Raw genomic sequence first — 57,671 nt, forward strand, 5'->3', positions numbered from 1 at the left:
AAAAAGATTAAAGGTTTGAAAAATCATCCCAATCTTTCTTCGTTCTTTAAGAAGTTCATGCTTTGACAGCTTTAATATGTCGATACCATCAACAAAAACTTCTCCACTATCAGGATTTTCTAAACGGTTGATACAACGGGCTAATGTGGATTTTCCGGCTCCACTAAAGCCGATGATCCCCATAATCTCACCTTTCCTTACAGAAAGATTTATCCCCTTCAGCACTTCCAAAGGTTCATTATGAGTAGAATACGTTTTATGTAAATTCTGAATTCTGATATAATCCTCCATGACATAACTGCAGTACAGCTCAACCTATTAATGCGGTTATGCTATACAATCCTTTCTGATTAATCTTATATATCATATTAAACATATAATCATTATATGTATTAGATTTTTATTTGTCAACCTTTAACTGTAAAATTTGTTAATTTTTGTTAATTGTAACTAAATCATTTATTATTCGGGGAATATTTTTGGGAATATTTATTTTACATATATGTTTAATATGATTATGCGTATAGTTTTCTTCCACAATTGTTTAAAACGTCTTATTTATCACCTTGGCAAAATAAAAAAATTCCTTACCCACCTATCCAGGCAAGTAAGGAATTCAACTTATTTTTTGATGAAACAAAGCAAGAGTAATAATTAAGGTTCTGCATTCTTTATATTTACACTCATAGGTTAGCACTTTCAATAATAAATATTTCCAATTCATACCTACCCCTTTTAACATAATAATAATACTTTACAGCATTGATAAAAAGATATTCTATCTCGCCAATGAATTCGTAAGTGTACCAGCAATATTTTGTTACCATTAGCAGCTATTCTCAAATACTTATTAGTAAATGCCTATATATCATCAACTAATTTATCAAGTATCTCATTCTTTAAATTGTATAAAACATTTTGCAATTCAGTCCTTAATGCAAGTACCATTAATTGATAAATAGTACGATTTGCCTTAATTGTATACCGAGCAGCATATTGTCACCCTATTGTTTCATTATACACTTTACGCAAATCTTTAATATCCATGCTATGAAGTTTCAGAATTATTGACGGCGATATCGACTCTATCTCATCCGAATCATTTTCTGGTACTTTTAACATATAAAAAGACCCCCTTAGACATTGGATAAATGCTAAGAAGGTCAAAATGTGTATGTTCATCACTGAATACCACCGATTTGTGATATATATCATCACTAGCAGATTTTCGACCGTTTTTCAGTCGAATATACGTTTTGTAAAAGTGGCTCAAACCCTTGAAAACTCTAAATTTCTTAAATTGTGTATTTACTCATCCCAGTTATGATATACTTCTTGCACATCATCATCCTCATCGAGTAAATCAAGGATTTTGTTCATTGCTTTTATATCACTATCGCCCTTTAATTCAACCCAGGTTTGAGGGATCATAGTAACATCTGCCTGAGCCATCGAGATTCCTGCTTTTTCAAGGCTTTCTCTTACGGTAGAGAAATCATCCGGGGTAGTGAGAACCTCAAAGCTGTCTTCCTCTTCTGCAAAATCCTCTGCGCCTGCGTCGAGTGCAAGCATCATCAAATCATCTGCATTCATATCGCATTCTTCTTTATCGATTATGATTTGGCCTTTTTTATCAAACATAAAAGATACACAACCTTGGGAACCTACATTACCACTGCCTTTGGTAAACGCATTTCGCACATTTCCTGCTGTTCTGTTTTTGTTATCGGTTAACGCTTCTACGATGATTGCGGTTCCGTTCGGACCATAACCTTCATAGGTAACTGCTTCGTAATTTACAGCATTAGCATCACCGGCTGCCTTTTTAATACTTCTGTCAATCGTATCATTTGGCATATTATTTGACTTTGCTTTTGCAATGATATCCTTCAAACGGCTGTTTGCGTTCGGATCTGCTCCGCCTTCTTTTACTGCAACTGCAATCTCTCTACCTAGTTTTGTGAAAATTTTTCCTTTTGTAGAATCATTTCTTTCTTTTTTATGTTTTATGTTCGCGAATTTTGAATGTCCTGACATACGAATTCTCCTTATCTATCTTTGATACTCTATGTGTTCAAATAGCCGTAAATATTTTATCACCGAAAACTCACTTCGGCAAGTATTTTATTCCGCATTGATAATCTTATTTAATTTTTCCATAACGGATATAGTCTCCTCAGCGGAGCGAATCGCACACATGATTGTATCATCGCCTGCAATACAACCTACGATACTGCTAAACTGAAGTGCATCCAGAGCCGCAGCCACTGCCATCGCTAAGCCCGGAACCGTTTTAACCACCATGATATTCTGAGCCATATCCATTGATAAAAAGCCATCCTTTAGTACGCGAGTATATTTTTCATTCAAATCGGTCTCTGTTTTTTGAAGCACAATATACTTTTGCTTGCCACCGTCTACAGCAACCTTAGTAAGCTTTAATTCTCTGATATCTCTGGATACTGTGGCCTGAGTAACATTGTAGCCATCCTGCATCAATCTGTCAGCTAACTCCTCTTGTGTCTCAATATCGTATTTATTAATTAATTCAATAATCTTGCTTTGTCTGCTAATTTTCATCTCTTAAACCGTACCTTTCTACATACATTGGTTAATCGTTAATCACCATTATTACCTAACTTAGACCGTAGAATTTCATAGATTCCGGTACGGTTAAGTTTTATCAATTTTGTGCAGTACTTTGCTTTATTTATTAAAATTGTATCGTCTGTTCCTAAGTCAATTACTGTTTTGCCGTCAAAGGTTGCAATTGCTTCTGCTTCTAGTGTCTTCTTGCTCTTACCCACAACAATCTTAACGGTATCCTCAGCAGATACTACGATGCTTCTTGGGCTAAGTGAATGAGGACAAATTGGAGTAATTACCGTGACACATGCACCCGGAATGATAATCGGTCCGCCAGCCGATAGATTATACGCCGTAGACCCAGTCGGAGTGGAGATAATAACACCGTCACCTAAAAAATTATCCACTAATTCATCATTGACATAGATGCCAAGGCTGATAATCCTTGAAAATCCCTTACGTGCAATTACGATATCATTTAAAGCATTACAAGTGGTGCGCTGAAATCTTCCCGGTATCTGAGTATTATGAATAACTTTCCCCTCTACCATCATTCTGTTCTCAATTTTATAATCATTTTCAAACAAACGATTCAGTGCCACTTCTACATGATGCTTTTCAATCTCAGCTAAAAAGCCCAAGGTACCGAGATTCACACCAAGTATCGGGATATCATAAGACATCAATTCATTTGCCGCCTGGATAATCGTTCCGTCACCACCGAGAATAATCGCGCAGTCTATATCAGGACAAATCAGCTTAGAATTTTCGTTATTTTCAAAAGCAGCCAGCGTCGTCGTTATAACTGACCTTCCAGCCTTTTCGATATAAGCAACAATCTTATTCGTCACGCTAAAATCACTGTCTTTTTCTTTATTTGTAATAATTAAAAACCGCTTCATCCGATTGCTACTCTCCTATCATGATCGCATTAGTGAATATAATTGAAAGTCTATCATACAATTCCATAAATTTCAATACACCACCCTTTTTTTAGCATATTATCACACTAAAACGGAATAAATATACGTCTTAATCGCAACTCAACCTACGGACAATGAACCGTGTGCTTCCTCGACAGTTTTAGTGATAAGCTGATTTGTGATTGTCGTTCCTATCGGATACTCTAAGGTTTCTTCGATCGGTAACTTCTTTTTTAAATATAATAAATATTCAATATTTCCCTCTGGACCTTTAATTGGCGAAAAATTAAGATCAAGACAGTCAAAACCTATCCCCGATGCATAGGTGGAAACCAGTTCTATTACTTCTTCATGAACTTTTTTATCTCGTACAACACCCTTTTTCCCCACCTTTTCCCTGCCTGCTTCAAACTGTGGCTTAATTAGGCTAACTACTTCCCCTTCACACGCAAGTAGCTCTCGTACCGGCAGTAATACCTTAGTTAAGGAGATAAAGGACACGTCTATGGAAGCAAATGAAATCGCGTCATTAATCTGATCCGGCGTTAAATAACGGATATTAGTCTTTTCCATGGATACTACCCTCTCATCCTGACGTAACTTCCACGCCAGCTGATTCGTACCGACATCTACGCTATAGACCTTAACCGCACCATTTTGCAGCATGCAATCCGTAAACCCTCCGGTAGAGGAACCCACATCCATGCATACCTTTCCTTCCAATGTAATATTGTACTGAGCCATCGCCTTCTCCAGCTTTAATCCACCACGGCTTACATATTTAAGCGGATTTTCCTTTACTTCAATCGTTGCTTCCACCGGAAAAGTACTTCCGGCCTTATCCTCACGCTGACCCTCTACAAATACATTACCGGACATAATGATTGCTTTCGCCTTCTCCCTCGACTCCGCTAGATTTCTATTTACCAATAAAACATCCAATCGTTCCTTCAATTAACACAAACCTCCGTCCATTTCATTATTTATCTAAAGCATTCATCCACATTCATAGTGAAAAACCGAACCTTTATCCACAATAAAAATCCAATTACTCACTTTATACACAGTAAATTAGGCAACAATCCAAAATTAATCGTAAATATCCAAAACATATATACATAAATTGCAAAAAACAAACTATCTATAATCTTCCAATATCCTTATGCACAATTTCTCCTAATTATCTTTCAGACGCTCAATCCAATTGAAACAAAGTATTTCTTTAAAATATGCCAATCTGAAATCTCATTTCACTACTAAAAATCAGAAAGAACAAGGAATGAGCATCCCAAGCGAACTTCGCAGTTCTTTCTAAGACATCAGATTAATTACAGGATTTATTATATAGTAATACCATCAAAGTTCAAAAACAATCAAAAACAAAAAGCTAAAAACCATCCCAAAAAACAAATTATCCACAAACCTCTATAAAACCGGACATGAAATCCACAAAAATCCTGTTTCATCCAGGAAATCAACATATTCTTATTATGATATTCGGCGGTTAAAAGGCATACTCCAAATATCCACTCATTATTACTGGGTATATCAATTGTTTAATTTATATGTCGGTTTAAATGCATACTCCAAATTTCCACTCATTAATATTGGGTATATCAATTGTTCTAGTTTATACGTCAGTTTAAAGACATACTCCAAATTTCCACTCATTAATATTGGGTATATCAATTGTTCTAATTTATACGTCAGTTAAGGACATATTTCGTACCCCTATCCTCAACTATTCCTTACACAATTGTCCTTAAGTCTATGACTTCGCGGTTTCAAAGGGAAAACTCCGGATAAGCAGGATAATTTGAATGAGCGATAGTAATACATACGGAAATGGGAGTAATCTTAGGGGAAATTCGCCAAGGAGGGCGAATTTAGGCTTCCTCACCATGGATGGTGATGGAGGCCGACCCGAAGGCCTAGCTATTAACTAAAAATTTCCGTATAGAATTACTTAGCGAATTCAACCATCCTGATTACCGGAGTATTCCCTTTGAAAACCTCGCATTCTACCCTTTGTTAATATCTCGCAACCTACCCTTTATTAACACAACACTTGATGGATTTTACGAAGTATGCCCTCCGCATCCAGTTCCAAGCGCTCATGTAATTCACTCACGCTTCCGTGTTCAATGAAGATGTCAGGGACAGAAATATTAAGTAGTTTCACATTCCTTTGATTGGTTTCAAACAAATAATCCGCTACCTTTTGCCCAAAGCCACCGTTACGTACATTTTCCTCAAGAGTTACGATAACAGAATGTTTCTCGGTCAATTTATCAATCATCTCTTTATCAATCGGCGAGATAAAACGTGCATTAATTAGGGTTACTTGCTTGCCTTCCTTCTTCAATGTCTGCGCTACCTCCGCTGCGGTTTTCACCATGCTTCCGACCGCTACGAGTGCAATATCACTCTCTTCACTAATCATCTCGAATTTACCATATTCAATCGGTGCGTTATATTCCTGCATTCCAAGATAAGCTTCTCCCTTTGGATACCGGATTGCAACCGGCCCGTTATAGTTAATCGCATATGTTAGCATATCTTCTAATTCAATATTATTCTTCGGTGCCATCACAAGAAGATTCGGTATATGGGACAAGAAGGACAAATCAAAGGTACCCTGATGTGTCTTACCATCCCTACCGGTAATTCCTGCACGATCAATCGCAAAGATAACCGGAAGATTATTAATACACACATCATGAATAATCTGGTCATAGGCTCTCTGTAGGAAGGTCGAATAAATCGCTACTACCGGTTTAAATCCACCCATAGCTAATCCCGCAGCAAAGGTAACCGCATGCTCTTCCGCTATGCCAACATCAAAGAATCGCTTCGGAAATTGCCTCTTAAAGCCGGACAGACCGGTTCCGTTTGGCATGGCCGCTGTAATAGCCACAATTTTCTCATCTGTAAGAGCCAAATGTGTTAACGTATCCCCGAATAATTTTGTATAGGATATGGTTTTCTCCGACTTAATCGGTTTCCCGCTTTCGATATCAAACGGGTCTACACCATGATATTTGCTAGGATATTTTTCTGCTAGCTGATAGCCCTTGCCCTTTTTGGTAAGAACATGAACTACAACTGCCTTCTTCGCTTTTGCTGCTGCCTCAAAGGCATTTAAAAGCTGATCAATATTATGACCATCAATCGGTCCAATATAGGTTAATCCCATATCTTCAAAGAACATACTTGGTAATACAAAATATTTAATCGCATCCTTGGAACGCTTTAATTTTTCTACTATGGTTTTGCCCACACCCGGCATCTGATTTAATGTATATTCCATATTTTCTTTAAATCCGGTATATTTTGAACTGGTTCTCAGTTTTCCAAGATAGTTGGATAGGCCACCGACATTTTCAGAAATGGACATATTATTATCATTTAATATGATCATCATATTGGAGCGTAGACGACCTGCATTATTGATCGCTTCAAACGCCATACCACCGGTGAGTGCTCCATCACCTAGAACCGCAACCACCTTATGATTTTCACCACTTAAATCTCTGGCTTTTACAAGACCCAATGCCGCTGATATAGCTGTAGAGCTATGGCCGGTATCAAAGGAATCACAACCGCTTTCCTCTTTTTTCGGAAATCCACTTAACCCATCAAGCTGTCTTAACGTTTGGAACAATTCTTTTCTTCCCGTTAAGAGCTTATGAGTATACGCCTGATGTCCGACATCCCACACTAATTTATCCTGGGGGAATCCAAGGAATAGATGTAGCGCCATCGTAAGCTCAACAACGCCAAGATTAGAAGCCAGATGACCTCCAGTTTTGCTAACATTCTGGATTAGAAAATTGCGGATTTCTTCCGCAAGCTTACTGTAATCCTGTTCTTTTATATTCTTTATATCATTCTCATGAATAATACTATCTAACAACTTCGGCAAAAACTTCACTCCTATCTTGACCTAGATTTTACTTCTCACGGTTTACCAATTTCATAATCAGCGTACTTAAGAATTCATTGGTATAAGGAAGTGCCCCATAGGTATCCATTGCATTCTTAGAGATATGCAGAACCTCTTCATTCGCTCGCTCTAGATTCATAATGGTTACATAGGTAGTCTTCTCATTTTTCTCATCGCTGCCTATCGGTTTGCCAAGAACGTCCGGCGTACTGGTAACATCTAAAATATCATCCTTTATTTGAAATGCGAGTCCTATCAAACCTGCAATCTTTTCTATTTTGTTTACCTCTTCTTGATTTGCTCCCCCAAGGACAGCTCCGATCATCATAGAAGCTTCAATTAATGCACCTGTTTTTAATAAATACATCAAATCCAGGCGCTCTCTGTTTACGACGTCCGGAGATTCTTCCATATCAATTACCTGACCGCCGATCATTCCATAAATTCCGGCTTTTCTAGATAATATCTGCATCGCTTTTCCGATACGTTGGTATACTTTAGTTTGCTCTGATTCATCCTTATGTGATATCACATCAAAAGATTTCAATGCTGTTTCAAACGCATAGTTTAACAGACCATCTCCTGCCAGAATAGCCATTGCTTCTCCATATACCACATGAGTGGTTTTTCTTCCTCGTCTGTATTCATCATTATCCATAGCAGGTAGATCGTCATGAACCAAGGAGTAGGTGTGTATCATTTCAATCGCCGCCATAAAGGGTTCTACGATTTCTCTTTCTTTCCCGCCAAACAACCCGAAAGTTTCTGACATCAGCATAGGACGTAGTCTCTTCCCTCCAGCCATTACACTGTAATTCATTGCTTCCATCACTGTTTTTTGCAAGCCCTCTTCCGGTGGCAAAAATTTACTTAGGATTTTTTCTATATCATTTACCCTTTGTTGCAGCTCCACATTAAAGTTCATTGGCTTCTCCACTTTCACTAAGTATAATCAGCTCTTTTTCCACCCTATCAATTGAATCATTGCATGTCTTAAGGAGCTTCATACCCTCCTGATATAAGGTGAAAGAATCTTCAAGACTTACGTCCGTTTTTTCTAAAGCTTCCACAATATGATTTAATTTATCAAATGCTTCTTCCAGTTTCATCTTTTTCTCAGCCATATTGGTTTCTCCTTTTCAACTAAGTTAACAACCACGCTTCTTCTCACAGATATCTTCTACCCTAGCCTTGATGTCTCCATCCAATAAGGAGACCGTTAGCACCTCATCTTTTGATACCTTACTGATACTTTGTATCGGTATATTATCTTCTCCCACAATAAGTGCATATCCCTTACTTAGCTTGGATAAAGGAGATAGTCCTTCCAATCTAGCTATGTAGAGCTCTAACTTATGTCTCTTCTCCTTCAACCTCTGATTAATCTGAAGAAGTAATTTTTGTTCCGTATCCATCAGGTATTGTCTCTTTTGTCTTATCTGAAATGTCGGGCTAGCATAAAGGAGCCGTAATTTAAATTCCTTAACCTTGTTCTCAACCAAACGTATTTTCTGTTGCACCTCTCTGCCAAGCTTACGTTTATAATCTTGAATTGTAGATTGAAAAGCCACATAATCATTGATTGCAAGCTCCGCCGCAGCCGATGGTGTTGGTGCACGCAAATCGGATACAAAATCCGCAATCGTCACATCCGTCTCATGGCCAACCGCTGATATAATCGGAGTATTACACTCATAGATTGCTCTTGCAACAACCTCCTCATTGAATGCCCATAGATCTTCAATGGAGCCTCCGCCCCTTCCGACTATGATGGTATCCACACCAGACCTGTCGAGTATTTTTATACCCTTTGCTACACTATCAGCCGAACCCGCTCCTTGGACTAACGCAGGATATAAGACCAACTGTACATAAGGGTTACGCCTTTTAGAAATATTAATAATATCTTGAATTGCTGCTCCGGTGGAAGCTGTAACGATTCCCACCTTCTTTGGATAAGCCGGGATTGGCTTTTTATGTGCGGAATCAAATAATCCCTCCCGCTCAAGATACGCTTTTAATTTTTCATATCTTTCATAAAGAATACCCTGTCCGTCCAACATAATTTCGCTTGCATAAAGCTGATATTTTCCATCCCGTTCATAAACATTGATGCTTCCAAGTGCAATTACACTTTGTCCTTCCTCCAGTCGAAAGGTTAATCCTCTCCTCTGACCAGCGAACATAACACATGCTAATTGCCCCTGTGCATCCTTTAATGTAAAATAAATGTGCCCAGAGGTATGATATTTGCAATTGGATACCTCTCCTTTAATATAAAGTCGGTTCAGTATCCCATCTCGATAGAACATATTCTTAATATATTGATTTATCTCCGTAACCGAATAAGCCTGTCCCATACGACCCTCCTGCGTTACGCCAATTTAGCAAGCACTCCGTTAACAAAGCCCGGAGACTCATCTCCACCAAAGTTTTTTGCCAATTCAACGGCTTCATTAATTGCTACTTTAACCGGTACATCATCGTCAAAACGCATCTCGTATACAGCAAGACGAAGGATTGTTAAATCCACCTTGCCCATACGGTTTAATTTCCAACCACTTGATGTCTCTGTTAAAATCGCATCAATCTCTTCAATATGATCTACCACAGCATGAAATCTTGAAGTCAGGTAAGCAAACTCCTCAAGTGATGGCTTTTCTAATTGTGCGATATACATTTCGATTTGTTCATTCAATTCACTTGCTTCATGAAAATCCTTACGAAATAACATAAGGAAAATATGTTCTCTAATTTCTCTTCTTGTCAAGGTGCGGTTCCTCCTACACACGAATAAACAACCCTTAGTTACTCTAAGGGTTGTTTGGAATAATTTACTGTCTCACAATGTTTACACCGGCGATTCTAATGTTAACTTCCTTCACTTGAAGACCGGTCATATTCTCTATTGCCAACTTCACCTTTTCTTGCACTAATTTTGCAGTTTCGGGAATACCATATCCATAATCTAAGGTTAATGCCATATCAACAGATACTGCATCCGGATTAACAACTACCTTAACTCCTTTGGATAAGTTTTTCTTGCCCAGCCTACCGGCAATTTCATTTGTCACATTGCCTGAGGTAGCTGTTACTCCCTTTACCTCTGTTGCAGCCAATCCTGCGATGGTTGCCACTACTTCATCAGCAATCTGTACTTCTCCAACCTTACCATTCTCATGTATTTTATAAGTATTCCTAACTTCCGGTTCCTTGTTCACAACGATTACCTCCTAAGTTCCTAGTGTTCTCCGGCACAATCAAAATGAATGTATTTATATAGTATTATACCATAATTATAAAACATATCAACGACAAATTATAAAATGCTTCAATCCTTCCACATGATATCTCCATCAAAAAATTGATTCTCACTTAGAATTATGCACTGATCCGGTGAAATCATACCGTTTTTCAATATTCTTGGCGATATATCTACAAAACCATGCACGATCTGTTAAACTTAAAAGAATGGAAGATACTAAATAACTAGCGTCTTCCATTCTATATTGTTTAATATGATATACATTAATATAATAATCAAATCATTTCAACAGCTGCTGATACCATTTAGTCCTGAAGAACAACCGGATTAATTGTCATATTTCCTACAGAAATTCCTGTTTGATTCTTAACTACATCTTCAATAATTGCTGTTTGCTGTTTTGTCAAGGATGCAGCATTAACTGCTACCTCAACCTTACCATTATTAATAAATACGATTGCATTGCTAAAACCTTTTGCACCTAATAACATCTCTGCCGCACTCTCTTTGTCTGCGTTGGAGATAAGCTGTAACATTCCGTTTGTAGCTGCTTTTTTATCAGTTGCGGATGCCTTCGTGCTATTAATGATATCCATATAATCTGCTTTATTCTTTGCTCTAGTCTGTTCTCTCTGTAACTTCACATTAGTGAAATAGCTAGCATCAGCCGTATTCGCAAGAACTGCTTCGCCCGGTGTTCCATCCTTAAGATCTAACTCACCATTATCCGATACATCCTGTGATCCCTTACTGCCTAATTCATCATTTCCTTTATTGGTATTCGTGTCTGTATTCGTGTTAGTGTCAGTATTGGTATTGGTACCTGCTGGAGTCACGGTGACATCCGTATTCGTTGCTACATCTTTTCCACCTTTGTCATTATTAAGAGCATGATTATTGCTCGTCGTTACTGATCCATTATCACCCTTTGATGCGTCTCTTGTAGTAAAACTTAAGTACCCTGCAATTACAATCATTATTGCTAGCGCTGTAATTATGATACTATTCTTTTTAAATATATTCTTCATTCTATACCTCCTAAATTATTTAATGGCATTTCCCATCTTCATTACTTTAATTTTATTCACAGGTACATTAAATAATGCCTCGGCTGCATCCATTATCTCCATTTTTACATTACCATTGTTTCCACCTTCTGCGATTACAACGATACCCTCCACTTGGGGTTCAATCTTCTGTACTATGTAAGGTACTGAATTTCCATTCCCGTCGTTAACCAGTACGGTGCTGTCGTCTTGTTTTACATTATTATTTGTTCTGCTTCCACCCTCCCCGTCAACTTCGTTCAAGCTTTCCTGTGTAGAAGGAGTATTCTTTAACGGAACCTGTTCTTCTGAGGATTTCAAAGTAATCATCACCTCAACCTGACCGATACCGGATACCTTTCTTAGAATACTCTCAAGCTTATTTTCCATTTCTGTTATATAGGTATTCGAATCATAGCTTGTCGTATTCTTATCTTTTTGTTGTATCGCGGATTTATTCGTTGTCTGCGTTGTATTATTACTTTTAAGTGGTTTGTTAGAGCTGAAGATGCCAGGAAATGATAATAAAATGATTAAAATCCCTGCTATAAAAATCATGATTAATTTTGGTAGGCCTATTTCCTTCAGGGAAATTTTCTTTTTTTCCATGTTATCCTCCCTGTATACTAATATTTATATTACCTTGTTCAATATTATAGAAGTCGGAGAGTTTATTTTTTATACTGATTTCAAGGGGTGTGGGCAACTCTGACTCTTTTGGTTTTTCATCTTTATTGATGCTTATCTGACCGATATCCACCTTATCAATAGTAAGGGTTTCTCCTGATGTTTGGCTACTATCCTCCGTGGTTGCGTTAATGTTCATTTTTACAATTTGTCCATATGTCGTGCTATCTGTTTTCGAATCGATCTGTACATCCATACTCTTTAGGTACACATTATTCTGTGACAGTAGTTCTTTTACTTGCTTTTTAATTTGACTCTTGTATTCCGAATAAATTTTATCATTTTGATCTTCCTCCACCTGCGATAATTTACTCTTAAAATCACTTGTGTCCATCGCAAAAGTATTGGATTCCAGAAAATAATCAAGATTTTCCTGTAGCTTAAATATCTTCATCAGGGGAGATACTACAATAAGCACTAATATCATTCCCGAAGCAATGCTCACGTATTTTTTATAGCTTTTGTTACCTAGGAGATTCATAATAATTGTATTAATCATCATGAATACCACGATGTTTCTAATCCAAGAATATATTTCCGTTTCCATTCGTCCCTCCTTTTACCGATAAGAGGTCGTGACCGCCACAATCGTGATTGAAAGTATAAATAACACCGCTCCCACGAATACTGTTTGCAATAACATGGAAGCTGATTTCGCCGTCGCACTAATGCATTCAATAAAACGCTTGTCCGAAATCGGCTGTAATGCAGCACTTCCTACCTTGTATACAACACTAATCATCAGCAATTTAATAAATGGAACCGCACATATTGTGATTAGAACAATCAGACCTGCTACACCAATTGAATTCTTTAGCAAAACCCCTGCTCCCAACACCGTTTCTGTCACCCCTCCGATTGCCCCACCAACACCGGGTAGAGCCGAGGATGCCTTAAGCAGAACCGACCGTTTTACCTGATCGGCAACCGGAACAATCAGACCCTGAATTACATTAAATCCAATTACAGCTGCTAGCATACTTTTTAACATCCAGTTCACAGCGGTAGAGAATAAACCTGCCAGCTTTGACAGCGTGTCCTCCTTTGACATATTGTTGACCAGCATAATGATCAAATAGAAATTAATCATTGGAATAATCACCCTGAGGATTAAGAAATCAACTACAGTAATTAATCCCAACGCAGCCTGATAATACACCAAGGAGGTAGTTGGTCCTGTACAAAAAGCAACAGACATAAGGTAGGTTGGTACCAGTGCTTTCATAAAATCTAAAATTGTACCAATCGTTGCCGCGGCAATACCGGAAGCTATAATAAACGAACTGATTAGTACTCCGAACAATAATAAATATGTTATGTAATAGCCTGTCTCAGAGACCTGATTATTTTTAAAAGCCATCGACAAATTCGTAAATAATGCTGCTATAAGTGCAATCGTAGTCAGACTGATAAAGGTTCCGATATTGGCTTGTATTTCCCCTTTTATTGATTTGACGAGTTGACTCGAGATATCCTGTACAGAAAAAGGTTCTTGTCCACTCATCATACGGTTTATGTAATCATTAAAGTCAAATTTATTTCCTCCATCCATCACATTATCTATGACACTTTGGATTTCAGAATAATCATATTTTTGATTAAAATCCGATGTTTCACTTGCCATCGCTTTTGCTTGTCCCACCAATGGCATAAATATCATTGTTACTGTCAAAAGGATAATTCTACTTAATACTATCCTTCCCTTACTCTTAAATAGGATTTTCATTTGCTATGCCCCCAAAAACCGGTTGATTGTTTCTAGTATCGAGAGAATAATCGGCATACTAATCGCAAGGATCGTAAGCTTTCCTACAATTTCTATTTGATCCGAGATTGCGTGATAACCGGAATCCTTACAAAGCGATGACGATATCTCCGTTATATAGGTAATACCTATAATCTTAATCAATATACCAATGTATGATTTGTTTAAATTTATGTATCCCTGCAGCTGATTGATTGCATCCAGAATCACTTGAAGCTTATTAATTCCCCACAATATGATTAAAAAGCAAGCCGCCAAGCTAATATAAAGAGAGATCTCTTCCTTCTTTTTCTTAAATAGAATTGCTAACATCACTGTTAATATACCTACAGCAGATATTTGCAGCATCGTTCTTATATCACCACTATTTTGCAACGTACCGACCTCCCTGTCACATTAAACTACGTCGAATAATTTCTGTATCGATACAAACAATTGAGTGATATACGGCAATATCCAAAACAAAACCAGAATCAATCCAGCCAGGCTGGAGAGGAATGCCAGTTCATCCCTTCCAGACTGCTTTAATATTGAATTCAAAATGGTTACAACAATACCGACTAATGCTATTTTTAATATAAAAGTAAAATCCATAGTTACCCTCCATCGCACATATTACGCACCCTGCCCTTTACAGGATTCAATTTGCATTGCATTTGTACTTTTCTTCAGATCATTACTATAACTATAAATACTCCCGCCATAATTCCTAAGGTATTATATAAATACGATTTTTCCTTCAATGTCTTTGTCATTTCATTAATCTCCTCTTCCAGCTGCGACAGGAATAAATCAATGACGTTCATCTGCATTTCCTTATCAAGGTATCCGAGATTTTCACCGAACTGTATGAGATGTAACTTGTCCTTCTTAGAGAGGGATGTATCCAGTAATTCCTTATTCACTGCATCCTTCCACACATCTGCAAAGGTTTGTCCCGAAAGTTCATGTAACTTTTCACTTACACTGTTTAAGAACTGATTGAATATTCCCTTATGCCTCCTGGTAATGGAACTGATTGCCTCCGGTAGCGGTGTACTTGCATAACGGATGTCTCCCCTTAATAGGCTGATCAATTTCTTTAATTCCTTTAGGTTTTCCAACCTGCATCTCATCTCATTGGCAAAGAAGAACCCCATCCCAGAAGATGACCCAATCACCATGATGCATCCGATTATTTTCATAAAAAACATAAGTTTGTCCTCCTTTCAACATTTGCTTATTCTGCGGAACGAAATAGCATTTTTCCTTCCGAATCATATATCTCATCCAAGTGCCCTATTTCTGTGCGATTGCTGAGTATGATGTATCGCTCAAATAACTTCTTTTTCACTAAATCTCCGAGTATTGGCTTGTTGCGAATATCTTCTATGGAACTACCATGAACGGTGGCTATAATCTTGCAGCCACAACCGATTACATAATCAATAGCATCCAGATCCTCTCTGGAGCCAATCTCATCCACTGCAATAATCTGAGGGGACATGGATCTTATTAGCATCATCATTCCCTTTGCTTTCGGACAGCAATCCAAAATATCCGTACGTATACCAAGTTCATTCTGAGGTGTTCCCATATAGCAGGCACCAATTTCAGATCGCTCATCAACCACTCCGATGCTCATCCCCGGCAGATGCTCGCTCCCGTTGGAGAGCTGTCTGATGATATCCCTTAATAATGTAGTCTTGCCACATCGAGGCGGAGAAATAATCAACGTATGAAAAATTTCTTCTTTCTGCTTGTCTACCAGATAAGGCAGAACCCGATTCGCGCATCCCTTTACCTGATGTGCCAAACGGATATTGATAAATGAGATATGCTTAATCCCTTTGATATTGTCATCCTCAATGATTGTCTTACCGGTAATCCCAATTCGGTGACCTCCATTTATCGTGATAAACCCCTGTTTAATCTCATCCTCAAAGGCATACAAGGAGTAATTACTGATATATTCCATCGTTTCACGAATTTCATTTTTGGTTATGTGGATTGCCTTTTGAGGAGTATCCACCAATTTGGCGTCCTCCGTTACAAAGGTTTCTTTATTTGCATAAATCATAATGAGTGGGGCATTCATCCGTAATCTGATTTCCTGTAGCTTATCGAACTCAATATTTAGTTTTCCTAGTATCGTCCTAAGCTTTAGTGAGAATATCTTTAGTAGCTCGTCTTTCGTATTCATACAGATCCCCCTCCCCCTTTGACCGCAGGATAGCTTATCCTATTTCTGTTAGAACAATATATTCCCTGAATAAGAAAATATTCCGATAACCGAAAAGAAATAAATTGCAAAATGATTCTGCATATATTATTCTGTTTAATAAGATAAAGCAGGAAAGCAGCAGATAAGTTGGATGAGATAAGAGAAATTTGCTGTGAAATTCACTATGTTCCTGTATTATAACGAACAAGGATGGTGCAAGAATGAGATACGGATTAATAGGAGAAAAATTAGGACACAGCTATTCAAAGATTATTCATGAAAAGCTGGCAGATTATACATATGATTTGATTCCATTGACAAGAGAGGAATTTGTTCCGTTCATGGAGAAGAAGGATTTTACCGCCATCAACGTTACCATTCCCTACAAACAAGAAGTTATTCCTTATCTGGATGAACTTCACCCGCTAGCACAGGAAATCGGCGCCGTGAATACCATCGTCAACAAAAATGGTCATTACATTGGCTACAATACTGATTTTTACGGTTTTCGTTACATGCTCCTTCATAATCAGATTGATATATCGGGCAAAAAATGCTTGATTTTGGGTACCGGTGGAACCTCCCATACCGTTCACGCGGTTCTAAAACATCTTGGAGCAAGCGAGATTTTCATCGTTAGCCGTACGGATAAAGATGATACCATTATATCCTACGAGCGTTGTTATAAAGAGCATACAGATGCAAAAATCATCATTAATACCACCCCGGTTGGAATGTATCCGAACATGGATGCTTCCCCTCTGGATCTGACCTCGTTCACTCAGTGTGAGGGAGTAGTAGATGCCATCTTCAACCCACTAGATACCATTCTTACTCAACAGGCAAAAGCATTAAACATAAAGGCAGTTACCGGGCTGGAGATGTTGGTTGCGCAGGCGAAGCAGGCAATCGAGTATTTTCTGGATAAAGAACTGGAGGATTCGTTGATTGAGCAGACCTATCAAGAATTGCTTGAGATTATAAAAAACAACAACAGGTAAATTGACCGTGATAATCTTAGTCAATTTACCTATCCTATAGTTATTAATTCAACAATTGTATAATAACTCAGTATGTACCAGATGCATATTAAAGTACTGTATACTGAATTTTTACCGTATACTTACACAATATACGATTATTAATCAATGAAATACCTTTAGATTCATTTTATTGTGTATTCTTTCCCTTTATCTTTAGGATCTCTTTCAATTGCTCTGTGCAACGGATCGGAATCGAATACCCTGTATAATCATTTCCGCAATACATATACATCCCGCGGGAGAAGTTCGCATCAACCCACAAGTATAATATCATTACTCTTTTATTCATCCGTGTTATTTCTAATACGTAATAAGGATCGGATACATCAAGTAATCCACGGATTTTTCTCGATTTTCTGATCATCCTTGAAAATACTTCTAATGATTTTTCATCATGAAACGATATGATAGGTTTACCTTCTGCGCCATTAAACCCATTCGCCTTAAAAACATCTACGCTTTGATATTCATCAGGGTTATTATAGAATGCCACATACCAAACTATTGCTACTATAAAAACTGCAATCATTAAGACAAACCTTCGCTTCACAATATCCCCCCTAACTAAAACCATCATCAACGCAAACAATAACTTATTTCATCATTTATGGTAACTTATTAAAGAGTTTATTTTCCTGTGGTACTATCTTTCCATTAACATCATATAGCAGGATATTCTTACAATTTGGCGGCACTATTTGTACAAACGGATTTTTTTCATCAATGTTCACTGTTATTGTCTGATCATCCCATTTTACGACCATCCTTGCAATTTTTTGCTTATTCATCGACATAATTACAATTCCATTATTGCCACAGGGAAATGCATCAACATCAAGTTCAATATCCCCTGTCCCTCCTCCAGCATTAAAAAAATATCCGATCGAAATCCCATCCCTCTTTTGATATATTGAAAAGGTATGATTCTTCTTGGCTTTATCATAAAAAAGCATGGCTATCAGTTTCTTATCGATCTTTTTATTTACCTGCCAGGATGCATCTACTTGTTGTGATTTTCTTGCATCCTTTTCTACTGCTTTGGCTGAAATACCAACATTCCCATATAAGCATACTCCTAAAACCAAACTAACTACAGCTAGAATCCCAACTATAATTAAAACCCCTTTTTTCATTGTCAACCCCACATATTATCTTATTAATCTTAAGTATATTACCTTTGTACATACTGTTATTATACAGTATAACTCTATTCAAATCTACCAATATTTTCTATATTACTCCACCTTCTCAAAATGATATTCGTTCAGACAATTTTACACATGAAAATGCGTAATTCAAGACAAAACCAATCAATTATGCAATATTTATGATGTTAGATTTATATCAAACAAACTTATGCTAACTCTCATGGTTAATTCAAAACACAAAAAAGCGCAATCCTAAGAAAAACTTGATTTTCTTAGGATTGCGCTCATATTAATCTTTGTGATATGTGGTTATACTCTCTTCATGTATTCGCCGGTTCTTGTGTCGATAGAAATCTTATCACCCTGCTCAACGAATAATGGAACATATACAGTTGCACCAGTTTCGACAATTGCAGGTTTGGAAGCACCCTGAGCTGTATCACCTTTAAAGCCTGGCTCTGTTTCCGTAATAACAAGTTCTACGAATAACGGAGGTTCAATAGCAAATACCTGTCCACTGTGGGAAAGCATCTTAACCATCTCGTTCTCCTTAACGAACTTAAGGGAATCGCCGATTGCTTCTTCGTTCAAAGCAAACTGGTCAAATGATTCAACGTTCATGAAGTGGTACAATTCACCATCATTATATAAATATTGCATATCGTTTCTTTCAATATGTGCCTGTGGGTATTTTTCCGTAGGACGGAAAGTCTTTTCAACTACACCACCATTTTTAATATTTTTTAATTTCGTTCTAACAAATGCTGCGCCTTTACCAGGTTTAACATGTTGAAATTCTATAATCTGATATACGTTGTTATCCATCTCAATTGTCAAGCCGTTTCTGAAATCGCCTGCTGATACCATACTAAAAAATCCTCCTTAAATTGACTACTCTTAAGTCTATAATAATCCATGATAATTTGCAACTGTTTTTTTGTGTAAGCCCAAAAATCCGACTTAAATGGCGTATGTCATTTATAACTCAATTAAATTCTTCCAGGAATTCGTAAAGTTCTGACAACCATCTTCTGTTACAACCACGAGATCTTCTATTCTGACACCTCCAAAGCCTTTGATATATATTCCAGGCTCTACCGTTTCCGTCATACCTGCTAATATCAGATCTTCTTCACTAGGCGATAATCTAGGATTCTCATGAACATGAAGTCCAACGCTATGACCAAGTCCGTGTCCGAAGCATCCTTCATACCCAGCTTTATAAATGATATCTCTCGCAACCTTATCTACTTCTTTCCCTTTGTAGCCAGCTTTTATAAAGTTTAATGCTGCCATTTGAGCCTCTAATACCGTATTATATACTTCTTTCTGCTTCTCACTCGCTTTTCCAATCACTATGGTTCTTGTCATATCAGAACAGTATCCTTCATATACACAGCCAAAATCCATCGTCAGAAAATCTCCTGATTCGATTTTCTTCTGGGAAGGAACAGCGTGTGGCATTGAAGAATTTATTCCAGAAGCGACAATTGCCGGAAAGCTGCATGCCGTACCCCCTTTTACTTTAAGTAGATATTCAATCTGCGCTGCCACCTCAATCTCAGTCATTCCTGGTTTAATGAATGTTAATATATCTGTAAATACTTCATCCCCGATTGCTTCTGCTTTTCTCATAAACTCAAGTTCCCGAGTAGTTTTTATTCTTCTCAGATTAGTAATCTCATGACCCACAGGGATCATTTCATTTACCACCAATCTATCATGTAAATCATGATAGGTACCAAAAAGCATATCCCATGACTCAAAGCCTAACTTATTTACACCGTCCGTTTTTAGTAAATCATTAATTGCTTCTTCATAACCACCGCCTCCGATGGTAATTACCTCATACCCATCCGCCTCTAGCTCTGCCTGAATCGTATAGCGAAAATCAGTGATAACCGCATGCCTTTTATCCGTGATATACACATAACCGGTTTCACCTGCAAAACCGCTGATATAACGCATATTGTTTCCATTTGATATTAAAATCGCATCTAGGGAAAGCTTTTCTAATACATCCTGTACTCTTTTAAAATTATCCATGTTGTCTACCTATCCTTCTCTGTCTTAATTATATGTATTTATCTTATCCAATCTACTTTCTGTTTTATGCAGTGCTTAAGCCTTCAATCTAAGTATTGCATCGATCGCAAATAGATACCCCTGAAGACCAAGTCCTGCAATTTGTCCGTTACAAACCGGTGCCGTTACTGACGTATGACGAAATTCTTCTCTTTGATGAATATTGGAGATATGCACCTCGATCTTCGGTGATGTGATGGAGGCTAACGCATCTCGTATTGCGTAACTATAATGAGTGTATGCACCGGGATTAATCACGATACCGTCCACGTCATCATGATATGCCTTCTGAATTCGGTCAATAATCTCACCCTCACTATTACTCTGAAAGGTTTCAATCATAATATCTTCTTCCCTTGCTTTCTCTTCTAAAAGCCCTAGTAAATAATCATAATCCTGAGTTCCGTATATTCCTTTTTCTCTTATTCCTAAAAAGTTTAAATTCGGCCCATTCAATACCAAGATTCTCACTGTTCTTCCTCCTTTAAATCACTCTCATATATGATTCCATAATAAGATTTACAATTTCATCAATTGATCTCCCATCCGTTGCAATAATCTTATGAGCTGCTTTTTCATAAATTGGCGTTCGGATGCTTAGCATTCTCTCCACTCTTTGATCTAGTTCTTCTCCCTTTAGGAGGGGTCTTGTAGCATCACCCTTTAATCGCTGCACCGTAGTCTCTTTGGAAGCCTTTAAAAACACAACAAAACCCATTTTCTGAAGCAATTCACCATTTTGCTTACGAAGCGGCAATCCACCGCCGGTGGATAGAACATGATTTTTGATATCCATGCTCAGTTCCTTTAACAGTTCTGTCTCAAGATTTCGAAAGTACTCTTCCCCATGAAGTGAGAATATCTGATTAATGGTATTCCCAACTTTCTTTTCAATCATCTGATCCGAATCACAAAAGCGATAGGATAATCGCTCAGCCAGTCTTATACCGACGCTGGTCTTTCCGGATCCCATAAAACCAATTAAAATAACATTATGTTTCATAACGTGTACCTCATTTGACGAACCGAATGGTTCTTTTATCTTTATTGTTGGCTGATCTTCCCTTTTGCCAAATCTTTGCGATAGTAATGTAATACAATTCGTTCTAACTTACGCTTTAGAACAATCTGAATTTCTTCCTTCGGGTGAATTGGTTTCACAAGATAGGTTAACATTCCAATTCTATTTGCACCAAATACGTCGGTAAACAGTTGGTCTCCGACAAATACCGTGTTCTCTATCGTAGTGCCCATAATCTTTGTGGCTCTGATATAACTTTTTTTCGCTGGTTTATTGGCCTTCTGAATATAATGTGCCCCAATTTTCTCGTTGAATCTACGCACACGTTCTCCGCTATTATTTGATATCAGGCAGGTCTCAAATCCAATCTTCTTTAATCTTGCAAATAATGCAATGGCCCGTTCGGAAGCATCTGCACCATGTTCCACCAATGTATTATCAATATCAAACAATATCCCACGATAACCTTCTTTATAAAGATTTTCATAATCTATATCATAGGATGTCTGTGCTAATCTCTTCGGATAAAACCTTTTTAACATGTCGTAACTCCTATTCCTTTTTGAAATGTATTTTATCTTATTTTGCTCAAATATCACTATCCTAATCTTCATTCATTATAGCAATCGTTGGATTAATGTACAAGAAAAATCTATATTTATCCAACTAGGCTGTTCCTTGTAAAATAACAAATACTTTCCCATAAATTATTTTAATTCTAAAAAATGTACCCGAAATAGTCTGACAAATAATAGAAACATTAATTGCAAAACGTAGTAAATTTCTATATAATAGCAATGTACAAGATATATTTCTTATAATAAACATTTATATTGATAGGATAAAACAGTTTGTGCCTGTATAATCCTAAGCTCACTTTATATGCGCTCAAAACGCGCGCAGGAATCGAGGTTAACTATGAAAGAAAAGATTATATCAGCTCTAGGATTATTAGGATGCGGTGTTATCATTGGAAACATTAAAGCTTTTGATTTACAAGCATGGACATATTATATTAGTATTGTTCTCATCGTGAGTGGCACCTTAATCATTCTTCTTAATACAAAGAAAATGAACAGGCAAAATTTAATCACCTCAGGTTTAGGCATATTAATATCTGGCACCATCAGTGTTATCTTATCTCATTTCAAACTAGGAATTGAAGATAGTATTTCCTTCTATTTTACTATTATATTGCTTATTTTAGGGTTTTGCATCACCTTGATTGGTACTGTTACCAATGAAGATTAATAATACATAAAAAGAACGATGTTATCTTATTGAAAATATAATTATTATCAATAGAATAACATCGTTCTTTTTAATATTATTGTGAAATATCTGCTGTACACTGAGGACATTTAGTGGCAGCGATATTGATATCAGACATACAACGTGGACACTGCTTCGTTGTCGGCTCCGCTGTTGTATCCTGCTTCTTAATTTTATTCAGCCATTTCACCACAAGAAACACAACAAAAGCCATAATTATAAAGTTAATTGCTCCGGAGATAAATACTCCGTATTTGATTACTGCCGCCTTATCCTTTACTGCTTCCTGCAATGTATTATATGGTTTTCCATTCAAAGCGATAAACCAATCGGTAAAATTAATTTTACTGGTAACAACACTTAGAATTGGCATAATCACATCGTTTACCAATGAATTCACCAGTCCACTGAAAGCTCCTCCAATAATGATGCCTACCGCTAAATCAATCATATTACCCTTAAGTGCAAATTTTTTAAATTCTTTTAGCATCTCTTTCCTCCTTATGTAACTTGAAGCGACTTTTATAGTTAAGCTACTCTTCTTCCCTCGTTAATATTGTCATTAACCTACTAAAACCTACGAATTGAAAATAACCTTCTTGGTTGGCGATTGTTGAATGCATTTGGTACATTATTACGTGGTATGTTAACTCTATTATTACGCACATTGGTATTCGGAGCAAGATTATTATCCTTTTCCTCAGTTTTAGATTCCACAGCTCCGTTCACTTCAGTATTTTGAGCAATTTTAACTGAATTATTCATATCATCTTCATCTTCTTCGCTATCATCGACGCCTTTTTGTTCAATGATGTTCTTTCTTGCTATATAAAGATAACGACTAAACTGTTTGATAAAATCTTCATAAGACATAGATTCGCCAATCGATGTTGATACAGCACATTGATAATAAAATTCCATATCATTTTGCAGGAATTGTTCTTTATGTTTATCAATTACTTCTCTTTTATGTTTTAAAAACTCAAAATGCTGTCTTGTATAATCAACGGCAAGATAAGGAATTTCAACCTTTTTCAATGCTAGTGCAAGATCGGTGGTATCTGCATTTCTACTAATGCCTTTCATCTGTCCTTCGCTATAATAGGTCAGCAATAATCCGTTTGGTTTTAACCAAGTATAAAGTTGTTCGACAAATCCTTCCACATCAAGAGTGTAGCAAATGGAATCGATAGAGATAATTGCATCAAAGGAGTTCGGCGGATATACTTTTTCTCCGATTGCGCCCTCATCAAAGATAAGGTCGTCATTGCCTGCAGTTCGCTTCTTGGCACTCGTTATGGCATTCTGTGAATAATCAAATCCATACACCGTAGTCCCTGTTTTTAACGCGATATATTCTGCCATCTTACCATTACCGCACCCAATCTCCAACACACTGTCATCAGGCTTTAAGCCGGATACAAGTAACAAATCATCAATCTGCTTCTTATCACTAAAGCCATCTTGGGAAAAATCAATTCCATGAGTTTCTAGACAGTATCTTGAAAAAATCTCATTGTCCTCGACCATCTTATAAAAATCCTCATACTCTTTATTAAACAGCAGCTTCGCTTTGTCCATACAGTCATCTCCTATATTATCAGCTATCATTATTTATATGATTCAAATATGAGTTTTGATAACAGGGATTATATGAGAAAATTCCTGACAATAGGATATACTAAGATAATGAAGATATCCTTATCTTTAATCTAGACTTCACCTGGTGCTACTGTCATACCCACGAATCCTGTTGTGGACCTTACTTTTATCAAAAAACGGATGAATAACTGTGTGAAATGTCACATAGTTATTCATCCGTTATCTTCTTCTCATAAACAGCACAATCATAGTAGCTTCCGTCCTTGCGAATTCCAACCCCATATTCATACTTCAAAAAATGCATACCTGCCTTTTGCATTACACGACCGGATGCGATGTTTTGTACATCATGCTTTGCTATGATACGCTGATAACCCACCTCATAAAAGAGAAAATGCATCACCACATGAAGCGTTTCCGTCATAATTCCTCTACCCCAGAATTCCTTCCCTAAACAATATCCAACCTCACAGGTCAAGGTGGACTCATCAGTAAACTCTACACTTATTGTTCCGACTGCCATCTGTTTTAACTTTAATTCAATCGCCCACACATAAGTACTATCCCTCTGATAAGAGCTTAACCAATACGTAATCCTTCTTTGTGACACGTGGACATCCTGATGCGGCCCCCAGGATAAATACTTACAAACCTCCGGATCTCCTGACCAATTACGATACATATCTTCAGCATCATCCAACTGAAATTTTCGAAGCTGTAATCGCATTGTCTCAATAGACTGTGTACCCATATGATGTAACTGCATTTTCTCACCTCTAAGAAAATACCTATACAGGGACGAACTCAATTATGACTGATGAATGTCGATTCATTCGATAGATCCATAATTAATTTGTTGCACTCTGAACACACATATGCTGTGTGTTTTACCCTAATCTCTTCGCAGGGTACTAATACAATTCCATTCTTCTTTTCGATATTTTTATTCGATAAAGTGAAACGTATTGACTCACCTTCCGGAAGCCAATACAAGCCTCCACTCCCTCTGGCGCAAACATCTCCAATTTTCATATCCTTACCACAATATGGACAATTCATCTTTCTATCACCTCACCACTTTTAAAAAGTTTCAAGTAAAAAAGTTCGAGTTGTTTTATATAAATTTCCAGTAAAAAAGTTCAAGTTGTGCTATATAAATTATGATATCACAATATGGATTTATAAGCACCAACATTTACATTATATGGCTGCTACTATAAAAAATTTTTTAAACCATACATTGCTATTAGGTATTGTCAGTATATTATGATCTGATAAAGAAACAAGCGTCCTATTATTAAGATTTGGCACTGATTCAACCTAGCCATAATCAAACTAATTGGACACTTGTTTATTCTTTGTTATATTTATTGTATATCTACGAATGGATACCCTTAATTTGTTATATCTACTCGTTCATGCAATTTATTGTTATTATCATACAATCAGATAATCTCTTACTTTCTGATCTCAAGACCCTTTGTAGCTAAAATAGCAAGTAACTCATCCACCATCGTCTGGATTTCCTGGCCCTCAAGCGTTCTTTCCTTTGAACCGAATTCAAAGCGAACTGTAACACTCTTCTTGCCCGGAAGAAGCTTTTCATCCTCAAAGATGTCAACCAAACGGTATCCCTGAAGATATTCAGACTTATATTCCTGAACATAGGACACGATATTCTCATAACGGAGTGCCTTATCTGCTAAGAGACTTAAATCAATGGTCACACCCGGATATTTGGATACTTCACTGTAACGAAGACTTTCTGCTGCAACATTCTCAAGAATTTCTACATCAATTTCAGCAAATGCAACATTAAGTTTCTTATCGATTTTATTCTTGATCTTAGGATTAATTACTGAGAAGAAACCAATCTCTTCCCCATTTACAAGGATGCTTGCGCTATTTACCGGATGAACATAATTGAACTTTCCAAGCTCTTCTTTAGCCTGATAAGTCGGTACCATATTCTTGATTGCAGCTACTATCTGCTCAATAATCTCTTTGCATTTAAAATAAATCTCTTTATCGGAGAGCTTCTTGCTTGCAATTGCAATACCAAGTCTCTTTCGCTCATCGCAAAGTCCATCTGCTTTTAAACCATCTGCAACACGGCCGATTTCAAACATTCCCATCTCGGGATAGGTATCTGCATTCTTTGCAACAAACCCTAACAGAGAAGGAATTATAGTAGAGCGGATGGTATCATTCTCGGCAGTCACCGAGTTTATTACACGAATATTCGGCTCAGTTGCAATGCCTAATTCTTTATTGGTTTTACTCTCATACCAGATATAACTGTGAACCTCATTCATCGCATAACGCTCGGATAAGATCTGCTTCATACGATATTCGTTATCTCTTGCCACATCATGACGAACCGGTGTTAAAAAGCTCTTCGTGGATTGAATCTCAAAGTTATCATAACCGTAGATACGGGTAATTTCTTCTATGATATCTGCTTTGATGGTAACATCCTTGGTTGCTCTCCAGGATGGAACCACAACACTGAATTCATCACCTTTACGGGTAAGTCCAAAACCAAGTGCGGTAAGTGTTTCCTCAATTTGGTCGGAGGAGATATCAATACCGGTATACTTATCTACATAAGCCTTATCAAATTCAATCGTAATCGTATCATAATGCTTTACATACTCATCGGTAAGGGAAGAGGTCACCTGTACACCAGGATCAATATCCTGTAATAACTTCACAAAGCGTCCGATTGCAGGTACAGTAAGTTCCGGATCAATAATCTTCTCATATCTTGAACTTGCATCCGTACGAAGTCCAAGACGTGTTGCTGATTTACGAACGGATACACCGTCAAAGTTAGCAGACTCTAATAATACGGAATTTGTATCATCTGTAATCTCAGATAATTCACCACCCATAATTCCGGCAATTGCAACCGGTTCTTTCTCATCACAGATAAGAAGTGTATCATTATCTACTTTACGTTCAACACTATCTAAAGTTAAGAAATTAACCGTATCAGGATATGTCTTAACACGAATTTTTGACACCTTGTTATTGTCAAAGGCATGCATCGGTTGACCAAGCTCCATCATCAGATAGTTGGTAAGGTCCGCAAGTAAATTAATCGGTCTCATACCACAATAGGTAAGGCGGATTTTCATGTTGATTGGTGATTTCTTCTCTGTAATGTTACCAATTGAAAGACAACTGTAACGATAACATTTATCCACGTTTTCTACCTTTACATCAATTCCCGGCAAATTCTTATAAATACTGGTATCTACAACATCAAGAGGCTTTAACTCTCTCTTTGTTAATACAGCGATTTCTCTTGCAATTCCGTAATGTCCCCATAGATCAGGTCGGTTCGTTAAGGATTTATTATCCACTTCAAATACGGTATCATCAAGCTGCATAAAGGTCTTGATATCTGTTCCAAGCGGATAGATATCATCTAGTATCATTAAACCAGAATTTTCATCGCTAACGCCTAATTCCTTCTCGGAGCAGCACATACCATGACTAATCTCTCCTGCAATCTTTGCTTCCATGATCTGCATATCTCCAACTTGGCCGCCAAGTTTTGCAAAAGGAACCACTGCACCCACAAATACATTCGGCGCACCACATACACAACCTACCACTTCGCTACCGATATCAACTTTTAATAAGTGAAGTTTCTTAGAGTTTGGATGATCGTTGATTTCAATAATCTTACCAACAACAACATCCCTAACCTTCGTTCCATATTCATATATATCTTCAACCTCAGCAGTGGATAATGTAAATCTGCCGATTAACTCTTTTAAATTTATACCGGATAAGTCAGTGAATTCTGAAATCCAATTCATTGATATTAACATTCTTCATTTCCTCCATTCTTTCGCTCAAAGCGACATCTAATCATTCTCTACACTGTAAACTGCTTCAGCTGTTTTAAATTACCACTGTTGAATAAGCGGATGTCCTTGATGTTATATTTCATCATCGCAAGTCTTGTTAATCCCAAACCGAATGCGAAACCGGTGTATTTATCAGGATCAATACCACCAAGACGAAGTACGTTCGGATGAATCATACCGCAAGGAAGGAGTTCAAGCCAACCGGAATTTTTACAGGTCGGACAACCGGAGCCACCACAGATTGCACAGTTGATATCAAGCTCAAATCCTGGTTCCACGAACGGGAAGAAGCCTGGTCGCAAACGAACTTTTACGTCTCTTTGGAACACTTCAGTCAAAAGAACCTTCATGAAGTAAATCAAGTTGGAAATGGAGATATCATCACCAATCATCATACCTTCTAATTGGAAGAAGGTGTTCTCATGGCTGGCATCAATATTCTCATTACGGAAGCATCTTCCCGGGAATAAAACCTTTAACGGTTCACCCGGCTTAGGAGCGCCGTATTTTCTCATAATCGTATTCTGAGCTGCTGAGGTATGAGTCTTAAGTAACTGACCATTCTCAAGATAATAGGTATCAGTCATATCTCTAGCAGGATGGTTCTTAGGAATATTAACGCCCTCAAAGTTGTTGAACTCAGTCTGAATCTCGAGGCCATCTTCAATAATGAAGCCCATCGTCTTAAAGATATCTTCAATCTGCTTCTGAACGATGGTTATCGGATGCATGGTTCCAACGGCCTTTTCGGATGGAATAGAGAAATCATAACGCTCCGTGTTTTCAATCTCTCTTAAATATTCCTGTTCCTCCAAGGTTTTCTGATGATTTACGATAGCATTTTCAATCTCATTCTTAAGCATATTCACCTGCATACCTGCAGTCTTTTTTGCTTCCACATCCAGGTTACGAAGATCCTTTAACACTTCGGTCACAAGACCCTTTTTACCAAGGAAGGCAACTCTGATTCGTTCCAGCTCATCTTTAAGCTTCGCGCTGTTCAATTCATTTTGAAACTGCGCTTTGATTTTCTCTAAATTCTCTAACATTTTCATTCCTCCTAGATTTATTTTCCCTATTACTCATTCTAATTGATCATTTCAACATCATGTAAACTACACTATATCCACAGCATAGGATTTTTCTCGGTACTTTATCCACAATCTTTTCTGTGAATTCCCGTTTATACACATTAAACTGTATAAAGTTTACGTACTTCATCCAAGCGGGAGCGGGTTGCGATTGAAATATGATACACATTTCTTGTCACAGAATTGCATAAAAAAAGCCCCCGTCTCCAAAGGGACGAAAGCATCGTGGTACCACCCAAATTCAAGCCTCAAGCAAGGCTCCTCAAAAGTTATAACGGAACTGAACCGGCCTCTCTTTCAAAAGGCAACTCCGGTGCCGAACTTCGCGATATATCCGAACCCTGAACTTGCTCTCAGCCGGTGACAAGTTCTCTCTGGTGGGAAAATATATGCTACTGAATTCACCATCAATGTTGATATCTATTTTTATCCTATATTAATCGACTATAATCCCATTGTCAAGAGTAGGAATAAAAAATCTTGCAATTTCATAGCTTTCTAGATTTACCCGAATCATCTAGACTTACTCCATCGCTAATTTTGCATTTTGAATTACTTTCATAATTTTTAGTCCACACTATTATTTTTGATACGGTTGAACATGTTCCGCTTTCGATTGAAATTCCTTCACTGATATAATTTCATTCCTATCGTTGAATTCAATAATTGATACACCATCAAATCCAGCAACATTATTCTCATAATCACATTCAAAATACCATTCCACCATAAAGACATTATCCTGGCTTAGAATCTGCTTTATTCTCCACTCCAGCACACTTCCAACCATATTCCATTCAGAGAACCACAACATTAACTGCTTAACCCCATTGTATTCCGGTCCATAGCATTCACTATAATAGATATCAGAATGAAAATAACGCTCTAAATTTGATGCATCCTTCTTCACCCAAGCATTAAAATAGCTTCTAATTATTTCTTCTCTTTCTCGCATAATTACCTCCCAGAAATCTTTCTAATGTTATTACTTTTAATGTGCTACTTATTGTATTAATAGATTAATGTAATACTTGTTTTTAACATATAACCTTGCTTCTTTTCATTATTTATAAGTTAATCCGCAAAATTCTACCCATATAATACCATGTTGTGTATTTACTTACAACACGCACAATAGTGGATAACATATATTATTTAGTTACAGTAAGACAAAGGATAAATCTTATCGAAATATTGAAATTTATTCTTTGGTATTTTATTCAAAATATGATAATATTTGTATAAATGTACATAAAAACTACACATCAATTTATTAGGATGAACAAGGGTGATGAGATGGAATATAGTTTACTAATTGTAGAGGATGAGAAAAACTTAAGAAGAGTAATCTCCGACTATTTTATAGCGAGGGGCTTCCATGTAGATACAGCAACTCATGGATTAGAATCACTGAATTATATTAATCAAAGGATTTATGACATTATTATTCTAGATATCATGATGCCCGAGATGGATGGCATCGAAGTTTGCAAGTATATCCGAAAAAAATATGATGTACCGGTGATTTTTCTTACCGCCTTGTGCAGCGAAGAAAGCATCGTGGGTGGATACGAAATAGGGGCGGATGAATATATGACAAAACCTTTTTCCCTCCCCGTTCTGGAAGCAAAGATACAGGTACTGATTAAGCGTTATCGTGGATTGCTGGTTCAAAATGGAGTCATACGCATCAACGAGCTTCTCATCGAGCCCTCCAAAAGGATGGTTTCTGTCAATGGCCTGGTAATAAACCTGGCACCCAAAGAATACGACTTACTAATATATCTAATTGAAAACAAAAACCAAGTACTATCACGGGAGCAGATTCTTAACAGAGTATGGGGTCCGGAGTTCGAAGGCTATGACAGAGCAGTTGATACCCATATTAAGAAGCTGCGTTCTGCACTAGGAGATAACAGTCATCCTATCACCACAATTATTAAATCAGGTTATACGTGGAAGGAGAAGTAAAATTGATAAATTTTATACCTAATTCAGTTTAATGGAAGTCAGCATCATGCTGATCTTCCATTTTATTCTATAATTTTGTTCTATAATCTTTTTCATTATTCGGTTATCCTAATATATTTCAATATAACATTTTTAATATTAACCGATGAATAGCTCATTTCTCCCTTTCCCATCGTGTCATATTATGTTAGAATAGAGACTAAATGAAAAGTAGCAGTTGACATTCGCATAACGTTAGGAGTTGCACACATGGATACTAAAATCATATTTTTTGACATAGACGGAACAATTTTAAGTCACAGAAATTCTAAGATACTCGACAGCACAAAAGCAGCGATTCGCATGGCTAGGGAAAATGGCCATCTAACCTTTATAAATACGGGGCGTACGTATTCCGAAATAGATGATGAAATTAAAAATGTCGGTTTTGACGGTTATGTATGCGGTTGCGGAACCTACATATCGCTTCACGGGGAAGTGATGTTTCATCAAAGCTTAAGCAATGAACTTTGCAAAGAAATCGTTGAGGATGCTCGCCGCTTCGGGATTCAGTCAGTTATAGAGGGTACTGACACTATTTATTTTGATAAAGAATATGAACATCCGTTACTTATTGAACTTAAAGATAAATTTACGAATCGATATAATTTTAATGTATCGACGACGGATGATCCGGATATTCTTTTTGATAAGTTCTGTCTCTGGGTAAGTGACAAAGCTGATATCAAATCTTTTATTGATAAATACTCAGACCGATTTGACTTTATTGTTCGTGATGGAGCGTTATTTCTAGAGGTGATTCCAAAAGGCTATTCAAAAGCCTCCGGAATCGAATATCTACTAACGCACCTTGATATTCCTCATGAAAATGCCTATGCAATTGGAGATAGTGCAAATGATCTCTCCATGTTGAATTATGTGAAACACAGTATCGGAATGGGCAATTCCGAAGAAGAAGTTATGAAGGTTGTATCCTTTGTAACCAAGGATGTTGATGATGATGGAATTGCACATGCCCTAATGCATTTTGAGTTTATTGATTCTTGCGCTTTCCTCGTAACAAATAAATAATATGACCTAGAATTAAACCAATCAAAGAAGGATAAAAGCCGAAACCTAGCGCAAACCAATCAAAATTATTAAAAATTATAGCTGGTACGATTAAACCAAAGCTTCCAAATAAAATCGGCGTTAGGTATTTTAATTTTGTCCTTCTCATTCCAAGTAATAATGAGCAAACAAAGGCCGTACAAGGCATAATCAGATAAAAGTAAAAAATCACATATCCCATCTCATCACCTGGCTTTAGAAAAAACAGCCCAGATATTAAAGCAATTACCGAAACCGTTACAAATACGGATAATACTACGATATTAAATATATGCTTCTTGAACTTTTTTGCAAAATGATTCACTTGATCCCAATCTCTCTTTGTAACTTTAATCTCTGGTTGTTTTATTTTATCAAGTTCCATTTTACATTCCTCACAATCACGAATATGTTCCTCTACCATCTCCTTGCTTCCCTGGCTTGCTATGTCTTCCGCATAAAGCGGCAATAGATCTTGAATTACATCACATCTTATCTTCACTTATTCTCCTCCATTCCTTCTTGAATTTTTGACTTAGCTCTATGGTATGTAACACAAGCCCAATGTTCCGTTTTACCAAACAGTGCGGCAATCTGGCTAAACTTCAACTCACCGAATATCCTTAAGGAAAACACTTCCTTATATGGTTCTTGTAAATCATGAATGAGCCTATGAATCAGGAATGCCATCTCTTTATTCGCTAGCATCGACTCAACACTCTCCTCCGTTATGCAGAGATTATCAAGTTCCTCTTCTGATGTAATTCTCTTTTGTTTTTTTAGATAAGAAAAATAACAGTTTTTCGCTATCTGACAAATCCAGACACGAACCTCGCACTCTCCATGAAACTGATGAAGGGAACGAAAGGTCTTATAAAATGCTTCTTGCGTCAATTCCTCAGCCAAACTTTCATTAGCCGTCAATCCCCTTAGATACTTATATACATCATTAAAATATTGCTCGTAAAACTGGTCGAACCCAGCCACCAAACCACCTCCTCATTGATAAGACTCCTTATAATGAAAAATATCACAAAATAAATTAAGGCTCTGTCACAACATAATGTTGAAAAACATCATTTTTTAAGCAGAGTGAATCTCACTCTGCTTATTAGCTACTGTTTGATTTTATTAAAGACAGCAAATAAATTCTCTTTATTTCTTTTAAATATTTTTAGTATGGTGGATGTAGTATCCTTAATCGAAGTACGAAGGTACACAATTAGCCGTTGAATATAAATGGACTTAGATGAACTCAACAGTAATATAGAAATGATAAAACCTATCACAAAATATTTCATTAAAATTCTCCTCATTATTTATACAATTTTATACTAATGTAAAGTACCTTATAATGTAAATAATACAATAAAATACCTGTTTTTACCATATTAATTTTAATTTGCTCAATCTAAACGTTTATAGAAATTGCATAGGAATTGTAGCACACATAGATAATCGTAATTTTAATGGACAAATATATCATACTTTGATATCCATCTTAAACTTCTCCACTTTCTATATTCTATTATAATCGCTCAGTTTTCACACTCTTGGAAAAAATCAGATGTGCGATAATTCGCACGAGCGCAAACTGTCTGACGAAGGGGATAAGGAAAAAAGCTACTGAGTAGGTTTCTTCTTTATCCCTTGAGGAGTTTTTGCGAATTCTGATTGTTTCAAATGAACTTAGGTATCATAGAATTACTAGTAAACTACAACCCGGCTTTCCTACGGACGTCCCATACCCGTTAAGCGTAAAGCAATCGTCCCTTTGTTAACTCCCTTTTTTTCACTTGTAAATCCTTTGTAAACTCCCTAGTTATTCAGTGAATATTGTTGCATAATGAATTATTGTATGATAGAATTAGCAAGGTTCGAAACAACTGATACATTGAGCAAAAGGAGTGTTGTGAATGCAGAATTACGACGTTATTATTATTGGTGCCGGTCCATCCGGTATTTTTTGTGCCTACGAATTAATTAAGGAAAACAAAGACCTTAAAATCCTTATGGTGGAAAAAGGTAGACCGATTGAGAAAAGACTTTGTCCCAAGAGAACTACAAAGAAGTGTATCGGATGCCAGCCTTGCGCAATTACAACAGGTTTTGCAGGAGCGGGAGCATTTTCAGATGGGAAGCTCTCCTTATCCCCTGATGTAGGCGGAACTCTTCCGGACATCTTAGGATATGATAAAGCTGTAGAACTTATAAAAGAATCTGATGATATTTACTTAAAATTCGGTGCCGACACTAATGTATATGGTGTTGATAAGGAAACTGAAATTCGTGAGATCAGAAGACGTTCCATCAATGCAAATTTAAAATTAATTGAATGTCCCATCCGTCACCTTGGTACTGAAGAAGGCTATAAGATTTACACCAGTTTACAGGAACATCTTCTAACAAGCGGCGTTGAGATGAGATTCAACACCATGGTTCAGGACATCATTATAGAGAATAATGTGGCAAAAGGAATTATCACCTCTAAGGGCGAAACCTTATATTCAAATGAAATCGTATCCGCTATTGGCCGCGAAGGATCTGACTGGTTCAGCCACATCTGTCAAGAACATGGTGTGGAAACAAAAGTAGGTACCGTTGATATCGGTGTTCGAGTTGAGGTTCGTGATGAGGTTATGGAATTCCTGAATAAAAATCTTTACGAAGCAAAACTTGTATACTACACCCCTACCTTTGATGACAAGGTACGTACCTTCTGTACCAACCCGTCCGGCGAGGTAGCAACCGAATATTATGAAAATAATCTTGCAGTAGTTAACGGTCATGCATATAAATCTAAGGATTACAAGACGAACAATACTAACTTTGCTCTTCTTGTATCCAAGAATTTTACAAAGCCGTTTAATACACCAATTGAATACGGTAAACATATTGCGCAGCTTAGCAATATGCTTTGCGGCGGAAGAATCTTAGTTCAGACCTTTGGTGATTTCCAGAGAGGTCGTAGAACTACCGAAGAACGTCTTTGTAGAAACAACTTAGTTCCTACATTAAAGGATGCAGTACCGGGTGATTTATCCCTTGTATTCCCTCACCGTATCATGGTAGACATCAAAGAAATGATTCTCGCACTCGATAAAGTTACTCCGGGTATTGCAAGTGATGAAACACTTCTATACGGTGTAGAGGTTAAATTCTATTCCAATAAGGTTGTTGTTAATACCGATTTTGAAACAAGCATCGCAGGTTTACGTGCCATTGGTGATGGTGCTGGCTTAACCAGAGGTTTACAGCAGGCATCTGCGAACGGTATTAGTGTAGCTCGAAGCATCTTAAAAACGATGAGCAAATAAAACATAGAAAATTAGCATTTAAATCATATAATGATGAGCTTGTTACGCAATAAATTGACTAGCTAATAAAGTGCAAAAAAGAACGATGATTAATTTTATTAAAATTGTCATCGTTCTTTTTATACATAATTCTTCATAATTAATATTCTCGAGATTTTACATTTTAATCTAGCGCCATCTTTTGCTTATAAAACCAATTTCATAAACAGATTATTCTAAAACATCGTATAGTATTTACTCACTTCTTTGGTAAAGCCATAATCAATGATGACCGGTCTTCCTTTGACAAAGCCCCAACTGGAAGGTCTTTTCAAATCCGGATAAAGTAAGTTATATTTTTCCGTAAAGTCTTTAAATTCATTTATACGAAATAACTCTCTACTGTTTCTGACATGATAATAGTTCCAAACCTCTGCTATGGAGTAAACTCTCTCCGCTTTCTCCATGATTAAAAATACGGAATCGTCTGATATGGCTACTATTCTTGCAAAAACATGGGAATGTGTTGTTGCTGCAATCTGATACTCGGCTTGGTTTTGAGCTAACCCTTTTTTATTCTTTGCGACTTTTACGACATATCCATTATCTAAGTCAAAGACATTTCTTCCGGATCCTGTACCAATCAACAAATAGGATTTTCTCTCAATATTGGTTTTGATATATTTAAAGTCAATTCTCATTATCTGCTCCTAATAAAGTAATCACACAATTATTTTATTAAGTGTGAAGCAGATTGGTTAACAAATATTGAATAAAAGTCGAATATTGTTACCTTTAATAATATATAATATTCAAGTTGGGATAAACGTCTTAAGGTTAATTTGTACCCACATTGGTTACAAATTAAATTTTTAATCTAATGCACTCTGTCCACGTTCTCCGGTACGAATTCTTACACTGTCTTCTACATCATAGATAAAGATTTTTCCATCACCGTAATTTCCGGTACTGATTTCTTTTGTAACCTTTTCAATAATTGCTTCCGCATCCTCCTTAGAAACAACTGTTTCCACTTTAATTTTAGGTAAAAGGTTTACCTGTGTTTCTGTTCCTCTATAAATCTGAGTATAACCCTTCTGCTTGCCAAATCCCATAATATTCGATATCATCATTCCTCGGGCATTGCAATCATTTAATATTTTCTTTAAATCCTCAAATTTCTCAGGGCGTATCACTATTTCAAGCTTCTTCATAGTTTTCGAATTCTCCTTTTTATTATTATTTAAATACAGAATTGAAGTTTGGCATAACCAAACTGTGCTTATGTAGGAACTGAAATCATGTTTATTGTCTAATTAGTTAAATAATACCATATTTAAGGATGAAATCAAGAACTATTTCTATCAATGCGAGTGCGCATATCATCAAATATCTATGAATGCAAAAGGAGCTTTATCGCAATCAACTAATTAATAAATTAGTAACTTGAGATATAGCTCCTTCGATATTAATATTCCTTGTTAATACTAAATACGAAATAATAGATCAGCGTAAACCGGTACCGGCCAGATATCAGCTGGTATCAATGCTTCCGTCTTATCAATTACTGCACGTAATGCCTCCATAGCACTAAGCACAGTCTCCCTATAACTTAAAGCTGTATCATATACACTACCACTATCAACACCGGTAACAGCAATTTTAAGCTCCTCCAATTTTACATACATATCGTCGCCGAGTTTCACCGTTTTAGCAAGATTACTTTTTGCTGCGGTACTTCCCGTAGCTTCTGCTATCGTCGAAAGCTTCATACAATAATTCAGTGTTGCAGGTAATAATTGACGTTCTGTGATATCGATCAGTGTAAGTGCCTCAACATTAATAATTTTCGAATAATTTTCAAGCAGTATTTCATAACGTGATTCAATTTCTGTACTGGATAATACATTCATTGATTCAAATACTTCTTTATTTTTCTCAGACAGGAGTTCTTTTATTGCGAGCACAGAATTACCAATATTCGGAAGCCCTCTCTTGGCAGCCTCTTCTACCCACTCCTCAGAATAGTTATTGCCGTTAAAGATCACTCTCTTATGTGTCGTTATTAGATCTTTAATAATGCTAAATGCGGTACTTTCTTTATCATCGGACGCTTCAAGTGTATCCGCGATTTCAGAGAGGACTTTTGCTACTACCGTATTTAATACAAAGCAAGGTTCCGCGATATTGTTGGAGGAACCACACATACGGAATTCAAACTTATTGCCTGTAAATGCAAACGGTGAGGTTCTATTTCTATCCGAAGTATCTTCTGTAATAATCGGTAACGAAGATACACCGAGATTTGTTTTCACACGTATCAAATCCTCATAAGAACTTCCACTAACCAAAGCTTCAATAACACTCTGCAATTCTTCACCAACATACATGGAAATTATTGCGGGAGGAGCTTCATTGGCTCCTAATCGGTGATCATTACCGGCACTGGCAACTGAAAGTCTGAGTACTTCCGCATATTTATCAACTGCTTTGATAACAGCAGCTAAAAACACTAAAAACACTACATTCTCACTAGGTTTTTTGCCAGGATCAAGTAAATTAATACCGTCATCGGTTGCCAATGACCAGTTAATATGCTTTCCACTACCATTTACACCTGCAAAGGGTTTCTCGTGAATGAGTGCAATCAACTCATGTTTTTCTGCTACTTTCTTCATCATCTCCATTACAAGTAAATTGTGATCTGCTGCAACGTTGGCTGGATCAAAAATAATAGCAAGTTCATGCTGAGCCGGTGCCACTTCATTATGCTTGGTTTTAGCTGTAATACCTAGTTTCCATAATTCATTATCAAGATCATGCATAAATTCGGTTATCTTAGTTCTCAATATTCCAAAATATTGATCTTCGAGTTCTTGACCCTTAGGAGGCTTAGCACCAAACAAAGTTCTGCCGGTTAACATTAAGTCCAATCGTTTTTCATACAACTCACGGCTAATGATAAAATATTCCTGCTCCGGTCCGACTGTAGCAGATACATATTCTGAAGAAGTGTTACCAAGATCCTTCAATACTCGTAGTGCGTTTTTACTGAGGGCTTCCACACTACGTAATAATGGTGCTTTTTTATCGAGAATTTCTCCTGTATAAGAGAAGAAAGCCGTTGGGATATAGAGTGTTCCTTCTTTAACAAATGCCGGAGAAGTACAATCCCATGCAGTATATCCACGTGCTGCCGCTGTTTCACGTAAACCGCCGGAAGGGAATGAAGATGCATCCGGTTCTCCTTTGATTAGCTCCTTGCCGGAGAATTCCATAACTACTTTTCCATCATCCGTAGGTGATATAAAAGAGTCGTGTTTTTCAGCTGTTATACCCGTCATTGGCTGAAACCAATGTGTAAAATGAGTTGCTCCTTTTTCAATAGCCCATTCCTTCATTACTGATGCAACTTCATCAGCAACGGAAGAATCCAGTGTAGCACCGTTTTTAATCGTTTTCTTCAGTAACTTAAATGTCGACTTAGATAGTTTGGATCTCATTACAGATTCATTAAAAACAAATTCGCCAAAAATCTCATCTGGTGTCTGTAATTTTTCTAATACCATTTAAAACACCTCCTAAAAATAATATATCTATTAACACCACATAAATCATGTGGTGATTTAGATTGATTCTCACAAAAACAGGGCGTTACTACCAGCATAGTAAACGCCCTTGTTTATTAAGAATTCAGATCAAGGATAACTTTTATTTAATTAGTTGTAGTAAAAACCTCATAAAAACACATATCTACTTGGTCATTTTTATGACCTATTTTAGCGCTGCATCACCATGTTCTTTTGTTCTTACACGGATTGCATCACCTACATCATAGATAAATATCTTTCCATCACCGAATTCACCGGTGTGAGCTACATCAATAATGCTTTCAACTACAGCATCTGCTTGATCATCAAGAACTACTAGCTCAATCTTGATTTTCTTCAAGAAATTGTAATCTACTTCTGAACCACGTACGAATTCTTTCCATCCCTTTTGATTTCCGCATCCCATAATCTGCATGATGCTCATACCACCAAGGTGATGTTTATCTAATATTACTTTAATATCTTCCAGATTTTCAGGTCTGATATATGCTTCAATTTTTTTCATTATATACCCTCCTTATTAGTCCATACCATTATATGCAGGATAAGCTGATTCACCATGTTCTGAAATATCAAGACCGGTTTCTTCATCCTTCTTATCCACCTTGATACCCTTTGTAAATAATGCTGCTATACCGCATGCTATCAAAGTACCAACGATTGCAATTACTATGGTAGAACCGATCGCTGCAAGCTGACGAACAAACAAGTTAGCATTACCAAAAACTAAACCATCCCACTGAGCTGCGGAATTAATTGAGCTCTTAGCAAATAAACCAGTTGCAATACCACCCCATATACCTCCGATACCATGACATCCAAATACATCCAAAGCATCATCATAACCAAGTTTCGGTTTTACAACAGTGATGAAGAAGTAGCAAATCGGGCTTACTAATGCACCGATTATAATAGCAGACCAAATCGGAACAAAACCTGCACCCGGTGTGATTGCTACTAAACCGATAACTAGACCGGTAGATGCACCAACAAGAGTTGGCTTTCCACTCTTCACACGCTCAATTAAGAGCCAGGAAAGCATCGCTGCAGCTGCAGCTGTATTGGTAGTCATAAATGCATGAACTGCAAGCTCATTTGCTGCAAGTGCACTGCCTGCATTGAAGCCGAACCATCCAAACCAAAGTAAAGAAGCACCTAATAATACGAATGGTACATTGTGTGGATGATACGTCGCTTTACCAAAATTCTTACGTTTTCCTAATATAATCGCTAGCACTAGTGCACTTACACCGGAGCTGATATGAACAACATTACCACCTGCAAAGTCAACTGCGCCTAACTTGAAGAGTAATCCGCCGCCCCAAAGTAAATGTGCCAACGGATAATAAACGATGATTGACCAAATCGTTGTAAATATAACTAATGAAGAAAATTTCATTCTTTCTGCTATAGCACCTGTAATTAATGCTGGTGTTATTATTGCAAACATCATTTGAAAAATTGCAAATGCTAGTGTATTCGGATAAGCCAATGTTGTATCCTTTAAAGTATCAAAATTTAATCCGAACCAATTAAGATTTCCGATAATTCCTGCTACATCTCCGCTAAATGACAAGGAAAAACCTACCAATACCCATAGAATTGATGCTACACCCATAAGTATTACAGATGACATTATTGTATTAATAACGTTCTTTCTTTTAACCAAACCTCCGTAAAAAAATGCAAGACCTGGGGTCATAATCATTACTAATGCTGATGAAGTTAATATCCAAGCTACGTCTCCATGATCCATATTCCAATCTCCTTTACTAAATAAATTAAGGCCAATAATACATGCGTATTATTGGCCTCTTTACCAAACAAAATTTGATTTAATTGTAAAATACTTCCGGAAGTATATATATATTTTATAATCCTAACTATACTAATGTCAAGCAAAATTTTTATAAAAACTTTACTTTCTAATTATTTCACTATATTTTCTTTTGTTTTCATACCATTTTAATCATAATTTACAAAACTGATACTTAATTTTCTATACTTTAGATATAATGAAACCCATCGAAATAAAGATTTTGTGAAGATTGTTAATGTATGAACATTGCATCTCCAAAACTAAAGAATCGGTAACGCTCTTTCACCGCCTCATGATATGCGTTCATTATATGATCTCGACCGGCCAAAGCGGACACTAACATCATTAACGTCGATTCCGGTAAATGGAAATTAGTAATTAATGCATCCATAACCTTGAACTGATAGCCTGGATAAATAAAGATAGAGGTATCTCCGCTTCCCACTTGTACTTTACCACTCTCAGCTGCTGCAGATTCGATTGTTCTACAACTGGTGGTTCCAACACAGATCACTCTGCCTCCTGATTCTTTCGTCTCATTAATAATCTTTGCTGCCTCTTCCGACACCTGATAGAATTCCGAATGCATATGATGCTCAAGTACATTTTCAACTTTCACAGGACGAAAGGTTCCAAGACCTACATGTAATGTTACATTCGCAATCTTAACCCCAAGCGCTTCAATCTCAGCTAATAACCCCTTGGTAAAATGAAGCCCTGCGGTCGGAGCTGCAGCAGAACCGTTAAACTTTGCGTATACGGTTTGATATCTGCTTTTATCCTCCAATTGGTGCGTGATATATGGTGGCAACGGCATTTCCCCTAATTGATCAAGAATCTCCTCGAAGATTCCCTTGTATTGAAATTGTACTAAACGATTGCCTTCCTCGATAACGTCAATGATTTCTCCGGTTAACAATCCGTTACCAAAACTAATTTTCGTCCCAACTCTGGCCTTCTTACCAGGTTTTACAAGTGTTTCCCATATATCATTTTCTCTTCTCTTTAATAAAAGCAGTTCAATTTTTGCTCCGGGATTTGAATCCTCCTGCTCTTTTATCTTTTCACCGATTAATCTTGCCGGTATAACCTTTGTATTATTCACTACCAAACAGTCTCCGGGCATTAAGTAATCTATAATATGTTTAAATATCCTGTGTTCGATTTCACCTGTCTTTTTATCCAGTAATAATAATCTTGAACCGGAACGATCCTCCAAAGGATCCTGTGCGATCAGTTCTTCCGGTAAATCATAATAAAAATCACTTGTTTTCATTCTTCCTCCATTTGTCATACAAATCGTACGAAACTATCCAACTAACATTCAATATTCAATCGCAGTATTCTCATCATCCGCCTCAAAAAAGCTATTCAAAACATTGCTGCACTCGGCTCAGTTCAGAACCTTATCACAGTTAATGTTTTGAATAGCCTTTTTTCTGTGCTATAATAGCCTATGCATTAAAATATTAAGTCGGACTTTTTCTTAAGTAACTTTGCTCCATTCAAAATAAGTAATATCCCTGAAACCATTCCTGCTACAATCAAAAGAATTCCCATAACAAGATTCCATACGCCCACGGACTTCATCGTATGATAAATTTTTTCCATCATATTACTAACCTCCTTAATTATGCTTCTACTACACCGTATTTCTCATAGTATGCATCAATTGCTGTTTTCAAATTATCATCAATAATAATTTTACCCTGATAAGTCTTATTATATAAATGCTCAACAACTTCCTCCATGGTTACAATAGAAGTAGTTGCGATCTTATAATTTTCTTCGATCTCCGATAATGCGCTTTTTACTCCTTGTCCTCTTTCCATACGGTCTACGGATACTACCAGCCCCAGTACCTGAACCTTAGCCTGTGCCTCAAGAATTGGCATCGTCTCACCTATGGATGTACCTGCAGTCGTAACATCCTCAATAATAATAACACGATCTCCGTCTGTTAAAGGAGAACCGAGCAGGATACCAGTATCACCATGATCCTTAACCTCTTTACGATTTGAACAGTATTTAATATCTCTATCGTAGAATTCACTAACAGCCATAGTTGTTGCTACACTAAGTGGAATCCCTTTATAAGCAGGTCCAAATAACACATCAAAGTCTAAGCCATATTTATCATTAATAGCCTTCGCATAATACTCTCCGAGCTTTCTTAACTGCTTACCGGTTCGATAAAATCCTGTATTCACAAAGAACGGAGTCTTTCTACCACTTTTGGTTGTAAAGTCGCCAAACTTTAGCACTCCACAATCCACCATGAATTCTATAAATTCCTTCTTGTACTGTTCCATCTGTTTCCTCCTGATATGTTTCTCTATTTATCTATTATTATTCGTTTAGAATAAAGAAATGTGCATAAAAATCTATCGTTTGAGGTTTCAACTCAAGTTTCATCCAACAAATATCACCCTATATATTTACTATGGTTAATTCTAACATATTCCTTCAGAAAAATATATTACTATTTTACACATCCAATCAAATCATTAATATCAGAAACACCGTATTTCTTCATATATTCTTCAATACCGTCAACTACTTCTGATGTTGCCTTCGGATTTATAAAATTAGCAGTACCTACAGCCACCATTGTAGCTCCTGCCATTATGAACTCTAATGCATCCTCCGCATTCGCTATTCCGCCCATACCGATAATTGGGAGCTCAACCGCATTTGCAACCTGATATACCATACGAATCGCAACTGGTTTCACTGCAGGACCGGATAGTCCACCTGTTTTATTCGCCAAAAGAAATGCTCTTTTATGAATATCTATCTTCATTGCGGTCAGGGTATTAATTAGGGACAATGCATCAGCGCCTCCTGCCTCCGCTGCTTTAGCCATCTCAGTAATATCCGTTACATTGGGGCTGAGCTTCATGATCACAGGTTGCTTTGCATACTTTTTAATCTCCTTTGTGATATCCTCCACACACTTAGGATCTTGTCCAAAAGCAATGCCGCCTTCCTTAACATTTGGACAGGAGATATTGATTTCTAACATATCAACGTCACAATCAGAAAGGCGTTCTACCACCTCACAATATTGTTCTGTTGTTTTTCCCACTACGTTCACGATAATCTTTGTATCGTATTTGCGTAGGAAAGGAATGTCCCTTTTTATGAACACATCAGCACCGGGGTTTTGAAGACCAATTGCATTCAGCATGCCTCCATAGGTTTCTGCAACTCTGGGTGTCGGATTACCCGGCCAGGGCACAGCCGATACACCCTTCGTTGTAACTGCTCCTAATTTTGATAAATCCACGTATTCACTGTATTCCATACCGGAGCCGAACGTCCCACTGGCGGTTGTTACCGGATTCTTAAAGGTAACTCCTGCGATTGTTACATTTGTATTCATAGCTCCACCTCTTCCGCATAAAATACTGGGCCATCCTTACATATTCTTTTATTATTCACATTACTATGATGATCAATATCCTTCGATTGACATACACATCCTAAACAAGCACCTATGCCACAGGCCATACGCTCCTCCATGGACAACTGTGCTGTAATACCATGCTCGATTGCATATGCCTTCACTCCACGAAGCATTGGCGTTGGTCCGCAGGCAAATATAATATCTGCTTCGAGCTGATTTGCTTTTATCGCATCAATTACATTTCCTTTGGTTCCGAAGCTACCGTCCTCCGTCGATACATATACCTTACCGAATTGTTCAAACTCTTCATTTAAAAATGTAATATCCCTGTATCCAAGTACCATTTGTTTCTCGCAGCCTAACTGTTTTGCCAGTTCAAGCATCGGTGGTATTCCAATTCCGCCGCCGATTAACAGTGCTTTCTTTCCTTCCAAAGTAAACCCGTTCCCAAGTGGCCCCATCGCCTCTATGGATTCCCCTGATTTCAATTCGGCAAATTCTGCCGTCCCTTTACCGGCGATACGATATACCAATCGTACGCTTTTCTTTTCTCTATTAATCTCACAGATACTGATTGGTCTGGGTAGCATTTTGCTTCCATCCCTACTATATAAAGAAACAAATTGTCCGGGCGTTGCTGATTCTGCGATATCCGGTGCATTCAGCCACATACTGTAGATTTCTTTCGCTATCATAACATTTTCTGTTATAAGAGTTTTGTTCTTCACTGCTGCCGACATACAAATTCTCCTATGAATGGTTTTATTTTCTTTGCTTATTTTATCCTAAAACTTCCGGCAGGACAAGGTTTATTTTCACCCTTCTATAATTTTAACCTGAACCTTACGGATTCTTGGACCATCAAACTCCATAAAATAGATCCCCTGCCACGTTCCAAGCAATAATCTGCCGCTTTCTATAATAACAGTTTGAGAAAACCCCATCATGCTTGCCTTAATATGAGCAGCAGAATTTCCTTCTCTATGACGATAATTATCCGCTACCGGAACAATCTTATTCGTTTCCATTAGAAAATCCTTTACTACATCCGGATCAGCATTTTCATTGATTGTAATTCCTGCAGTTGTATGTGGTATAAAGATTACACATATCCCATTTACTACTCCGCTCTCATTTACCTTGTTCTGAACTTCCCTGGTGATGTCAATCATAGCACAATTCTGCCCTGATTTTACTCCAAAAGTAAAAGTTTCACTCATCATTTATTCCTCCCTTATTTCGTTGTTAATATATCATCTACTTCAACCGGAAGAAACATATTTAGCAGTTTTCTCCGTTTATATCAAAAGCATTCATCAATATAATATTAGCCTTAAATTGTAGCATATGTCGATAATTCGTTTGTACCAAATATTAGTAAAACTTGTTTCTTTAATCACTATAATATCTTTATCGGAATAAAATTGTAAATTTATAACTATCTTGTATATAATCCTATTCTAGACCAATCGAAAGTAAGATTTTCCACTGCCTTGACACAAAGAATTACCTATGATATATTTACCATCAGGGTGTTTACAAGAATTAAGTAATAATGTATAAAAAAGAATAATTCTTAAACTGAGAGGAAATGGATGAATATGGCTAATACTAACCCAATCGTTACAATGGAACTTGAAAATGGTGATATCATTAAAATTGAATTGTATCCTGAGATAGCTCCAAACACTGTAAACAATTTTATTTCTTTGGTAAAAAAAGGTTTTTACGATGGACTTAAATTCCACAGAGTTATTCGTGGCTTCATGCTCCAGGGAGGCGACCCGGAAGGAACCGGTATGGGCGGTCCAGATTATTCCATCGCAGGCGAATTTTCTTACAACAATTTCAAAAACGACTTAAAACATACTGCTGGTGTTCTTTCTATGGCAAGATCACAACGTCCTGATTCTGCAGGTTCTCAATTCTTTATTATGCATAAGGATTCTCCTCATCTTGATGGCTCCTATGCAGCATTCGGTAAAGTTACAGAAGGTATGGATGCAGTAAATAAGATAGCAGAGATGAAGACAGATTATTCTGATGCTCCTCTAGAAGCACAGATAATGAAAAAACTAACCGTAGAAACATTCGGCGTGGATTATCCAGAACCGGAAAAATGCTAATTATATAATCAAAATATACAGGGCTGTTGCAACTTGTTTGCAACAGCCCATTTACATATCTTTAACCGGTTCGTATATTAGTTAATCTTGTTTACAATGTATATCAATAACCCTCCGCCGATAAATACAGCTAACCAGATACGTGCTATGATACGCGGATTACGATAGAAGGGATAATCTTTGACGTTATCATCTTCTACCACTTTTTCACTTGGCTCATTCGACACTTCCTTAATTAATTCTAATGCGTGCTCATAATCCCCAGCATCCACAAAAATTTCAGTCCCATATACCGAAAAACCATATGCGATATTCATATAGCTTCCGGCTCCTCTTTGTTCTTTCATACAAGGAATTCCGTTGCTCTCCAGTATATCCACAATCATGTCAGCTTCAATCGAATTAGACGCTGAAATCAGTTTTACCGGTTTCATTGCCTCAACCTTTTCTATATTCTCTTCCATATATCTACACCACCTTATTTATATTCGGTATCTATTTATCTCTATTTTACCACTCATTCTATTATATGTAAATTTATTACTCATTTTATTAATTATTTCTAATTAAATACTAATAACTATACGGATTATTCATAGATAACCAAAAAGTTTCATATTCATTATTATACTATTTCTTCCAGGCAGGTTGTAATATGCAGGAATCCTCTTTTGGTGCAGATCAAACTCAGATAAATTATCCAAATTGGGCCTTATTCGAGAACACGGATAGCGCCTACCAGGTTATTGTAGATATGATTATTCCCAGATCTCCCTTACTCGCATATGAATTCGGAATTATTCAGTATTATGGTGCACTTGATGCCCATATCGATGAATTCATAATCTTAAGGCAAGCAAGCTTAGACCTATCTCCATCTATCCCGATTGTTGAAATGATAGATATCGCCAGTCACCAAACACTTCTCCCCGAAAGTGACTTCGATATTTTCCCCATGATTGGAACTACGATGATGGGCTACTATTCAGAATGGTACGGATATGGATCAACACGTCTTAACGAACCTAACCAGCGGGTACTGGAGTTTTATCCATTTAGTTGGAAGCAGATCCGCTATCCGGGTCCATCACTGGGATACCATGCTTTAAGATCTTATCAATTCACATAAACTGAAATGTAATGAAAGGTGAAAAGCTCATGAATCAAGAAAACGGATATGATGTCATTATTATCGGCGGTGGCGGCGGTGGCGCTGTTGCAGCGAAGGAACTCTGTCAAAAGGGCAGGAAAGTTCTTCTGCTGGATGCAGGCCCTTGGTATGGTAACAAGAAATGGCCCAAGCCAAATGCAGAGCCTGGAGCAGACTCCAGCTCTAGCTACGATGATTTGAGTATTGATCTACTAAAAGAAAGCTTTACCGATCTGGAAGATGATATGAATGATCTGGCAACCGGAAAGTTCCGATGGGGGCCGGCTGACAGATCTCGCCCTCCATGGCAAAGAATCGGAGGTCTGACCTGGCAAAATTCCGGCATTGGCGGAAGCACACTTCACTACTTTGGTAATTCCCCGCGTGCATTTCCAATATCCGTTGATAATATATGGCCTATCCCCTATAGTGAACTAGTTCCCTACTATGACAGAGTGGAGACAACTCTTCCCGTTAATACCGCTCCTGTTACTGCAAAAGAAGAAATTTTTTACTATGGTGCCAAAAAGGCTGGATGGAATTATATCCCTAGAAGTGATAACACTGGAATCGGATATCAACCTCAACCAAATGCAATATTAAGAACTAACCCAGCGATAAACAATCCTAACTTTAACTTTAATAATAATACTGCCGTTGGATGTACCTTGAGAGGGCACTGTGTAAACGGTTGTCATATAGGTCCTACCATCGAAGGGATAGCAAAACGAACCACCTTGGTTAGCTATATCCCAAGAGCACTAAGCACTGGCAATATTGTAGTGCGCCCTAATACATTCGTAACAAAGATTTTAACTGACGAAAATACCGCTGAAGGAATCCATGCGATTGGTGTCGTTACCAGAGATACCTGGTCAGGTGAAAGCAATGAATTCTATGGTAAGGTAATCGTAATGGCAGCCGGCGGAGTAGAAAGTCCGCGTCTATGGCTAAATTCCGGGTTACCTGAAAACCCATGGGTCGGTAAAGGGTTAGTGAATCATTACTTTGATGGATTCACAGGTATCTTTGATGAGAAGAATCTGTTCGATGTACTCGGAGTATCGGATATCAAACCATTTGTCGGTCAAAATGCTGCTGCAAGGTTTGCTTACCCCGGACTAGGTGTCATTATTACCGTTGGAATGACACCGGGGTTATTGTCCTCCGTATATTATGCAACCGGAACCGGTTTTACAGGCGCCAACCCGACATATGGTACAAAGCCGTGGGATTATGAAGGAATCGTTATTGGGGAGCAATTAAAAGAATTCATGAAAGATTACACAAGAAGCTTATTTGTAACAACCTTTATTGATGATGAGGTAAATCAGAATAACAGCATAACCTTACATCCTGAACGAAAGGATGAGCATGGATACATCCCAGTAATTCGCTACACCCCAAGTTCGGCTGATATTGAAAAACGTGAAAAGCTGGCTGAAATCACTTCCGGTATCTTAAGAGCCGCCGGAGCTAAGACAATTATAAGGGGAAACTGGCCGCCTGAAATCTATATTCATATTATGTGTACCATGAGAATGGGATATGTAACTGATACGAATTGCGAAGCACTTCAAGTGAAGCGCTTATATATCGCGGACAACAGTGTATTGTATAACAGTTTGGGTGGTCCAAATCCAACACTGACCACTCAGGCACTTGCAACACGGACTGCTGAGAAGATCAATAATACTTATTTTAGCTAGAAACATATGATTCATAGCACATATTTCTCTTAAAGAATTACATAGTATAGAGCAGAACATGAGGCGAATTCAATTTTCTAATACGGTATTTTATACAGGAATACTCCTTATATTAATACCGTCTCTCTTGAATTCGCCTCTTATTATACTATAGATATCTAATGACATAATTGTTATCAACGTCTTAGTCTATTTTATTTTGTTGCAAGCCAAGCCTGTTTTAAATCCTCTCGCATATCAATTACCGCTTGTCTAGATGCATCCGCGTAACCCTCAGCACCAAACTTTTCATATCCCTTCAACTTATATGCTGCAATAATACCTCTGGAGGAGTTAACAATTGCGCCAAGACCATCCTTATTAAAATAAGGTGCCAAATCTTCCGCTTTCCCCCCCTGTGCTCCATATCCGGGTACAAGAATATAAGTTTTAGGCATCAGCTTACGAAGGATCTTACCCATCTCAGGGTAGGTTGCTCCGACTACTGCACCGATATAGCTATAGGAGTTACCCATGTGCTGCTCACCCCATTCGGCAACTTTTTTACCTACCAATTCATACAATGGTCTTCCATCCACTAATTGATCCTGGAACTCGCCACTGGAAGGATTGGAGGTTTTCACAAGAATAAATAGTCCCTTATTCTCTTCTTTACACACATCAATAAAAGGATTCACACCATCAGAACCAAGATATGGATTTACAGTAATGAAGTCTTCATCAAAGCCACGGTAATCCTTACCACCAATTGAAACCTTACCAAGGTGCCCTGTTGCATAAGCTGCAGAAGTGGAACCGATATCTCCACGTTTGATGTCACCGATTACAACAAGTCCCTTTTCTTTGCAATACTCCACAGTTTTATGGAATACCTTTAATCCTTCGATTCCAAACTGTTCATACATCGCAATTTGTGGTTTTACGGAAGGAATCAAATCATAGGTTGCATCCACAATCCCTTTGTTGTACTGCCAGATTGCTTCTGCCACACCCTCGATGTTTTCACCCTTTTCGCTAAATGCTTTCTGCAGAATTTGGTTCGGAACAAAATCCAACATAGGATCAAGACCTACAACAATTGGTGCTTCTAACTTCTCAATTTTCTCCACTAATTTGTTTATCATCTTCATTCTCCTTATATCATAGAGGGTAACCTCTTAATCTACTTCATATACTCATAAACCGGTTTACCACCTACAAAAGTATACATCACTCTGCCACATACCTTCTTACCATGGAATGGTGTATTCTTTCCCTTAGAATAAAATGTGTTTTTATCAATGAGATACTCAGCATTCTGATCAATGATTACAAGATCCGCAATTTTGCCCTCACCAATGCAACCTCTGTCGATCCTTAATATCTTCGCGGGATTGACACTCATCTTCTCCACTAGCTGTGCCGGAGTTAAATATTCTGTCTTAACAAGCTCGGTATAGGTTAATGCAAATGCTGTCTCCGAACCTACAATACCAAATGGCGCGTCTGCGATTGATTTTGCTTTTTCCTCCTCAGAATGCGGGGCATGATCTGTAGAGATTACATCCATAATTCCATCTCGTAAAGCTTCCTTAAGGGCTTGTACATCTTCAGCAGAACGAAGTGGGGGGTTCATCTTAAAATTTGCGACATCACCGGGTATATCCTCATCGGTTAGGATAAAATGATGGGGGCATACCTCACCAGTCACATTTAACCCTTCTTTTTTCGCAAACTCAACCATAACTGCACTGTACGCTGTGGAACAATGGCACAGATGAAGTCTGGCACCTGTTTCCTTCGCAAGCAGTATATCTCTGGCTGTTATAATATCCTCTACCGCATTACTGATTGGAGCAACATTCAGCTCTATAGCCTTTTTGCCTGCATTAATTGCACCTTTTCCAACAAGGCTCTTATCCTCACAGTGCGCAAATACCGGAATATCCTGCTCTGCTGCAATCTTCATCGCCTGAGCATATAAGGCGGTGTCCATTACTGATTTACCATCCTCACTCAGAGCGCAAGCTCCCGCTCCCTTCATTGCCGGAATGTCAGTAAGTTCACTACCCTCCTGACCGAGCGTGATAGCACCGACCGGTAGGATATTAATAACCGAATCCTGCTTTGCTTTGTCTAATATCCATTGAATCATTTGTGGACTATCGGTTACTGGTTTCGTATTCGGCATTGGACAAATCGCCGTATATCCTCCGGCTGCTGCCGCCATAGAACCGGTACGGATTGTTTCTTTATATTCAAAACCGGGCTCACGTAGATGCACATGAAGATCGATAAATCCGGGCATAACATAATTACCATGTACATTGATAACATGTAGCTGATCTTCCTTCTTATTCCCCTGCTTAATGAGCTCACTTTCTTTCAGGTTCTTAGCCACTTTCACAATGGTATCTCCGTCAATCAGTACATCAAATAATCCCTCTCTGTTTGAAGCAGGATCAATCACATAACCATTCTTAATTAAAGTAAGCATGTTTTTCTCCCTTTATCTATGAAATTTCCGACTCTTCCACATCTAGGAATACCTTATGGTCAAGATAGTGTTCAAATTCTTCCTTCCGTATCCAATTACTATCCACCAAATCTTCCGAAAGAACCACTTCACTGTTGGTAACCCTACACAGATAACTGATCCCGATATTATATACATCTCCCGTCATAAATGACCAGGTATAGAGAATTCGTTCAATGGATGCCGGTAACCCTGTCTGCTCAAAAACCAATCTAAGAACTGCCTTTTCCGGTGCCTCTCCAAACTCAATCCCACCGTCAACAAACCCCCATTGATATGGATCTGAAACACGATCATCAAACCATCTCTTTACTACCAGGTATTTATCCTCATACTGAACAATTCCTTTTACCAATATACTATATTTATCCATGCCATCCTCCAATCTGCTATTCTATGTTATAGACAATGTGACTTTACTAAGGTACGTAATGAAAACGAAATGTAGCAATTATTCTAAAATAGGTTGTCCTGCTAGATAATTTACAAATTGTTGGGCTGTTCGACCTGATCTTCCGCCATGCGACAGTTCCCACTTATTCGCTTGCGCATATAGTTCCTCATCGGTAAGTTGAATACCAGGATGGCGTCTGGCCAGCACTCTGACGATTTCCATGAATTCATCAAAGTCCGGAGATGAAAAATTAATCGTAACACCAAATCTTGCAACCAATGACAGCTTCTCTTCCATCGTATCAGAACGGTGCAGTTCCTCCGTTGTCTCCATATCAGAACGGTCATTCCAGGTTTCCCTAATTAAGTGCCTGCGGTTAGAGGTTGCATAGATCAGAACATTGTCCGGCTTATTTTCCAATCCACCCTCTATCACTGCCTTTAAATATTTGTACTCAATCTCAAATTCCTCAAAGGACAGGTCATCCATGTAAATGATAAATTTATAATTTCTATTTTTAATTCTAGCAATAATAGAGGAGAGATCTTCGAATTGATGCTTATAGATTTCGATAATTCGAAGCCCTTCCTTATAATATTCGTTCAAAATCGCCTTTACCGAAGTGGATTTACCGGTTCCACTATCACCGAATAATAAGCAATTATTTGCTTTTCTTCCTTCTATGAATGCTTTGGTATTATCAATCAACTTCTTTTTTTGAATCTCGTATCCTACCAAATCATCCAACTTAATCTCAAGTGTATTGGTGATCGGTACCAACTCGGTTTTGCCGCTCTCCTTATTGATTCGAAAGGCTTTGTTCAGTCCAAATAATCCTACTCCGTAATCACGATAAAATGAAGTAACTGCTTCAAATATTTCGTGTTCATCCTTAGATGTCGCTATCTGCTCACTCAGCATACGAACCTTTTCACTAACGCTTGCATTGTATCTGCTGCTATTCTTTTCAATCGAATGATAATTACATATCACAGAGAAGCAATCAATCTCCAGCGCTTGTTCCAATGAACTAAAGTCATAGTCAAACAGCTGCTTAAATATCTTAAAATCATTTTTAGCAAACTGATTTACAGTGCCTTCCTTTTCACCTACCTTCTCACATGTAATACTGAACGGATTTTCCGTCGTTGCCAGAAGATATGCCAGATAATTATGCCATAGATTATGATTAAACCCATACTCCGTTGAGAGCTCTAATAATTGATGTATTAAGGTATATATCCTAGAGGTAATATCCTCTTTCACAAATACCGTATCTTTCTGATCTTCATGATATCGATCATATTCTTTGATCAGATTGGCAAGCCTTAATAGAATACTGTCCTCTTCGATATTTTTATACACGACAAGCTTTGATATATAACGATACATTCTATCTCATCCCCCTAACCACACTTCAATGCTCGTTTATTACATACGTTCCGGTGCTTCAAATCCAAGAAGGTTTATACTTGTGAGTAAGATATCCTGAACTAACGTAATTAAAGCAATCCAGGATGCCTGTTTTGTTGCATCTTCCTCTGTGATAATCTTCGTATTATGATAAAAGCTATTGAATTCATTCGCTAAATCATAGATATAGGAGCAAATTCTATGAGGTGCTATATCAGTATAGGCTGCATGTATCATCTCGTTGAATTTGGTTAGCTCTAGCATTAAGGCCTGTTCGGAAGGTGTTGTTGCAGATATGATTGTATCTGCTCCGGTACCTTTATTCAGCTCAGCATATTTTGCAAGAATTGATTTAATTCTTACTATAGTATAAAGGATATAAGGACCAGTATCACCTTCAAAGGAGGTAAAACGATCAATATCAAAGATATAATCTTTACTTACCTGATTGGATAAATCACCGTATTTTAATGCGGCAAGACCTACCTGAGCAGCGATTTCCCTTGCTTGCCCCTCCTCCATATCACGGTTATCCATGATTTTGCGATATACATCGTCATTCACACCCTTAATCAGGTTTTCAAGACGCATAACACCGCCCTCTCTGGTTTTGAAAGGCTTCCCGTCCTTCCCATTCATCGTACCGTATCCTATATGAGTAAGCTTAGTATCCTCATTGATTAGCTTTGCTTTTCTAGCACAACGGAAAACCGTCTCAAAATAAAGCTCCTGACGCTTATCGGTAACATAGATGATATGATCCGGCTTAAAGAGTTCCATACGCTCCACAATTGTTGCAAGATCCGTTGTATTATATAGAGATGCTCCGTCTGATTTTAAGATAATACAAGGCGGAATCTCCTTTGTGTCTGTTTCTTCCTTAACATCAACAACCAATGCACCCTCGCTGATACGAGTATAGTTGTTATCCTTTAAATACTGTACCATCGGTGGGATATAAGGCTGTACGTCACTTTCCTTTTTCCATAATTCAAAGGATACATCCAGTGTCTTATATATTCTCTTAATATCATTTACTGATACATCCAGCATATGATTCCAGATTGCGGTATATCCTCTATGTCCGTTCTGTAATTCATAGGTGATTCGTTTTGCTTCTTCGTGGAAATCCGGATTTGACTTAGAATATTCACTTGCAGCAGGGTAAATCTCCTCTAATTCCGTAATATCAAATGGAGCTTCTGTTGGATATTCTCCTTCATAACTATCATCAAAATATGCTAATTCCGGTTTGCGTCTTTTTAACTCTGCGATGATTAGTCCCATTTGCTTACCCCAGTCGCCCAGATGAACGTCACCCGTAACATCATTACCACAGAAGCGAAGTAATCTTTTTACACTTTCACCGATAACTGCGGAACGCATATGACCAACATGCAAAGGCTTCGCAATATTAGGGCCGCCGTAATCTATTAATATTTTCTTAGGATCCGGATCCTTCTCATATCCGAACTGTTCGGCTATTTTCATTTCATTCAAGTAATTAGCCAAAAATTGATTACTCACTTTAATATTGATAAATCCCGGCATGATTGCGGTTATTTCTTCAAATGTTTCACTCGCTCTCAAAGTTTCAGCAACCGGCTCAGCAATCTTAATAGGAGCAGATTTATACTGTTTTGCTGCTGCCAGCGCACCATTACATTGATACTGACATAAGTCAGGACGGTTTGAAATGGTTACTATACCATATTTCTCTTCAAAACCGTTTATTTTAAATGCTTCCTTCACCTCATTAGAGATTAATTCAATTATTGTTTTCATATCGTACCTCCATAAAAAGCACCTCAACGTGCTTCTGTGTCGAATCAACTGTACATACCCTTTTCCGTTGCTTTGTAAGATATGTTCATTATATATACATATTTCCAATTTAAACTCAAACAATACTTTATCATAGATGAAGTGGATTGTCATCATATAACAAAAATTTTTCCTTTTCTATCACTCACGAATTTTAAGTATTTAATTGATACTTTCTGTATTTTATTAACAAAGAAATTTATTATTTTACACAAATTATAGAAACATTTTTTAAAAATATGAAAAATAGGGTATTTTTTTTGACTAAAATGTTGTATATTAGTTTATAGCAAACATTCTATATGAGAATTCTGTGAAGCATATTTTTCGTAAATATGTTTCAAATAATGTATGGGGTACATAGCGCGGATTTTCTCGTTAAAAGGAATGATCGAGAGATTATCTTGAAATACGAAAGGAGAAACATCATGTTCGGGCTTTATTTTGGTAATTATTTAGTGGAAAAGGGTTTGATCAACTCGACTCAATTTGAAGAAATAATTCTTAAACAACAACAAACAAGAGTTAAACTGGGTCTGATTGCTGTTTCAGAAAAGTTATTAACCGCAAAACAGGCGGAGGAAATCAATCAATTGCAGCGAAGTATGGATCGCCGCTTTGGTGATATCGCAATTGAAAAGGGATATTTATTAGAAGAAGAGGTTACTCATCTTCTCAATATGCAGGGGAATCCTTATCTTCAATTTGTCCAGGTTGTTACGGAAAATAATATCTTAAGTACAGATGAATTAAATCAATACATTGAAAGCTTCAAAGCAGATAATCAGTTTACTGATTTAGATATTGATGCTTTAAAATCCGGTGATATTGATCGTATTATTTCTATATTTAATGTAACTGACTCCTCTTTGATCAATCAGCTTATCGGCCTATATTTGAGAAACTTCGTACGCTTTATCAGTAGTGATATTATTATTAAAAAAATCACAAAAGTAAGTGAATATACATATGGAGCTCTCGCTTCTCAGAAGATGATTGGAGACCATGAATTCTTTATAGGAATTGCCTCTGTAGGAAATGAGCTGACCACAATCGCAAGTCCATTCGCGAAAGAAGACTTCTCTAAAGTGGATGATGATGCTTTTGATGCAGTTTGTGAATTTATTAACTGTTGCAATGGTTTATTCGCTTCAAAGCTCAGTCACGAAGACATACAAATAGATATGACTCCTCCTCTCTACTATTCTGAGAAGAAGCTTTCAGCAAACGGAGATATCTATGTAGTTCCAATTATAATTAATGGTGCTCAGTCCGATTTACTGGTTGCAGTAGATCATCCGGTCGAGATAAACTAGGAGGGATATAATCATGGCAAAGATTCTTATGGTTGATGATTCTAAAACATCACGAAAAATTCTAAGAAGTATACTTGAGGAAAACGGACATGAAATAGTTGGTGAAGCTGCCAATGGTGAAGAAGGTTATGGGAAATATAAAGAACTAAATCCAGATATAACAACCATGGATATAACAATGCCTGTAATGGATGGTTTGGAAGCATTAAAATCCATCGTTGAGTATGATAAGAAAGCTAAAGTTATCATGGTTACTGCTGCTGGTCAAAAAGCTAAGATGGTAGACGCCGTTAAATTTGGTGCAGCTGAATTCCTTGCGAAACCATTCGAGGCAACACAGATTATCGAAATTATTAATAAGGTTTTAAACTCTTGATTATGACATAAACTATGACACAAACAGGGCCGTCGCACAAAAAACGTGCCGCGACCCTGTTATCTTTATCTTTTATTTTATCTTTATTT

General features: G+C 37.4%; 63 protein-coding genes and 1 other annotated feature (1 of these 64 only partly in view). Of the genes, 10 read left to right on the forward strand and 53 right to left on the reverse strand.

Translation table 11 applies throughout. The features are described from left to right. The 20 genes from AC6IWN_RS11680 to spoIIIAA all read right to left on the reverse strand — a co-directional run. On the reverse strand, positions 1-291 hold the 5' end (the start) of the coding sequence (locus AC6IWN_RS11680; protein WP_497987586.1) for a methionine ABC transporter ATP-binding protein. The gene continues 498 nt to the left of window position 1, outside the view; 291 of the gene's 789 nt are visible here — the first part of the coding sequence; it begins with the start codon at positions 289-291; its stop codon lies beyond the left edge, outside the window. Between the two features lie 708 nt (positions 292-999). Next, positions 1,000-1,122, reverse strand: coding sequence for a hypothetical protein (locus AC6IWN_RS11685; RefSeq protein WP_497987587.1), 123 nt, complete (start codon positions 1,120-1,122; stop codon positions 1,000-1,002). A gap of 186 nt (positions 1,123-1,308) precedes the next feature. After that, positions 1,309-2,037: a YebC/PmpR family DNA-binding transcriptional regulator gene (locus AC6IWN_RS11690; protein WP_497987588.1), complete on the reverse strand. Its 729-nt coding sequence runs from the start codon at positions 2,035-2,037 to the stop codon at positions 1,309-1,311. An 87-nt stretch (positions 2,038-2,124) separates the two neighbouring features. Continuing rightward, positions 2,125-2,580, reverse strand: coding sequence for an arginine repressor (argR, locus tag AC6IWN_RS11695; protein ID WP_497987589.1), 456 nt, complete (start codon positions 2,578-2,580; stop codon positions 2,125-2,127). 38 nt (positions 2,581-2,618) lie between these two features. Beyond that, a complete protein-coding gene (locus AC6IWN_RS11700; protein ID WP_497987590.1) occupies positions 2,619-3,488 on the reverse strand; it encodes an NAD(+)/NADH kinase in 870 nt (289 codons plus the stop codon). Between the two features lie 141 nt (positions 3,489-3,629). Beyond that, positions 3,630-4,463, reverse strand: coding sequence for a TlyA family RNA methyltransferase (locus AC6IWN_RS11705; RefSeq protein ID WP_497987591.1), 834 nt, complete (start codon positions 4,461-4,463; stop codon positions 3,630-3,632). A gap of 1,102 nt (positions 4,464-5,565) precedes the next feature. Beyond that, positions 5,566-7,434, reverse strand: coding sequence for a 1-deoxy-D-xylulose-5-phosphate synthase (gene dxs / locus AC6IWN_RS11710; RefSeq protein WP_497987592.1), 1,869 nt, complete (start codon positions 7,432-7,434; stop codon positions 5,566-5,568). A 28-nt stretch (positions 7,435-7,462) separates the two neighbouring features. Next, positions 7,463-8,380 (reverse strand): polyprenyl synthetase family protein, encoded by a 918-nt coding sequence (locus AC6IWN_RS11715; RefSeq protein WP_497987593.1) that lies wholly within the window; start codon positions 8,378-8,380, stop codon positions 7,463-7,465. Next, entirely contained in the window at positions 8,370-8,579 is a 210-nt protein-coding gene (gene xseB / locus AC6IWN_RS11720; RefSeq protein ID WP_497987594.1) for an exodeoxyribonuclease VII small subunit, read from the reverse strand. Before xseB ends, AC6IWN_RS11715 begins: the two co-directional genes overlap by 11 nt. 24 nt (positions 8,580-8,603) lie before the next feature. After that, on the reverse strand, positions 8,604-9,815 hold the full coding sequence (gene xseA, locus AC6IWN_RS11725; protein WP_497987595.1) for an exodeoxyribonuclease VII large subunit: 1,212 nt from the start codon (positions 9,813-9,815) through the stop codon (positions 8,604-8,606). Between the two features lie 14 nt (positions 9,816-9,829). Then, positions 9,830-10,225, reverse strand: coding sequence for a transcription antitermination factor NusB (gene nusB, locus AC6IWN_RS11730; protein WP_497987596.1), 396 nt, complete (start codon positions 10,223-10,225; stop codon positions 9,830-9,832). A 64-nt stretch (positions 10,226-10,289) separates the two neighbouring features. Next, the gene (locus AC6IWN_RS11735; RefSeq protein WP_497987597.1) at positions 10,290-10,676 is read right to left on the reverse strand and encodes an Asp23/Gls24 family envelope stress response protein; all 387 of its coding nucleotides are present in this window, start codon (positions 10,674-10,676) and stop codon (positions 10,290-10,292) included. Between the two features lie 349 nt (positions 10,677-11,025). Further along, entirely contained in the window at positions 11,026-11,748 is a 723-nt protein-coding gene (locus AC6IWN_RS11740) for a SpoIIIAH-like family protein (RefSeq protein ID WP_497987598.1), read from the reverse strand. A 15-nt stretch (positions 11,749-11,763) separates the two neighbouring features. Beyond that, positions 11,764-12,375 carry a SpoIIIAG-related protein gene (locus tag AC6IWN_RS11745; protein ID WP_497987599.1) on the reverse strand — a complete coding sequence of 204 codons (612 nt, stop codon included), beginning with the start codon at positions 12,373-12,375 and terminating at the stop codon, positions 11,764-11,766. Between the two features lies 1 nt (position 12,376). Further along, positions 12,377-13,000 (reverse strand): stage III sporulation protein AF, encoded by a 624-nt coding sequence (gene spoIIIAF, locus AC6IWN_RS11750; protein ID WP_497987600.1) that lies wholly within the window; start codon positions 12,998-13,000, stop codon positions 12,377-12,379. Positions 13,001-13,012: 12 nt separating this feature from the next. After that, positions 13,013-14,179: a stage III sporulation protein AE gene (locus AC6IWN_RS11755; protein WP_497987601.1), complete on the reverse strand. Its 1,167-nt coding sequence runs from the start codon at positions 14,177-14,179 to the stop codon at positions 13,013-13,015. 3 nt (positions 14,180-14,182) lie between these two features. Next, positions 14,183-14,593, reverse strand: coding sequence for a SpoIIIAC/SpoIIIAD family protein (locus tag AC6IWN_RS11760; protein WP_497987602.1), 411 nt, complete (start codon positions 14,591-14,593; stop codon positions 14,183-14,185). Positions 14,594-14,614: 21 nt separating this feature from the next. Beyond that, the gene (gene spoIIIAC, locus AC6IWN_RS11765) at positions 14,615-14,812 is read right to left on the reverse strand and encodes a stage III sporulation protein AC (RefSeq protein WP_497987603.1); all 198 of its coding nucleotides are present in this window, start codon (positions 14,810-14,812) and stop codon (positions 14,615-14,617) included. Between the two features lie 74 nt (positions 14,813-14,886). After that, positions 14,887-15,411: a stage III sporulation protein AB gene (locus tag AC6IWN_RS11770; protein ID WP_497987604.1), complete on the reverse strand. Its 525-nt coding sequence runs from the start codon at positions 15,409-15,411 to the stop codon at positions 14,887-14,889. Positions 15,412-15,437: 26 nt separating this feature from the next. Then, positions 15,438-16,400: a stage III sporulation protein AA gene (gene spoIIIAA / locus AC6IWN_RS11775; protein WP_497987605.1), complete on the reverse strand. Its 963-nt coding sequence runs from the start codon at positions 16,398-16,400 to the stop codon at positions 15,438-15,440. Positions 16,401-16,642: 242 nt separating this feature from the next. On the opposite strand from spoIIIAA, the gene AC6IWN_RS11780 reads away from it, so the two are divergent. Beyond that, positions 16,643-17,422, forward strand: coding sequence for a shikimate dehydrogenase family protein (locus AC6IWN_RS11780; RefSeq protein WP_497987606.1), 780 nt, complete (start codon positions 16,643-16,645; stop codon positions 17,420-17,422). A 169-nt stretch (positions 17,423-17,591) separates the two neighbouring features. Here AC6IWN_RS11780 and AC6IWN_RS11785 read toward each other — a convergent pair whose 3' ends face one another. The 7 genes from AC6IWN_RS11785 to AC6IWN_RS11815 all read right to left on the reverse strand — a co-directional run bounded on the left by AC6IWN_RS11785 (position 17,592) and on the right by AC6IWN_RS11815 (position 22,260). Continuing rightward, positions 17,592-18,014, reverse strand: a complete 423-nt coding sequence (locus tag AC6IWN_RS11785) for a YhfM domain-containing protein (RefSeq protein ID WP_497987607.1) — start codon at positions 18,012-18,014, stop codon at positions 17,592-17,594. Positions 18,015-18,069: 55 nt separating this feature from the next. Further along, complete coding sequence (locus AC6IWN_RS11790) at positions 18,070-18,597, reverse strand: hypothetical protein (RefSeq protein ID WP_497987608.1); 528 nt, start codon at positions 18,595-18,597, stop codon at positions 18,070-18,072. Between the two features lie 324 nt (positions 18,598-18,921). Continuing rightward, positions 18,922-19,479: an elongation factor P gene (gene efp / locus AC6IWN_RS11795; protein WP_497987609.1), complete on the reverse strand. Its 558-nt coding sequence runs from the start codon at positions 19,477-19,479 to the stop codon at positions 18,922-18,924. A gap of 111 nt (positions 19,480-19,590) precedes the next feature. After that, the gene (locus AC6IWN_RS11800) at positions 19,591-20,658 is read right to left on the reverse strand and encodes a M24 family metallopeptidase (protein WP_497987610.1); all 1,068 of its coding nucleotides are present in this window, start codon (positions 20,656-20,658) and stop codon (positions 19,591-19,593) included. Between the two features lie 75 nt (positions 20,659-20,733). Further along, entirely contained in the window at positions 20,734-21,168 is a 435-nt protein-coding gene (gene aroQ, locus AC6IWN_RS11805) for a type II 3-dehydroquinate dehydratase (protein WP_497987611.1), read from the reverse strand. Between the two features lie 13 nt (positions 21,169-21,181). Further along, complete coding sequence (locus AC6IWN_RS11810; RefSeq protein WP_497987612.1) at positions 21,182-21,700, reverse strand: shikimate kinase; 519 nt, start codon at positions 21,698-21,700, stop codon at positions 21,182-21,184. A 41-nt stretch (positions 21,701-21,741) separates the two neighbouring features. Continuing rightward, on the reverse strand, positions 21,742-22,260 hold the full coding sequence (locus AC6IWN_RS11815) for a YqeG family HAD IIIA-type phosphatase (protein WP_497987613.1): 519 nt from the start codon (positions 22,258-22,260) through the stop codon (positions 21,742-21,744). A gap of 376 nt (positions 22,261-22,636) precedes the next feature. Here AC6IWN_RS11815 and AC6IWN_RS11820 point away from each other — a divergent pair, with 376 nt between their 5' ends. Then, positions 22,637-22,969, forward strand: coding sequence for a hypothetical protein (locus tag AC6IWN_RS11820; protein WP_497987614.1), 333 nt, complete (start codon positions 22,637-22,639; stop codon positions 22,967-22,969). A gap of 76 nt (positions 22,970-23,045) precedes the next feature. On the opposite strand, the gene mscL is transcribed toward AC6IWN_RS11820, so the two are convergent. The 7 genes from mscL to AC6IWN_RS11855 all read right to left on the reverse strand — a co-directional run bounded on the left by mscL (position 23,046) and on the right by AC6IWN_RS11855 (position 30,519). After that, positions 23,046-23,480 carry a large conductance mechanosensitive channel protein MscL gene (gene mscL, locus AC6IWN_RS11825; RefSeq protein WP_497987615.1) on the reverse strand — a complete coding sequence of 145 codons (435 nt, stop codon included), beginning with the start codon at positions 23,478-23,480 and terminating at the stop codon, positions 23,046-23,048. Between the two features lie 80 nt (positions 23,481-23,560). Further along, entirely contained in the window at positions 23,561-24,571 is a 1,011-nt protein-coding gene (locus AC6IWN_RS11830; protein ID WP_497987616.1) for a class I SAM-dependent methyltransferase, read from the reverse strand. Between the two features lie 229 nt (positions 24,572-24,800). Continuing rightward, complete coding sequence (locus tag AC6IWN_RS11835) at positions 24,801-25,358, reverse strand: GNAT family N-acetyltransferase (protein ID WP_497987617.1); 558 nt, start codon at positions 25,356-25,358, stop codon at positions 24,801-24,803. 38 nt (positions 25,359-25,396) lie between these two features. Beyond that, positions 25,397-25,651, reverse strand: a complete 255-nt coding sequence (locus AC6IWN_RS11840; RefSeq protein WP_497987618.1) for a PF20097 family protein — start codon at positions 25,649-25,651, stop codon at positions 25,397-25,399. 398 nt (positions 25,652-26,049) lie between these two features. After that, complete coding sequence (gene pheT, locus AC6IWN_RS11845; RefSeq protein ID WP_497987619.1) at positions 26,050-28,434, reverse strand: phenylalanine--tRNA ligase subunit beta; 2,385 nt, start codon at positions 28,432-28,434, stop codon at positions 26,050-26,052. A 47-nt stretch (positions 28,435-28,481) separates the two neighbouring features. Then, positions 28,482-29,522, reverse strand: coding sequence for a phenylalanine--tRNA ligase subunit alpha (gene pheS / locus AC6IWN_RS11850; protein WP_497987620.1), 1,041 nt, complete (start codon positions 29,520-29,522; stop codon positions 28,482-28,484). Positions 29,523-29,771: 249 nt separating this feature from the next. Next, positions 29,772-29,984, reverse strand: a binding site (T-box leader). Positions 29,985-30,144: 160 nt separating this feature from the next. Further along, positions 30,145-30,519 (reverse strand): nuclear transport factor 2 family protein, encoded by a 375-nt coding sequence (locus tag AC6IWN_RS11855; protein WP_497987621.1) that lies wholly within the window; start codon positions 30,517-30,519, stop codon positions 30,145-30,147. 341 nt (positions 30,520-30,860) lie between these two features. Between AC6IWN_RS11855 and AC6IWN_RS11860 the strand changes: the two genes are divergently transcribed. Next, the gene (locus AC6IWN_RS11860; protein ID WP_497987622.1) at positions 30,861-31,535 is read left to right on the forward strand and encodes a response regulator transcription factor; all 675 of its coding nucleotides are present in this window, start codon (positions 30,861-30,863) and stop codon (positions 31,533-31,535) included. 249 nt (positions 31,536-31,784) lie between these two features. After that, complete coding sequence (locus tag AC6IWN_RS11865) at positions 31,785-32,606, forward strand: Cof-type HAD-IIB family hydrolase (RefSeq protein ID WP_497987623.1); 822 nt, start codon at positions 31,785-31,787, stop codon at positions 32,604-32,606. Here AC6IWN_RS11865 and AC6IWN_RS11870 read toward each other — a convergent pair. Together AC6IWN_RS11870 and AC6IWN_RS11875 are read right to left on the reverse strand one after the other, a co-directional pair. Continuing rightward, entirely contained in the window at positions 32,569-33,126 is a 558-nt protein-coding gene (locus tag AC6IWN_RS11870; RefSeq protein ID WP_497987624.1) for a zf-HC2 domain-containing protein, read from the reverse strand. The genes AC6IWN_RS11865 and AC6IWN_RS11870 overlap by 38 nt on opposite strands. After that, entirely contained in the window at positions 33,123-33,611 is a 489-nt protein-coding gene (locus AC6IWN_RS11875) for an RNA polymerase sigma factor (protein WP_497987625.1), read from the reverse strand. Before AC6IWN_RS11875 ends, AC6IWN_RS11870 begins: the two co-directional genes overlap by 4 nt. A gap of 929 nt (positions 33,612-34,540) precedes the next feature. Between AC6IWN_RS11875 and AC6IWN_RS11880 the strand changes: the two genes are divergently transcribed. Next, positions 34,541-35,941: an NAD(P)/FAD-dependent oxidoreductase gene (locus AC6IWN_RS11880; protein WP_497987626.1), complete on the forward strand. Its 1,401-nt coding sequence runs from the start codon at positions 34,541-34,543 to the stop codon at positions 35,939-35,941. A 215-nt stretch (positions 35,942-36,156) separates the two neighbouring features. Here AC6IWN_RS11880 and AC6IWN_RS11885 read toward each other — a convergent pair whose 3' ends face one another. The 11 genes from AC6IWN_RS11885 to AC6IWN_RS11935 all read right to left on the reverse strand — a co-directional run bounded on the left by AC6IWN_RS11885 (position 36,157) and on the right by AC6IWN_RS11935 (position 45,979). Further along, complete coding sequence (locus AC6IWN_RS11885) at positions 36,157-36,621, reverse strand: hypothetical protein (protein ID WP_497987627.1); 465 nt, start codon at positions 36,619-36,621, stop codon at positions 36,157-36,159. A 171-nt stretch (positions 36,622-36,792) separates the two neighbouring features. Next, the gene (locus AC6IWN_RS11890) at positions 36,793-37,134 is read right to left on the reverse strand and encodes a P-II family nitrogen regulator (protein ID WP_497987628.1); all 342 of its coding nucleotides are present in this window, start codon (positions 37,132-37,134) and stop codon (positions 36,793-36,795) included. Positions 37,135-37,407: 273 nt separating this feature from the next. Next, positions 37,408-39,489 (reverse strand): glutamine synthetase III family protein, encoded by a 2,082-nt coding sequence (locus AC6IWN_RS11895; protein ID WP_497987629.1) that lies wholly within the window; start codon positions 39,487-39,489, stop codon positions 37,408-37,410. Between the two features lie 205 nt (positions 39,490-39,694). Next, entirely contained in the window at positions 39,695-40,036 is a 342-nt protein-coding gene (locus AC6IWN_RS11900; protein ID WP_497987630.1) for a P-II family nitrogen regulator, read from the reverse strand. 15 nt (positions 40,037-40,051) lie between these two features. Continuing rightward, positions 40,052-41,287 (reverse strand): ammonium transporter, encoded by a 1,236-nt coding sequence (locus tag AC6IWN_RS11905; RefSeq protein WP_497987631.1) that lies wholly within the window; start codon positions 41,285-41,287, stop codon positions 40,052-40,054. Between the two features lie 295 nt (positions 41,288-41,582). Further along, positions 41,583-42,626: a tRNA preQ1(34) S-adenosylmethionine ribosyltransferase-isomerase QueA gene (gene queA, locus AC6IWN_RS11910; protein WP_497987632.1), complete on the reverse strand. Its 1,044-nt coding sequence runs from the start codon at positions 42,624-42,626 to the stop codon at positions 41,583-41,585. 185 nt (positions 42,627-42,811) lie between these two features. Beyond that, a complete protein-coding gene (locus tag AC6IWN_RS11915; protein ID WP_497987633.1) occupies positions 42,812-42,964 on the reverse strand; it encodes a hypothetical protein in 153 nt (50 codons plus the stop codon). Positions 42,965-42,981: 17 nt separating this feature from the next. Next, positions 42,982-43,662 carry an orotate phosphoribosyltransferase gene (gene pyrE, locus AC6IWN_RS11920; protein WP_497987634.1) on the reverse strand — a complete coding sequence of 227 codons (681 nt, stop codon included), beginning with the start codon at positions 43,660-43,662 and terminating at the stop codon, positions 42,982-42,984. A gap of 170 nt (positions 43,663-43,832) precedes the next feature. Continuing rightward, complete coding sequence (locus tag AC6IWN_RS11925) at positions 43,833-44,735, reverse strand: dihydroorotate dehydrogenase (protein ID WP_497987635.1); 903 nt, start codon at positions 44,733-44,735, stop codon at positions 43,833-43,835. Beyond that, positions 44,732-45,499, reverse strand: a complete 768-nt coding sequence (locus tag AC6IWN_RS11930; protein ID WP_497987636.1) for a dihydroorotate dehydrogenase electron transfer subunit — start codon at positions 45,497-45,499, stop codon at positions 44,732-44,734. The genes AC6IWN_RS11925 and AC6IWN_RS11930 overlap by 4 nt, the downstream gene beginning before the upstream one ends. Positions 45,500-45,574: 75 nt before the next feature. Next, the gene (locus AC6IWN_RS11935) at positions 45,575-45,979 is read right to left on the reverse strand and encodes a secondary thiamine-phosphate synthase enzyme YjbQ (RefSeq protein ID WP_497987637.1); all 405 of its coding nucleotides are present in this window, start codon (positions 45,977-45,979) and stop codon (positions 45,575-45,577) included. Between the two features lie 381 nt (positions 45,980-46,360). Between AC6IWN_RS11935 and AC6IWN_RS11940 the strand changes: the two genes are divergently transcribed. Continuing rightward, positions 46,361-46,885: a peptidylprolyl isomerase gene (locus AC6IWN_RS11940; protein WP_497987638.1), complete on the forward strand. Its 525-nt coding sequence runs from the start codon at positions 46,361-46,363 to the stop codon at positions 46,883-46,885. A gap of 77 nt (positions 46,886-46,962) precedes the next feature. Here AC6IWN_RS11940 and AC6IWN_RS11945 read toward each other — a convergent pair whose 3' ends face one another. Continuing rightward, positions 46,963-47,349 carry a putative signal transducing protein gene (locus AC6IWN_RS11945; protein WP_497987639.1) on the reverse strand — a complete coding sequence of 129 codons (387 nt, stop codon included), beginning with the start codon at positions 47,347-47,349 and terminating at the stop codon, positions 46,963-46,965. 191 nt (positions 47,350-47,540) lie between these two features. Between AC6IWN_RS11945 and AC6IWN_RS11950 the strand changes: the two genes are divergently transcribed. Together AC6IWN_RS11950 and AC6IWN_RS11955 are read left to right on the forward strand one after the other, a co-directional pair. Then, positions 47,541-48,014 carry a hypothetical protein gene (locus tag AC6IWN_RS11950; RefSeq protein ID WP_497987640.1) on the forward strand — a complete coding sequence of 158 codons (474 nt, stop codon included), beginning with the start codon at positions 47,541-47,543 and terminating at the stop codon, positions 48,012-48,014. Between the two features lie 29 nt (positions 48,015-48,043). Further along, positions 48,044-49,744, forward strand: a complete 1,701-nt coding sequence (locus AC6IWN_RS11955; protein WP_497987641.1) for a GMC family oxidoreductase N-terminal domain-containing protein — start codon at positions 48,044-48,046, stop codon at positions 49,742-49,744. A 194-nt stretch (positions 49,745-49,938) separates the two neighbouring features. Here AC6IWN_RS11955 and pyrF read toward each other — a convergent pair whose 3' ends face one another. From pyrF to argS, 5 genes are all read right to left on the reverse strand, one after another. Beyond that, positions 49,939-50,868: an orotidine-5'-phosphate decarboxylase gene (pyrF, locus tag AC6IWN_RS11960; RefSeq protein WP_497987642.1), complete on the reverse strand. Its 930-nt coding sequence runs from the start codon at positions 50,866-50,868 to the stop codon at positions 49,939-49,941. A 38-nt stretch (positions 50,869-50,906) separates the two neighbouring features. Continuing rightward, positions 50,907-52,220: a dihydroorotase gene (locus AC6IWN_RS11965; RefSeq protein WP_497987643.1), complete on the reverse strand. Its 1,314-nt coding sequence runs from the start codon at positions 52,218-52,220 to the stop codon at positions 50,907-50,909. Positions 52,221-52,236: 16 nt separating this feature from the next. Then, entirely contained in the window at positions 52,237-52,632 is a 396-nt protein-coding gene (locus tag AC6IWN_RS11970; protein WP_497987644.1) for an NUDIX domain-containing protein, read from the reverse strand. 78 nt (positions 52,633-52,710) lie between these two features. After that, entirely contained in the window at positions 52,711-54,045 is a 1,335-nt protein-coding gene (locus AC6IWN_RS11975) for an ATP-binding protein (RefSeq protein ID WP_497987645.1), read from the reverse strand. A 39-nt stretch (positions 54,046-54,084) separates the two neighbouring features. Then, positions 54,085-55,851: an arginine--tRNA ligase gene (argS, locus tag AC6IWN_RS11980; protein ID WP_497987646.1), complete on the reverse strand. Its 1,767-nt coding sequence runs from the start codon at positions 55,849-55,851 to the stop codon at positions 54,085-54,087. Between the two features lie 467 nt (positions 55,852-56,318). Here argS and AC6IWN_RS11985 point away from each other — a divergent pair, with 467 nt between their 5' ends. Next, complete coding sequence (locus AC6IWN_RS11985; protein ID WP_497987647.1) at positions 56,319-57,206, forward strand: chemotaxis protein CheX; 888 nt, start codon at positions 56,319-56,321, stop codon at positions 57,204-57,206. Positions 57,207-57,219: 13 nt separating this feature from the next. Then, positions 57,220-57,582, forward strand: a complete 363-nt coding sequence (locus tag AC6IWN_RS11990) for a response regulator (RefSeq protein WP_497987648.1) — start codon at positions 57,220-57,222, stop codon at positions 57,580-57,582. The last annotated feature ends 89 nt before the right edge of the window (positions 57,583-57,671 follow it).

The organism is Variimorphobacter sp. HTMS_6 (genome assembly GCF_059717775.1).

What these genes read in the sequence shown, in the direction of transcription:
- AC6IWN_RS11685 (WP_497987587.1), bottom strand. Translation starts at nt 1,122, where the DNA reads ATGTTAAAAGTACCAGAAAATGATTCGGATGAGATAGAGTCGATATCG.
- AC6IWN_RS11690 (WP_497987588.1), bottom strand. Translation starts at nt 2,037, where the DNA reads ATGTCAGGACATTCAAAATTCGCGAACATAAAACATAAAAAAGAAAGA.
- argR (WP_497987589.1), bottom strand. Translation starts at nt 2,580, where the DNA reads ATGAAAATTAGCAGACAAAGCAAGATTATTGAATTAATTAATAAATAC.
- AC6IWN_RS11700 (WP_497987590.1), bottom strand. Translation starts at nt 3,488, where the DNA reads ATGAAGCGGTTTTTAATTATTACAAATAAAGAAAAAGACAGTGATTTT.
- AC6IWN_RS11715 (WP_497987593.1), bottom strand. Translation starts at nt 8,380, where the DNA reads ATGAACTTTAATGTGGAGCTGCAACAAAGGGTAAATGATATAGAAAAA.
- xseB (WP_497987594.1), bottom strand. Translation starts at nt 8,579, where the DNA reads ATGGCTGAGAAAAAGATGAAACTGGAAGAAGCATTTGATAAATTAAAT.
- xseA (WP_497987595.1), bottom strand. Translation starts at nt 9,815, where the DNA reads ATGGGACAGGCTTATTCGGTTACGGAGATAAATCAATATATTAAGAAT.
- AC6IWN_RS11740 (WP_497987598.1), bottom strand. Translation starts at nt 11,748, where the DNA reads ATGAAGAATATATTTAAAAAGAATAGTATCATAATTACAGCGCTAGCA.
- AC6IWN_RS11745 (WP_497987599.1), bottom strand. Translation starts at nt 12,375, where the DNA reads ATGGAAAAAAAGAAAATTTCCCTGAAGGAAATAGGCCTACCAAAATTA.
- spoIIIAF (WP_497987600.1), bottom strand. Translation starts at nt 13,000, where the DNA reads ATGGAAACGGAAATATATTCTTGGATTAGAAACATCGTGGTATTCATG.
- AC6IWN_RS11755 (WP_497987601.1), bottom strand. Translation starts at nt 14,179, where the DNA reads ATGAAAATCCTATTTAAGAGTAAGGGAAGGATAGTATTAAGTAGAATT.
- spoIIIAC (WP_497987603.1), bottom strand. Translation starts at nt 14,812, where the DNA reads ATGGATTTTACTTTTATATTAAAAATAGCATTAGTCGGTATTGTTGTA.
- AC6IWN_RS11770 (WP_497987604.1), bottom strand. Translation starts at nt 15,411, where the DNA reads ATGTTTTTTATGAAAATAATCGGATGCATCATGGTGATTGGGTCATCT.
- spoIIIAA (WP_497987605.1), bottom strand. Translation starts at nt 16,400, where the DNA reads ATGAATACGAAAGACGAGCTACTAAAGATATTCTCACTAAAGCTTAGG.
- AC6IWN_RS11780 (WP_497987606.1), top strand. Translation starts at nt 16,643, where the DNA reads ATGAGATACGGATTAATAGGAGAAAAATTAGGACACAGCTATTCAAAG.
- AC6IWN_RS11790 (WP_497987608.1), bottom strand. Translation starts at nt 18,597, where the DNA reads ATGAAAAAAGGGGTTTTAATTATAGTTGGGATTCTAGCTGTAGTTAGT.
- efp (WP_497987609.1), bottom strand. Translation starts at nt 19,479, where the DNA reads ATGGTATCAGCAGGCGATTTCAGAAACGGCTTGACAATTGAGATGGAT.
- AC6IWN_RS11800 (WP_497987610.1), bottom strand. Translation starts at nt 20,658, where the DNA reads ATGGATAATTTTAAAAGAGTACAGGATGTATTAGAAAAGCTTTCCCTA.
- AC6IWN_RS11810 (WP_497987612.1), bottom strand. Translation starts at nt 21,700, where the DNA reads ATGAAACATAATGTTATTTTAATTGGTTTTATGGGATCCGGAAAGACC.
- AC6IWN_RS11815 (WP_497987613.1), bottom strand. Translation starts at nt 22,260, where the DNA reads ATGTTAAAAAGGTTTTATCCGAAGAGATTAGCACAGACATCCTATGAT.
- AC6IWN_RS11820 (WP_497987614.1), top strand. Translation starts at nt 22,637, where the DNA reads ATGAAAGAAAAGATTATATCAGCTCTAGGATTATTAGGATGCGGTGTT.
- mscL (WP_497987615.1), bottom strand. Translation starts at nt 23,480, where the DNA reads ATGCTAAAAGAATTTAAAAAATTTGCACTTAAGGGTAATATGATTGAT.
- AC6IWN_RS11830 (WP_497987616.1), bottom strand. Translation starts at nt 24,571, where the DNA reads ATGGACAAAGCGAAGCTGCTGTTTAATAAAGAGTATGAGGATTTTTAT.
- AC6IWN_RS11835 (WP_497987617.1), bottom strand. Translation starts at nt 25,358, where the DNA reads ATGCAGTTACATCATATGGGTACACAGTCTATTGAGACAATGCGATTA.
- AC6IWN_RS11840 (WP_497987618.1), bottom strand. Translation starts at nt 25,651, where the DNA reads ATGAATTGTCCATATTGTGGTAAGGATATGAAAATTGGAGATGTTTGC.
- pheT (WP_497987619.1), bottom strand. Translation starts at nt 28,434, where the DNA reads ATGTTAATATCAATGAATTGGATTTCAGAATTCACTGACTTATCCGGT.
- pheS (WP_497987620.1), bottom strand. Translation starts at nt 29,522, where the DNA reads ATGTTAGAGAATTTAGAGAAAATCAAAGCGCAGTTTCAAAATGAATTG.
- AC6IWN_RS11855 (WP_497987621.1), bottom strand. Translation starts at nt 30,519, where the DNA reads ATGCGAGAAAGAGAAGAAATAATTAGAAGCTATTTTAATGCTTGGGTG.
- AC6IWN_RS11860 (WP_497987622.1), top strand. Translation starts at nt 30,861, where the DNA reads ATGGAATATAGTTTACTAATTGTAGAGGATGAGAAAAACTTAAGAAGA.
- AC6IWN_RS11865 (WP_497987623.1), top strand. Translation starts at nt 31,785, where the DNA reads ATGGATACTAAAATCATATTTTTTGACATAGACGGAACAATTTTAAGT.
- AC6IWN_RS11880 (WP_497987626.1), top strand. Translation starts at nt 34,541, where the DNA reads ATGCAGAATTACGACGTTATTATTATTGGTGCCGGTCCATCCGGTATT.
- AC6IWN_RS11885 (WP_497987627.1), bottom strand. Translation starts at nt 36,621, where the DNA reads ATGAGAATTGACTTTAAATATATCAAAACCAATATTGAGAGAAAATCC.
- AC6IWN_RS11890 (WP_497987628.1), bottom strand. Translation starts at nt 37,134, where the DNA reads ATGAAGAAGCTTGAAATAGTGATACGCCCTGAGAAATTTGAGGATTTA.
- AC6IWN_RS11895 (WP_497987629.1), bottom strand. Translation starts at nt 39,489, where the DNA reads ATGGTATTAGAAAAATTACAGACACCAGATGAGATTTTTGGCGAATTT.
- AC6IWN_RS11900 (WP_497987630.1), bottom strand. Translation starts at nt 40,036, where the DNA reads ATGAAAAAAATTGAAGCATATATCAGACCTGAAAATCTGGAAGATATT.
- AC6IWN_RS11905 (WP_497987631.1), bottom strand. Translation starts at nt 41,287, where the DNA reads ATGGATCATGGAGACGTAGCTTGGATATTAACTTCATCAGCATTAGTA.
- queA (WP_497987632.1), bottom strand. Translation starts at nt 42,626, where the DNA reads ATGAAAACAAGTGATTTTTATTATGATTTACCGGAAGAACTGATCGCA.
- AC6IWN_RS11915 (WP_497987633.1), bottom strand. Translation starts at nt 42,964, where the DNA reads ATGATGGAAAAAATTTATCATACGATGAAGTCCGTGGGCGTATGGAAT.
- pyrE (WP_497987634.1), bottom strand. Translation starts at nt 43,662, where the DNA reads ATGGAACAGTACAAGAAGGAATTTATAGAATTCATGGTGGATTGTGGA.
- AC6IWN_RS11925 (WP_497987635.1), bottom strand. Translation starts at nt 44,735, where the DNA reads ATGAATACAAATGTAACAATCGCAGGAGTTACCTTTAAGAATCCGGTA.
- AC6IWN_RS11930 (WP_497987636.1), bottom strand. Translation starts at nt 45,499, where the DNA reads ATGTCGGCAGCAGTGAAGAACAAAACTCTTATAACAGAAAATGTTATG.
- AC6IWN_RS11935 (WP_497987637.1), bottom strand. Translation starts at nt 45,979, where the DNA reads ATGAGTGAAACTTTTACTTTTGGAGTAAAATCAGGGCAGAATTGTGCT.
- AC6IWN_RS11940 (WP_497987638.1), top strand. Translation starts at nt 46,361, where the DNA reads ATGGCTAATACTAACCCAATCGTTACAATGGAACTTGAAAATGGTGAT.
- AC6IWN_RS11945 (WP_497987639.1), bottom strand. Translation starts at nt 47,349, where the DNA reads ATGGAAGAGAATATAGAAAAGGTTGAGGCAATGAAACCGGTAAAACTG.
- AC6IWN_RS11950 (WP_497987640.1), top strand. Translation starts at nt 47,541, where the DNA reads ATGCAGGAATCCTCTTTTGGTGCAGATCAAACTCAGATAAATTATCCA.
- AC6IWN_RS11955 (WP_497987641.1), top strand. Translation starts at nt 48,044, where the DNA reads ATGAATCAAGAAAACGGATATGATGTCATTATTATCGGCGGTGGCGGC.
- pyrF (WP_497987642.1), bottom strand. Translation starts at nt 50,868, where the DNA reads ATGATAAACAAATTAGTGGAGAAAATTGAGAAGTTAGAAGCACCAATT.
- AC6IWN_RS11965 (WP_497987643.1), bottom strand. Translation starts at nt 52,220, where the DNA reads ATGCTTACTTTAATTAAGAATGGTTATGTGATTGATCCTGCTTCAAAC.
- AC6IWN_RS11970 (WP_497987644.1), bottom strand. Translation starts at nt 52,632, where the DNA reads ATGGATAAATATAGTATATTGGTAAAAGGAATTGTTCAGTATGAGGAT.
- AC6IWN_RS11975 (WP_497987645.1), bottom strand. Translation starts at nt 54,045, where the DNA reads ATGTATCGTTATATATCAAAGCTTGTCGTGTATAAAAATATCGAAGAG.
- argS (WP_497987646.1), bottom strand. Translation starts at nt 55,851, where the DNA reads ATGAAAACAATAATTGAATTAATCTCTAATGAGGTGAAGGAAGCATTT.
- AC6IWN_RS11985 (WP_497987647.1), top strand. Translation starts at nt 56,319, where the DNA reads ATGTTCGGGCTTTATTTTGGTAATTATTTAGTGGAAAAGGGTTTGATC.
- AC6IWN_RS11990 (WP_497987648.1), top strand. Translation starts at nt 57,220, where the DNA reads ATGGCAAAGATTCTTATGGTTGATGATTCTAAAACATCACGAAAAATT.